This window comes from Vibrio sp. A2-1 (genome assembly GCF_021728355.1).
GTDB lineage: Bacteria > Pseudomonadota > Gammaproteobacteria > Enterobacterales > Vibrionaceae > Vibrio > Vibrio splendidus_K.
The window spans coordinates 1-56,348 of record NZ_JAKKCO010000008.1; the positions used below are offsets into that span (position 1 = coordinate 1).

Here is a 56,348-nt window from a genome sequence, read left to right on the forward strand (position 1 = left end):
TTGCTTGGCGACCATAGCATTGTGGACCCACCTGATTCCATGCCGAACTCAGAAGTGAAACACAATAGCGCCGATGGTAGTGTGGGGTTTCCCCATGTGAGAGTAGGACATCGCCAGGCTTTAAATTTATTTTCACTTTTTAAAAGTGAAGACAAAAGTTTTCAGAATCGTTTTTAAACGACTCCTGAATTGCTGATATAGCTCAGCCCGGTAGAGCGCACCCTTGGTAAGGGTGAGGTCCCCAGTTCGAGTCTGGGTATCAGCACCACTATTTAGTTGATTTGATTAATCAAGTTGACAACAGAATTTGTTTGACGACCATAGCATTGTGGACCCACCTGATTCCATGCCGAACTCAGAAGTGAAACACAATAGCGCCGATGGTAGTGTGGGGTTTCCCCATGTGAGAGTAGGACATCGTCAGGCTTAAATTGCATTATGCTGAATAGACACTGCGGAGTGGTAGTTCAGTTGGTTAGAATACCGGCCTGTCACGCCGGGGGTCGCGGGTTCGAGTCCCGTCCACTCCGCCACTTATTTAGAAGCCTCGCTAGAAATAGCGGGGCTTTTTTACATCTAAATTATAGTGTTTCGCCCTTCCATCTAATGACTTCCACATAAGGTTTCCCGTAAACCATAACTCCTAGCCAACGCGTCCCCATAATTCCGTCACTTATCAGAAATCCCAATCCTACGACTAGAATCACATCATTTCTGATTCCAATTGTGGTTTGATACAAGAATGACTTCAAACGCACGCAGATCTTTAAGCTTACTAATCAAATACTCGAGCCATACGACGTTGTAAGTTAGTCTAATGAGACTGTTCTGACTCAGCGCCCCAATTCAATACCTGAAACTATACAAGCATTACAACTCATCCTGCTTGCTCATTGCTTGGAGCCCTCCTCAAGTATTAGTTAATAGATCTTTGTCTAGGAAACCTGACTTCTGTTCTATCTGTGAATCTAGAGGATAGTTCTGGTGTGTAATTAGGACTCCATCATGGGGACTTCTGCTAAGAACGCTAGAGCCCTTAATGATTCGATTTCATGCTCTTGCTATGCATTAAACTTAAACCAATCTTAATTGTATTGAGCACCCTGTTTGAAGCATCTCAAAGGGGGAAAGCGGACTAGATTCAGTTTGAAGGTGAGAGTCGCTAGGTTGAGCTCCCCAAGTGATGCTGGAAGGATATATAAGCTAAGAAATAGACTATCCCCCGATCCGTGCAGTGATGTTTATCACCCAACTGATTGAGGTTCTCTGGTTCTAGGTACTGGTATCTTAGGATGTTTGCCGGTATTTCTTCGATTCTGATGTGCTTGTTGACTCGATATGAATTAGTTGTTTCACCGCTTTTACTCTGAACATATTGATTTCTTGCTGGTTAGTTCAAGCTATGTTTAAGTTATTACGACTAATATTAAGCTAAGAATTGTCATTTCTGTTGCTTGGTAAGAATAGAAAATTCCCCAAATCATCGGCAGATAATTTTGTGATTATTTTAAAAATAGATAAAGCCTTAAAACCTAATGGGTCGAATTATGAAATTAAGCTTTAACTTTGAAGATGCGAGCCAGATCTTTGTAGGATCTTTTGCTTTGGCCGTGCCGATTTCTTTTTCTGAAGAAGCGTGGAAGTTAGGAGAGACTTTGCCCACAGCTAACTTGCTGTTGTTGTTTCTATTGTCTGCTGTATTCCTGGGCTTTTACACGTATGAGAGTGTATTTCAGAAAGATATTGTCGCTCGGTTGCCAGTGTTTATTTTCAGAATTGTTATTGCTTATGTGATGACTGCATTGGTTGTTGCTTTGGTGCTGACTTGTTTGGACAAGCTTCCTTTATTAAGCGATCCAATTGTATCTATCAAAAGGGTAATTGTTATTTCTATGCCAGCGTCTATGGGAGCGATTGTAGTGGATAGTTTCGATAAAGAGTGAGTCGTATGCCATTTCAATTTAAGCAACCAACAGAGCCTTTCTAGAGCTTATTTGAATTCATTATTTAGCTTTTAATTCCCGCCCCCATTACGACTAGAATTTCTCAGCAGAGCACTTCTATAGATAACGAAAGTAGCCCTTCGTGATGACTGGCTTCTTGCAAGAGTGACAAGTTTGTTCTTGTGATAGCTTGAGCGGAATTAAAGAGAAAAGTCTGATTGCTTTAGAAGAGCATTAAAAGTGTTGGTTTTCGAATTAAATGAGGTAGTAAAAGGTGAGTAGACTGGTATGGATGAGTTCGGATCTTTAAATGCAAAAAGGCCGCATCAATGATGCGGCCTTTTCTAATTGGCTCCCCTTGCAAGACTTGAACTTGCGACATACGGATTAACAGTCCGCCGTTCTACCAACTGAACTAAAGGGGAATTGATTGTTTAGTCTCTAATCAAGAGAATGGTGCCGACTACCGGAATCGAACTGGTGACCTACTGATTACAAGTCAGTTGCTCTACCTACTGAGCTAAGTCGGCATCATGAATCAAAAAGCTTATGCTTGATGATTAACTTGGCTCCCCTTGCAAGACTTGAACTTGCGACATACGGATTAACAGTCCGCCGTTCTACCAACTGAACTAAAGGGGAATTATTCTTAAAGCTTTAAAGAAATGGTGCCGACTACCGGAGTCGAACTGGTGACCTACTGATTACAAGTCAGTTGCTCTACCTACTGAGCTAAGTCGGCACATAATATTTCTTTGTGCTTTACTGTTGTTGTCTAGGACACCAACAAATAAATTGTGGTGCCCGGAGGCGGAATCGAACCACCGACACGAGGATTTTCAATCCTCTGCTCTACCGACTGAGCTATCCGGGCGACGAGGTGTATTAAACGTGTTTTCGCGTTCTGGGTCAACATTAAATTGCAAAAAAAGTATCGTTTGATGTTTTTCTATACTTAGTGGATTGTTTTTGTTCGTTTGGGGCTAAAAACCTAGGTCTAGCATGCTCTAAAAGATACTGAAACTACGGTTAACTGGACTGAATAGGCACCGAAACAAAAAAAGCACGTATGAAAACGTGCTTTTATATTTAAGAATTTACTCGAGAGTTTAGTGTTTTACTTCAAACCTATTAACCCAAGCTTCTAATTCGTTAGAAAGGGAGGTGAGAGTTTGAGTGCTGTTATGACTTTCTGTCACCACATTACTCAGTTGGTTGCCACTTTCTTCGATCATATTGATACGCTTCGAAATATCGTCACTCACCTGAGTCTGCTCAGCGGCGGCTGTCGCGATTTGATGACTCATCGATGAAATAGACTCTAATGCGATAACAATCTGTTGTAGAGCTTCAGAGGCATTCTGGGACTCTGTTACGGTGCTTTCACTGGTCGTCGCACACACTTCCATAGTTTTTATTGCGTTACGAGAGCCTTCTTGAAGGTTATTGATCATTAGCTGGATTTCTTTCGTGCTTGATTGTGTTCGACCTGCAAGGTTACGAACCTCATCAGCCACAACCGCAAATCCGCGGCCTTGTTCACCAGCGCGCGCAGCTTCAATTGCCGCATTTAGCGCTAGAAGGTTAGTTTGTTCTGCAATATCACCGATGACGTCTAAGACCTTAACGATGTTATGTACATCGCTATCTAGGTTAGCGACGGCTTCACTGGCAGTTCCTAGTTGGCCTGCTAGACCTTGAATGTTATCTACCGTGTTGTGAATTAACTGCTGAGTATGTTGGCTCTGTTTATCAGCTTCGTCAGTATTACGCGCAGTATCACCCGCTGAATCAGCAACATTGTTGGCTGAAGAGGCCATCTCGGTCATTGCTGTTGCGATCATCTCTGTTGATTGCTGTTGTGTCTCTGTTAGCTGAGCAATTGCCCCAGCACGATCTTCTACGCGTTGCAGTTCGCCCCTTAATGCCAGCATTGAAGCGTCAAGGTTTGATACCAACTCAGCCAGTGACTTACTCATTTGTTGTACGGCGTGGTAGATACTGCCGTCTGTTGCCTGAGTTTCGAAATAGGTTTGAATGCGGCCTTCTGCGACTGCTTGTACTGCTTCTCTTACATCCTTAGGCTCGCCACCAAGAAGCGCTAGCATGCGCTTTATGGATGCAATCAAGCTCGATAGGATAAGACCCGCAATTACCACACAAAGGAATAGCTGCCATTGAGCGGTAGACCAGAAACGCGCGTTAACTTCATTGAAGCCGATACCTGTGCCGACAACCCAACCCCAATGTGGCGTTTTCTCTGCCATTGATAGTTTTTCTTCAATTGTTCCATCTGGAAGTTTTTGCGTCCAGGTGTACTCAATGATCTGGCCAGTACGACTGCCAAGTACTCGTTGAATGAGTTGGCCAACGCTATTCCCATCACCGTCTTTAAAATCATTAAAGCTGGTTCCGTGTAGTTGTGGATCCAGAGGTGTCGCAACAAAGGTCATGTTTTCATCCGCAACATAAACGTATTCATTATCTTTATAGATGTTGTTACGTAGTAGGCGAGTGGCAAGCTGTTTGGCCTGTTGTTCTTCTAGAGTGCCATCAATAGCCATTTTTTCGACTTCAGTAAGAATGCTGTATGCGCTCTTAAATAGCTCAGTCACACGAGCTTTGTTGTCCATGTTACTAGCGACTCTCAATGTCCATAAACCAGTAGCAGTTAGCGCTAGCAGAGCGATCAAGATGATGCCCGATAATAAGTAAGCTTGCGTTTTTAATTTCATATTTTCCTGCGTAGCGATTCAATAATTAGTATTAGATATAATTCATCGAATCTTAATCTAAGTCGTGTAGGGCAGATATCAGAAAGATATCAAAACATGATAGAGATTAAATTTACGAAGCAAAAAAAGTAACGAGTTATCATGCTGTTTATTTTTATGTGACGATACGCGGCTAAAGGTGCTTAATTTCAGAGGTGGTTTAGTTTGTATCGAGAGGGTTTGGACGAATTCAAGGATGGGTACTGTCGAGATAGGAAAGGGGATGCTTTAACTTTATGGGGGTGATCAGGGCTTGATGTTGAGCTGGCGGCAATACTGAATAGAGTTAGCGTTAGCTCAAACGAAAAAAAGCCAAGTCTTTCGACTTGGCTTTCTTGAATGTGGCTCCCCTTGCAAGACTTGAACTTGCGACATACGGATTAACAGTCCGCCGTTCTACCAACTGAACTAAAGGGGAATTACTTGTCTTAACATCAGGTCTATAAAGACCATTATTTGTTAAGTACCAAATAATGGTGCCTCGAGGCGGAATCGAACCACCGACACGCGGATTTTCAATCCGCTGCTCTACCGACTGAGCTATCGAGGCAAAAGAATGGTGCCGACTACCGGAGTCGAACTGGTGACCTACTGATTACAAGTCAGTTGCTCTACCTACTGAGCTAAGTCGGCACACTAAATTCTTTGCTTTAGAGAGTTTACTCTCTAATTAAAACCTCACATAAAATGAAGTTCTTTAAAATGGCTCCCCTTGCAAGACTTGAACTTGCGACATACGGATTAACAGTCCGCCGTTCTACCAACTGAACTAAAGGGGAATTACTTGTCTCAACATCAGGTCTATAAAGACCATTATTTGTTAAGTACCAAATAATGGTGCCTCGAGGCGGAATCGAACCACCGACACGCGGATTTTCAATCCGCTGCTCTACCGACTGAGCTATCGAGGCAAAAGAATGGTGCCGACTACCGGAGTCGAACTGGTGACCTACTGATTACAAGTCAGTTGCTCTACCTACTGAGCTAAGTCGGCACACTAAATTCTTTATGCTTTTGTTCGTGTTGCTACTCCCTGTTAAAGAGTAATGACACCAACAAATCAAATTGTGGTGCCCGGAGGCGGAATCGAACCACCGACACGAGGATTTTCAATCCTCTGCTCTACCGACTGAGCTATCCGGGCAACGGAGCGCTATTAAACGGATTTTCTGCATAACCGTCAACACCTTTTTTGAAAATAATTAAAAAAAACGTTCGTTAGTTGTTTTTTTATTCAAAAGTGAGGCTTACGTTTTACCTTGGTTAAAATCTTTCTTGAATTTTGTTACTTTTTCTAAGTATCGACGCGACTCTTTGTTTGGGTGTTTCTTTGTCAGTGCCCAGTAAGCTTGACTAGGTTGCAATGAATTTAAGTCACGCATTGCTCGCTTTCGGTCTTTGCTGAAGGTATTTAGTACCCCACCAGTGCCACCGTTGTATGCTGAGATCATGCTGTACTCAAGCGTTGTTGGGTGCTGCACGTCCTTCAAATAACGATTTTTAAGGATGTAAAAGTACGCAGTGCCAGCATCAATGTTGTTTTCTGGATTGAATAAGTACTCAGGACTTGGTTCTCCAGGTTTCTTTTTGACAAGCTTAAAGACATCTCGACCTGCGGTTTTTGGGACTACCTGCATAAGACCATAAGCGTTCGCCCAACTCACAGCGTATGGGTTAAAACTACTCTCTGTTTTGATGATCGCGTAAATCAAGTCTTCAGGGATGTCATAACGTTGGGATGCGCGACGAACGATATCGGCGTACTTATAGCTTCGTTTGCTAGCGTGATCAGCCACCATTGGAATTTCGACGTAATATGCTTTTTTAAAGTCGACTTCCTTGGTTTTTAAGTTATTAGCGATCAGGTAATCGGCAAACTTGTTCGCGCGCCATGTCCATTGAATAGGCTTCTTATCTTGATCAACGACTTGGTTATAGAGGAAAGGTTGGCCTTCTAACTTGATGCTTTTGGAAGAGAATAGGTCGACATTAGCAGGATCATCCGGCGTCAAAAGTGTCGTCATTATTGCATTTTTGAGGTGTTTTTTCGGATCCGTCGAGGATACGGTTTCTACCGTAATTAGGCCTTGAGTGAAGTTTACTTCCGATCGACTTAAGTAATTGTCTATGTATTTTACATAGTTACTCTTACCTGCCATTTTAACGTCATTGCTGCCCCAGCGTTTTTTAATGTTGCCTGAAAAGCTATTAATTAGTGAGTCTAACGCACCTGTGTCTTTCTCAAATTGACCGGGTAACTCAGCCAAATTACTTACAAATCGGTTGGTGGGCTCATAATTTACGTCATAAATTCCTTCGACAAATTCACGACTACACCCAGTTAACAACATGGTTATTAGGAAGTAACTTAGCTTTTTCATAGTTCCTCAAACAAAAATGACATCGCAGCGTGAGCCATGATGTCATTAAAATTTGCTTAAATAAATGTCTTATTTGCTTGGTGGAGTATAGCCATCAATAACGACATCTTTACCTTCGAAAAGGAAGTTAACCATCTCAGTTTCAAGAAGTTTACGATGGTCTGGGTCCATCATGTTTAGCTTCTTCTCATTGATGAGCATGGTTTGCTTGCTCTGCCATTGTCCCCAAGCTTCTTTAGAGACGTTGTCAAAGATACGCTTACCTAAGTCACCTGGGTAAAGTTGAAAATCTAGGCCTTCAGCATCTTTTTGAAGGCGAGCACAAAATACAGTGCGGCTCATAGTGGTTCCTCTTATCGCGTTCGCTGATTCAAACGTCGTCGTTTAGTTCAAAGGGTAGGCTCTCAATAAGCTGCTTTACAGGAGCGGCTAGGCCAATTTCTTCCGGTTTTGATAAGTTATACCAGAGACCTTTAGTCCCTTCCATTATCAAATCCGGTTGTTTATCTAATTTTACTAATACAGGCGTGATATCTAAGTGGTAGTGGCTGAAAGTATGTCTAAACGCAATCATGGTCTTAAGCGAGTGTATTTCACTATCTTTGATCGAGCGAAGATCTAATTGATGTTCAATCTCTGCGTTTTCATTTTGAGGGAAACAGAATAACCCTCCCCAGATACCAGATTGAGGGCGCTGTTCGAGCCATACTTGATTGTCGTGGTACAGAATTACAAACCATGTTTCCTTTACTGGCTTTTCTTTCTTAGGTTTTTTTCCAGGGAAATCGAGCTGTCTATCGAGCTTCTTAGCTTCACACATGTTTTCAATCGGGCACAACGTGCATTTAGGCTTGCTACGAGTACAAACCATGGCGCCCATATCCATCATTGCTTGATTGTATTTATCGACATCTTTATCGGGCGTCTGCGCCTCAGCGTGCTCCCAAAGCTTATTTTCGACTTTCTTTTGCCCAGGCCAACCTTCTACAACGAAGCTTCTCGCCAAGGTACGCTTAACGTTGCCATCAAGAATTGCATGGGGAAGTTTGTGAACAGAAGACAGAACTGCAGCTGCCGTAGAGCGTCCAATACCCGGTAGCGCGTTCATCTCTTCGATAGAAAGTGGAAATTCACCACCGTATTGCTCAGCAACAATCTTGGCTGCTTTATGTAGATTGCGAGCTCGTGCGTAATAACCAAGCCCTGTCCATAAGTGCAGCACCTCATCTTGTTCGGCGTTCGCTAGGTCAATCACCGTTGGAAAGCGTTCTAAGAAGCGCTGGTAGTATGGAATCACCGTGGCGACTTGAGTCTGCTGAAGCATTATTTCAGATAGCCAAACGGTGTAGGCGGTTTTGTTTTGTTGCCAAGGTAATTCTTTACGCCCAAAGGCGTCATACCACTTTAATATGGCGGTTGCGAAAGGAGTCACGACATGCTCTATGCTTTGCTATTATTAGGGGTGAAATTGCACCACACTTACGGTTGGATGTAAAACAGACAAATTGTGTGGGAATTTATCCACGGAAAGACTTGCACCAGAGGCAATTCTTTGGATAATCCCCGCTTTGATTAATCAATGTGCAGGCAAAAATCAATGAGTGAAGTGACCACTAACGAATATACTGAAGACGGCAAACTGGTTCGTAAGATCCGTAGTTTTGTTCGCCGCGAAGGCCGCTTAACAAAAGGCCAAGAAAACGCGATGAACGAATGTTGGCCAACAATGGGTATCGACTACAACCCAGAACTTCTTAATTGGAAAGAAGTATTTGGCAACGATAACCCAGTTGTACTAGAGATTGGCTTCGGTATGGGTGCATCACTGGTTGAAATGGCAAAGAATGCACCTGAGAAAAATTTCTTAGGTATTGAAGTTCATAGCCCAGGTGTAGGTGCGTGTTTAGGTACCGCTCGTGATGCGGGTGTAACTAACTTACGCGTAATGTGTCACGATGCAGTAGAAGTATTTGAACACATGATTCCAGACAGCAGCCTGCATACGCTGCAACTGTTCTTCCCTGACCCATGGCACAAAGCTCGTCACCATAAGCGTCGTATCGTTAAGGCTGAATTCGCCGAGATGGTTCGCGGCAAGCTTCAACTTGATACTGGTATTTTCCACATGGCTACTGACTGGGAAAACTACGCAGAACACATGATTGAAGTGATGAAGGTTGCTCCTGGCTTCGAGAATATCGCTGAAGATGGTGATTACATTCCTCGTCCGGATGAGCGTCCGCTAACTAAGTTTGAAGCGCGTGGCCACCGTTTAGGTCATGGCGTTTGGGATATTAAGTACAAACGTACTAAGTAATACTGAATCAAATTAAGTGAAGGTGAATCCGACTTAGGATTAAACCCTACACTTTATGGGATTGATTAAAGCCAACATTATTGTAATGTTGGCTTTTTTGTCCTTAGGCTTTTATTGCGATAAAGGTTTAAGAACAGAAAGTAATGCCACACCCCCTACAAAAATAACAATAAAGAAGTAAGCACACATGAAACCAACTCAAGCTATTTTGGCCGAGATTTTAGATGAAGTTCGTCCCTTAATTGGTCAGGGAAAGGTCGCTGATTATATTCCTGCATTAGCTCGCGTATCGAACCAGAAACTGGCGATTGCGGTATACACCAATGAAGGTGAAGTGATTCAAGCTGGTGATGCTGATGAAGCCTTTTCTGTGCAGTCAATTTCTAAAGCCTTAAGTCTGACATTGGCGATGGTGTTGTATAAGCCTGAAGAGATTTGGCAGCGCGTAGGTAAAGAGCCTTCTGGCCAAGCCTTTAATTCGATGATTCAGCTTGAGATGGAACACGGCATCCCTCGTAACCCGTTTATTAACGCAGGTGCGATTATTGTTGCTGACTTATTGCAAAGCCGCCTGTCAGCACCAAGACACCGTTTATTAGAATTTGTACGTCAGCTATCAGGTGATACTCATATTGTGTATGACAAGGTTGTGGCGGCTTCTGAAATGATGCACAGCGATCGTAATGCTGCCATCGCGTATTTGATGCGTTCATTTGGTAATTTTGAGAACGATGTGATCCCAGTGCTCAACAATTACTTTCACGCTTGTGCGCTTAAAATGACATGTATCGACTTGGCGAAAACCTTTAGCTACTTGGCGAATAAAGGGGTATCAGTTCAGACCAAGAAAGAGATTATCACGCCAGTTCAAACCAAGCAGTTGAATGCTTTGCTTGCGACATGTGGTTTGTACGATGGGGCAGGTGAGTTTGCTTACCGTGTTGGCATGCCCGGAAAGTCTGGTGTCGGTGGCGGGATTATTGCGATTGTTCCTGGTGAAATGACGATTGCAGTTTGGTCTCCAGAATTAGACCCTTCTGGTAACTCTCTTGCGGGTACTATGGCATTAGAGCTGCTTTCAGAGCGTATTGGTCGTTCTATTTTCTAAGTTCTAAGTTCTAAGTTCTAAGTTCTAAGTTCGACAAAAAAGCCTCTCGTGATGAGAGGCTTTTTGCATTCTAGCGTTCGGCTATTCGTCTTCTTCGGCCATAAAGGCTTCAAGCAGATCGTTTAGGAATAGTTTTCCTTTTTCAGTTATCTGCCAGTGGCTGTCGGTTTCATTGAGATAATTGAGTTCTTTGGCCCACTCTATCGTTGGTTTAATCGAGTCAAACTCTAAACCAGTCGTATCAATGAAGTCTTGTTTTGGACACGCTTCCATTAGCCTGAAGCGGTTCATGAAGAATTCGAAAGGGCGGTCCTCATTGGGTACTTCAAGTTCATCCGACAGATAGGGCTTCACCAGATTCTGATACGCTGCTAGGTAGCCTCTAGGGTGTTTAACCTTGGTAGTGCGAACAATACGTCCATCTGAAAAGCTCAGCTTGCCATGAGAGCCACAGCCAATACCTAGGTAGTCACCAAAGCGCCAGTAGTTGAGGTTATGTTGACACTGATATCCCGGCTTGCTGTAGCCTGAAATTTCGTATTGCACATAACCTGCGTCTGAGAGCTTCTTATGGCCTAAGTCGAAGATATCCCAAAGGTCATCATCGTCAGGTAGCTTTGGCGTTTTGTAATAGAACATGGTGTTAGGTTCTATTGTCAGCTGATACCAAGACAAATGTGGAGGATTAAGTTCGATCGCTTTGTCCAAATCAGCCAAGGCCTGATCAATGCTTTGATCGGGCAAGCCGTGCATTAAATCTAGGTTGAAGCTGTTCAATCCAATCTTATGCGCCAAATGAGCCGCATTCACGGCTTCATCTTGACCATGAATACGTCCAAGCCTTTCCAGCTTTTCTTGCTCAAAACTTTGCACACCCACCGAGATTCGAGTTATACCTGCTTTTTGGTAACCAGCAAAACGCTCAGCTTCGATAGTTCCCGGATTAGCTTCCATGGTGATTTCTATTTCAGGTTTGAACGGGATGCGCTGTTCAATGCCTTGCAGCAATCGACCTATTCCTTCTGGAGAAAATAGACTCGGTGTGCCGCCACCAATAAAGATCGAATGCAATGGGCGAGGTGCGCCATTGAGTTGGTATTTTTCGATATCGGTATCGAGATCCTCAAGCAGAGCATCTATATACTCTTTTTCAGGAATCTCGGCTTTTAGAGCATGAGAGTTAAAATCACAATACGGACACTTTTGTACACACCATGGAATGTGAACATATAGGCTGAGTGCGGGTGGTATTAGCGCTGCATTGTGCATTACAGAGCTTGCTCCTTGAGAGTCTTGAATAATGACGCGAGGGCTTTACCACGGTGTGACAGTTGCTTCTTACGTGACGATTCAAGCTCAGCTGATGCGCAGTTATCTTCTGGTACAAAGAACACAGGATCGTAGCCAAAGCCATTCTCACCGTGTTCTTCAGTAAGAATTCGGCCTTCCCATTTTCCGTGACATACCAATGGCGTCGGATCGTTTTCGTGACGCATTAGCACCAATACACAGTGGAAGCGAGCGGTGCGTTTTTCAACGTCGACACCTTGCATAGCATCTAACAGCTTTTCGATGTTCTGCTTATCAGTCGCCCCTTCACCTGAGTAACGCGCTGAGTAGATACCGGGTGCACCATTAAGGTAATCAACTTCTAAGCCAGAATCGTCAGCAATGGCTGGCAGCCCTGTTTCTTTCGCTGCATGGCGAGCTTTGATGATGGCATTTTCAATGAAAGTCGTTCCCGTTTCAGCGACTTCTGAAACGTTAAATTCACTTTGCGCGACAACGTCGAAACCAAACTCAGACAGAATATCTGCCATCTCGCGAACTTTACCTTGGTTGCCTGTTGCTAAAACAATCTTACTCATGGGGATGTGGCTCTAAAAAGTTAATGACTAGAAATGTGATCTTTGAAGCTACTCTTCTATATAGAATTTTTGTGTGAAACGCAGCGGTCCAGTGCCTTTCAAACCTGCGTTAACATCAATATCAAAAGTGATGTTCTCTTCGTGAGTGATAGGGAACTCAGCAAGGTAATAAATCGCATCACCTTCCTTTATTTCACGGAAGTTAAGCGTACGAGTATTGCCTACTAGGTTTCGTGCTGTTCCCGTAATTTTAGCCGTTGTAGCAGGCTTGCCTAGAGAAGCGTTGTCTAGCACGCTGATATTTAGAATCGCTGAGTATCCGTTTCGTTTCAGCTTATATTGCTTAGCGACCTGCGCAGTTAAAAATGTGGAATTGAAAGCCGAGTAATGAACCTCGACATCCTTGATACTTTTAAACTGTCCTGCCGAGCTTGGTAGGGCAATCAGAGCGGTGAGTAGTACTGTTATCCATAGACGCATAATGACTCCAATAAATAGCAAAAAGCCATCATAGGATGGCTTTGACTTCAGTTGGGATCTGGCTTGGTGAGCATATTCGAACTTGCTTATGCCGACCGAGCTCTCCCTTTTCTATCTTAATTTGCCCTTTCGCTACCTTAAATTGTTTCGCAAGGTATTTCGCTAAGTGAGCATTGGCTTTGCCATCAACCGGTGGTGCAGTAATGGCAATTTTCAGTTCCTCTCCGTGTAAGCCAACGATTTTATCGCGGCTTGCCTTGGGTTGGATATAGAGCCGAAGAAGAATATCGTCTTCTTCGGCCCATACTGCTTTTGGCATCGTCAAAGTACCTGAGGTTCGTACTTGAATTATAGCTGATACCAAATAGGACCGATCATGTCGCCCATTAGGAAGTTCGCAAATTGCAGAACAATGAACAGAACCAGCACACTTAGGTCGAAGCCACCCATATCAGGAAGGATGCGGCGAATTGGAACTAGCATTGGTTCTGTTAATTGGTGGAATACGTATTCGATTGGGCTACGGCCTTGGCTAACCCAGCTCAGAATTGCACGGATTAGCAGAACCCAGAAAATTAAGCCACCAGCTGCTTTGAGCAGAGATAGTGCACCAAAGATCAGGAAGCTGATATCAAATACAGCCGCACCGCCAGAGATAATCAAGTTTAGAGCGACGAACTTAAGTACACACAGCACATAAGCGAATACAACAGTCGCAAGATCCAGGCTGCCTATTGATGGAATAACTCGGCGTAGTGGGGCAACAACCGGTTGTGTCGCTTTTACGATAAATTGTGAGAACGGGTTGTAGAAATCTGCACGTGATGCTTGTAGCCAGATACGCAAGATCACAACCATGATGTAAAGATCAAAAACGGTCGAGATCAGAAAGCTCATCGAATTCATATTGTTTCCTTTTTCGGATTTACTTGCCGCTTAGGTATAACCCGAACGACACAATGCTTTTGTACTGTAACTAGTATTAAAACAGTTTTTCCATCTCTTCAGCTCGAGCAACCGCCGCTTGCATGGCTTTCGCTACGATGTCTGATAGTTGATGTTCGTTAAACGTGCGCAGTGCTTCTGCGGTCGTGCCGCCTTTTGAAGTCACCTGTTCACGTAGAGTTGATAATTCAGTATTTGGATTTGCTACTACCATCTCTGCCGCGCCTAATGCAGATTGCTGCACTAATTTACGAGCGGTTTCTTGGTCAAAACCTTGGTTAATTGCTTCAGCTTGCATCGCTTCCATAAACAGGAAGAAATATGCAGGAGCACTACCTGCTGCCGCAATGATGTTGTTGATGCCAGACTCTTGTTTAACCCAGCTTACTTCACCTACGGCTTGCATTAACTGAGAAGCGAACTCTTTATCACCTTGACTAACCATTGAGTCAGCATAAAGGCCACTCATCCCTTTACCAAGCAGTGATGGCGTGTTTGGCATAACACGTACAAGGTTTAGCTGGCAGTTTAACATCTCATTGAGTCGATTCGCATTAATACCCGCGGCAATTGAGATAACCAGTTTGTTGCTAAAGTCGATGCTTTGTAAGGGTTTGCATACATCAGCCATCATTTGTGGCTTCACTGATAGTACAACAACGTCTGCTTGCTCTGCTGCGGCAATATTATCGCTGGTGGTATTGATGCCGTACTCTTGCTCTAACGGCAGTCTTCTGGTGTCTGAAGGCGCTGTTGCAGTAATCTTTTGCGCTGGGTAACCACTCGCCACTAAGCCCGCTACAATCGAGCGAACCATATTTCCCGCCCCAATAAAGGCGATGTTCTTATGTTCCATATATAAAATCCTGAGCGTGTCGCTGCGCGGTTGAAGCGAAGCGGTATCAATACTGTATTTTTCGTTGCTTGCTGTAGCTATTTCTTGCTGCTTGCCGTCGCTATTTCGCGTAATCACGAGCTCCGAAGATAGCCGTTCCAATACGAACCATGGTACTACCAGCCTCAACTGCTGCATCCATATCACCACTCATACCCATCGAAAGGGTATCTATGTTTGGATACTTCACGGCTAGCTTGCCTTTAAGATCCGCCAGCTGAGAAAATGCATTAAGCTGAGATTGATAGTCAGATACGTTTGCAGGAATCGACATCAACCCTCTTAACGTGAGGTTGGGGAGCGATGAAATCAACTCTGCGAGTGCAAAAACTGTCTCTTCTGACGTTCCTGATTTCGAATCTTCACCACTGGTGTTCACTTGAATGAGTACTTGTAGAGGTGGAAGCTCGTTTGGTCGTTGATCATTAAGCCTTTGCGCGATTTTATCGCGATCGACAGAATGCACCCACTGGAAACTTTCTGCGATAGGGCGGGTTTTATTGGATTGAATTGGGCCAATAAAATGCCATTCTAAATTTAGGTTAGAATGTTGTTCTGAAAAGTGTTTTACTTTATCGACACCTTCTTGAACATAGTTTTCACCAAAGGCAACTTGGCCTCCGAGTGCGGCTTCTAGAATCGCATCAATAGGTTTAGTTTTGCTGACGGCTAAAAGTTGCACGGACTCTGGAGCTCGTCCGCACTTTTGCTCAGCACTACGAATCTGTGAGGTGATTTGTTCGATATTTTGTTGAATACTACTCATAGCTGACTTTACTTAAGGGAAAATAAATGGATATCACTGAGTTACTAGATTTTAGTGTAAAGCATAACGCGTCAGATCTACATCTTTCTGCGGGTGTATCTCCAATGGTACGTATAGATGGTGAAGTAAGGAAGCTTGGAATACCAGCTTTGAGTCATGCTGATGTGCATCGTTTGGTTTTTGAGATCATGAGTGATTCACAACGCGGTGAGTTTGAAGAAAAACTGGAAGTCGACTTCTCTTTTGAATTACCCAACGTTGGTCGTTTCCGTGTTAATGCTTTTAACCAATCTCGTGGCTGCTCTGCTGTATTTCGTACCATTCCAGTAGAGATTCCTACCCTTGAACAGCTCGGGGCTCCTGAAATCTTTGAAAGAATATCTAATTACGAAAAAGGTTTAGTCTTGGTGACAGGGCCGACGGGTTCAGGTAAGTCGACAACTTTGGCTGCGATGGTGGATTACGTTAACCGTAACCATAATAAGCATATATTGACGATTGAAGACCCGATCGAATTTGTTCATACCAACAACAAATGCTTAATCAACCAACGAGAAGTGCACCGCGACACTCACAGCTTCAAAGCGGCGTTGCGTAGTGCGCTACGTGAAGATCCAGACGTAATCCTTGTTGGTGAGCTTCGTGACCAAGAGACGATCAGCTTAGCGTTAACCGCTGCAGAAACAGGCCACTTAGTTTTTGGTACCTTGCACACGAGCTCTGCTGCAAAAACCATAGACCGTATTATCGATGTATTCCCGGGTAGCGACAAAGACATGGTGCGTTCAATGTTGTCTGAATCGTTGCGTTCGGTGATTGCCCAGAAGCTGTTGAAGCGTGTTGGTGGCGGTCGTGTGGCTTGTCATGAAATCATGATGGCGACACCTGCGATCAGAAACTTGATTCGTGAAGATAAGGTCGCGCAGATGTATTCGATTATTCAAACGGGCGCGGCACACGGTATGCAGACCATGGAGCAAAATGCGAAGCAGTTGATGGCTCAAGGCCTAGTTGATTCAGAAGAGGTCGAGAAAAAGATCGAAATTGAAACCTCAATGTTTTAATCAAGGTGAACAAAATGGAATTGAATCAAATCCTTGAGGGGATGCTTTCTCAAAAGGCTTCGGATCTTTATATCACTGTCGATGCTCCAATCCTGTTTCGTGTGGATGGTGAACTTCGCCCTCAAGGAGATAAGCTGAATTCGGCTCAGGTCGCACAGTTGCTTGACGCGATGATGGATCAAGACCGACGTGATGAATATCAGCAAACGCGTGAGGCTAATTTTGCCATCGTGCGTGATTTTGGTCGTTTTCGTGTTAGCGCATTCTTTCAACGAGAGCTACCAGGAGCGGTAATTCGTCGTATCGAGACTAACATCCCAACCTTTGAGCAATTAAAGCTTCCTGATGTACTGCAAGACCTGTCAATTGCAAAGCGTGGACTTGTGCTGGTGGTTGGGGCGACGGGCTCCGGTAAGTCAACCTCGATGGCTGCGATGACAGGTTATCGCAATACTAATCGTTCCGGGCATATTTTGACGATTGAAGACCCGATTGAATTCGTTCACGAACATAAAAAGTGTATCGTAACTCAACGTGAGGTTGGGCTAGACACTGAGAGCTATGAAGTTGCGCTTAAGAACTCTTTGCGCCAAGCACCTGATATGATTTTGATTGGCGAAATCCGTAGCCGTGAAACCATGGAATATGCGATGACCTTTGCTGAAACGGGTCACTTGTGTATGGCAACCTTGCACGCCAATAACGCTAACCAAGCGTTAGAACGTATTCTCCACTTGGTGCCTAAAGAGCAGAAAGAACAGTTCTTGTTTGATTTGTCGATGAACCTGCGTGGTGTGGTCGCTCAGCAATTAATCCGAGATAAGAATGGCAGTGGTCGTCATGGTGTATTTGAGATTCTACTCAACAGCCCGCGAGTGTCTGACTTGATTCGTCGTGGTGAGTTGCATGAACTAAAAGCGACTATGGCTAAATCGAAAGAGATTGGTATGCAGACCTTTGACCAAGCGTTGTATGACTTGGTGCTTGCAGGCAAGATCAGTGAAGAAGACGCATTCCACAGTGCTGATTCCGCCAATGACTTACGCTTAATGCTAAAAACCAGACGTGGTGATGATGACTACGGGACTGGTGCTTTGGTTGGCGTGAAGATTGATATGGGTTAGATTGATGCTGAATGCTGAATGCTGAATGCTGAATGCTGAACGCTAAAAAACCGCTGTGAAGGCGGTTTTTTGAGGCTAGATAATTTAGTGGTTACCGTAACTATTGTTGTTACCAGAATATCCTCGTTCCTTCTCTAATTTGGTTTTTGTCGGATATTGTTCAACGGTATAGCCTGCTGAGCCTCCGTTCATAGAGCTGCATGCTGTGATTGCTAGAGAAGCGAAGATGACTAGAAAAATTTTCATATAAACTCCCACGTCCTTATTATGAACTGCACTGACACTACGGCGTGACATTCGTGTAGGATCATAAGTTAGCTCAAACTTTGCTCACTTAATTTATCTAAGAATATTGTGCTTCAAACCAACTTTCTAGAATAACAACTGCGGATTGGTTATCGACGTTACCTTTACTTAGTGCTTTATAGCCGCCCATTTCAAAAAGGTCGGCCCTTGCTTCTGTCGTAGAAAGTCTCTCATCATGCAATTCAACATCCACACCAAAGCGTCCCTTAAGACGGTTAGCGAATTTCTTCGCTCTGGGTGTAATGGTTGCTAGATCTTTACCGTGAAGATCGGTAGGCAAACCAACCACGATTAGATTCGGCTGCCACTCTTTGATTTGTTTTTCTATGTCATCCCAGTTGGGGATGCCATCTTTGGCTTTAAAGGCTTTTAAAGGGCTTGCTGTACCTGTGATCTCTTGTCCTATCGCACTGCCGATACTTTTCGTACCGTAGTCAAATGCCATAATTGTTCGTGACATGGGGCTTCCAAATTAATCTGTGTTTGAGAGTTTATATACTGATTTGAGCTAGGCGTGGCCTGCGTCCGCTGAAAGCTGAGCTGCATTGATACCTAACATTTGCACGGCAACTTTCCAACGATCCGAAATTGGCGTATCGAAGATAACCTTTGGATCGGCTTCAACGGTTAGCCATGAGTTTTCAGTCAGCTCGGTTTCCAGTTGTCCTGGTTCCCATCCTGCATAACCAAGCGCGACCAGATAATGCATAGGTTCATCTTCTGTCCCTAACACCATTAGAATATCTTTCGAGGTTGTTACCGAGATTTGATCCGTCATGTTGATGCTGGATTGATAACTGCCTTTGGGTTTGTGCAAAATAAACCCACGATCTTCTGCGACTGGACCACCATTAAGTACTGGCTTATCAAGGCTTGCTTGGTTGGGTTTCGGCTGTTCAGAATCAACCTCAACTTGCTTAAGCATACTGCCGACAGTGACATCGATAGGAGCGTTGATCATCAAACCCATCGCACCTTCGTCATTGTGCTCACAAAGATAGATCACTGAATTCTGAAAGTATGGATCTTTCATTCCGGGCATAGCGACCAGAAAGTGGTTCGTTAAATTCATAGAGCCTCCTGCCAGTGTGTTCCCAGTAAAGGAAAAAGAGCGGCGTAAAGCCGCTCATTGTTCTTTGCCTAGATATTTTTGTGTTTCGAATAGCTAAGGCTTTCTTTAGTTTAGGCTATTTAGCGTTAACGCGACGCTCGATTGCATCCATTAATTTGCCCGTTACCGAAATATCAAAAGCAGCTTCAATTTCACGGATACAAGTAGGGCTTGTCACGTTGATTTCAGTCAGCTTGTCGCCGATAACATCAAGCCCAACAAAGATTAAGCCTTTCTCTTTCAGTGCAGGAGCAACTGCTCTTGCGATAGCCCAGTCTGTTTCACTTAGAGGACGAGCTTCACCTGTACCACCAGCGGCAAGGTTACCTCGAGTTTCCCCTTTAGCAGGAATACGCGCTAGGCAGTAAGGCATTGGTTCACCATCAACTACAAGAATACGTTTATCACCATTGCTGATGTCTGGAACAAAGGTTTGTGCCATTGCGTAGTTCTGACCATGGTTAGTTAAGGTCTCAATGATTACTGATACGTTTGGATCGCCTTCTTTTACTCGGAAGATAGACGCGCCGCCCATACCATCAAGTGGTTTTAGAATCACGTCACCGTGTTCTTCTCGGAATGCTTTAATTTTTTCAGCTTTACGAGTCACGATGGTGGTTGGTGTCAGTTCAGGGAACCAAGCCGTGAACAATTTCTCGTTACAGTCACGTAGGCTTTGTGGCTTGTTGACGATCAGTGCACCGTTCTCTTCAGCACGCTCAAGAATGTAAGTTGCGTAGATGTATTCTGTATCAAACGGAGGATCTTTACGCATCAGTACCGCATCTAAATCGGATAGCGCGATAGTCTGTTCTGATTTGAACTCGTACCAACCGTTTGGATCTTCTTTTAGTTCAACAATCTTAGTATCAGCAATGGCTACGCCTTGATCTAAATGTAGATCATCCATTTCCATGTAATGGATTTCGTAACCACGACGCTGAGCTTCAAGCATCATGGCAAAGCTAGAGTCTTTTTTGATGTTAATGGATGAAATTGGATCCATTACGATGCCAAGTTTGATCATTTTTTTCTCCTAGCCTAGATCGCCAAAACGGACTTGTAAGGCAGTAATTGCGGTTAGAGCTGCTGTCTCGGTACGAAGTACACGTGGGCCGAGTAGCGTCTCTTCAAATTTGTATTGTTCTGTCATACCGATTTCTTCAGCTGACAGTCCGCCCTCAGGACCGATCAATAGGCGTACCTTACTGATGGGTTCTGGAAGGGTATTGATTGAGTATTTTGCACGAGGATGCAGGTTTAGTTTTAACGCTTCGCTCGGTTCGCTGCACCACTCTTCAAGTTGCATGATTGGGCGAATAACTGGAACCGTATTACGGCCAGATTGTTCACATGCCGCGATAGCAATCTTTTGCCACTGCGCGAGCTTTTTCTCGAAGCGTTTAGTATCAAGCTTAACTCCACAGCGCTCTGAAATAAGGGGGGTAATGGTGTTCACACCAAGCTCAACCGATTTCTGAATCGTGAATTCCATTTTGTCGCCACGTGAAATCACTTGGCCTAAATGTAAGTCTAACGGAGATTCGCTGCTGCGCTCGATACGTTCAGTAACATTAACTGTGACGTTCTTTTTTGATACTTCAGCAATTGTCGCAGGGAATTCAGCGCCACTGCCATCAAATAGAAGAACATCTTGACCTTCTTTCATACGAAGGACTCGACCAACATGACCCGTGGCATCTTCGCCTAAAGCGAGTGAACCTAACTGATGAATGCGTTCTGGGTGATGGATACGAGGGATTCTCATGCTGGTAAACCTATAAATAGTGTCATTTGGGTATTTTGTCTCTGCCTAACATGGATGCTAAGTAAGGAAAAAACAAGTAGCGAACAAAAATAGGCGAGAGATCTTATCCTTATGATTTAGAGTTTGAAATTTATAAAGCCAATAAATACAATTCAACCGATTGAATATAAATATAATTAATAAAGGCTTTATCTATGTTTTGTATGAAAAGACGTTCTATTTTAACGTGTGCAGTCAGTAGCTTACTCTTGGCGGGTTGTGGTGGTGGATCGGATTCATCTTCCGATGTTCCTGCTAGTATCGTGTCACCTAATGTGAACGGAACGCCAAGTTTAGCGTCTGTTTCGACTTACCAAACTTCGAGTATGTCGAAGGATATTGAAGAATGTTCAAAAGCATTTTTAGTGAATAGCTCTTGTGATTTATCGGTAATAAAGCCTCTTGGGGTTAACCAAGTAAATGTGACAATTGAGCAGATTCAAGAAAGGTTAGTAGTGTCCCATCAGTGGATGGCCGACAGTTTTATCGAAGCATTAAAAGAAATTAATGACCAAGATTTACTGAATCTTTTTAAGCCATTGAACAGCATTGTGATCAGTTATGATATTCGCCCATCATTTTACACAACGTCTACAGCATCTATGTATATAGACCCTAAGTATGTATGGCGCAATAAAAGCGAGTGGGATTCTATTCATAAGCAAGAAGATTATCGAAATGGTTTTCAAACAGAGTTTAAATTCGATAAAGCTCAGCGCTATATTCATGAAGCAACAAATGACTATATCTCTTATTCAAATACCTATACCCCGTTAAGGAATGAATCGAGAGAAGCGAATCATATTGCTCCTGGTTTATTTAGGCTCCTTTCTCATGAACTTGCACACGCGAATGATTTCTTGCAAGAGCACGACCTGACTCAAATCCCTTCTTATGGGGATATCACTAACTATATTCATCCGTTAAAAAAATTAAATCACGAGCTTATTGAAAGGGATCCTTTAACTTCAAACCTGCTGAATAAAGCGGCTCAAATTGCCTTTCAAGGTGAATCAATGACAAACGAAATTAGACGACTTACAGGAGAGGTTGCCGGGGATGCATTTGAAGCCGATAAAGCAGCGGCATTCTACTCTTACTCAAGTCCTGCTGAAGATGTGGCTATGCTCTTTGAAGCTTACATGATGTACAAAAAGTACCGCGCTTTGTCTGATGTCGCTTTTCTTAGTATTCCACAAATAGAAGATTATTCATGTAACGACTGGAAAGTGCAGTGGGGCCAACGTTCTCGTTTATCTGATAATGATGTTCAAGATCGAGCCGTGTTTGTTGCTAGTGGTATATTGGGTAAATCAGAGTTGACGATTAGAGCTGAATTGGCTTCTCTTCCTGCCGCTCCTGAAATGTTAAGTGTTGGGCAAGGTTGGTGTGCAAGTCAGAAATTGATGGACGTAAACCCTGAGGCGCGCTCCGTTATTTCGGCGGCTTCAATGACAGGTTTTAGTGAGAATACTCGTTATCTAGAAGACTTAGAAAACTAAACTTAATAATAGAGCATTAAAAGTGATTATGGCCCTGTGTGACAAGGGCCTTTTTATCTTGCTGGCTATTATTTACAGCTTTCAAATACAAATTGGTTGTGATTCCCCTGGATGGCATGGATTCGCTCATCACGGGTACATTCCCACTTATCGACAGGGAATTGCTTGTTCCACGCCATCATCAGGTTAGTCTGCTGCTTAGATAGCTTGAAACCATACTCTTGGCTCATATAAAGATAAGTCCGTGCGATAGAACCTTTTGCTCTGTCTGGCGGCATAACTTTACGCTGCTTGAAGTTGACCTGCATTTCACACTGACCATAGCTCACGCCATTCATTCCATTCCACTGACTGAAATTGTAATTGGATCGATCACCATTAACCTCGCCAATTGCCGGAGTCAGGTTGTGAAGATCGGCTTCCATCGATTTAAATATTTTGTCATTGCGAGTGCAGTTCTTACGTCCGCCATCTTGCCAGCACTGACGCTGGTGGCCAAATTGCCAAGCTGGAACTACGTGTTCCCACTCAATGCGGGAAGCGCGCTTTTGTTGTTTTCTCACTTGATAACCACAGCCGTCGAGGTCGGGGATACCTTTCTTTTTGTCTTTCCAAGTAATGTCACAACCACAATAAAATGAAGTCGGATGATCGAGATAAATCTTCACTGCTTCTTTTTTAGCTTTAGAGAATGAGCTTGGTGGAGCGGCGAAAACGCTTTGGGTTACCAGTAGGCCAAATACTATTGATAGGCAAAATGGCACCGATAGGCCAAATACTTTTGGAGAGGTTTTTTGCATAGAAAAAGACTGATGAAAGTATGGTAAACAACAGTCTAGCACTCAAATGTTAGTTCACTCTATTACATTTATTCGCGTTACCTTGTGAGCTTAAGACTTAGCTCAATTGAAGGCCGGTAAAAGCTAAGGTTTGCTGGCATTGTTGGCAACGATACGTTGATTGGTTACGGATGACTTTGTTGTGTCTTCTAATCGACAGGGGATAAGTAGTGCAATCACAGCGGTACTCAAAGGTTTTTCCCTGAACTGAGGTGATCTCCAAGCTGTGGGTGGTTCTGGCCGGTACATTGAATACCTTTTCCATCACGTATTTCCACTCATTCCCGTGGGGCCTAACTCGTCCGAAGACCTGATGTGTGATCAGATGTGCGAGTTCATGAGTCACGACTTCACTAATAAAGGCGTCTTCATTTTCGCTGAATAGTACTTGGTTGAGTTTTATCTCGTTTAACTGGAGGTAGGCTTTTCCCGCTGCCTTTCCTCTTAACTTGTAAGTGACGGTTGGGCATGGAAATTCACGAGAAAAATGTTGATTAGCAATAGTTAGGCATTCGCCCAGTTTTTTATTTACTCGATGTTGTTGCGGGGTGTAAGACAAGCGTTGTTAACTCCAAAAAAAGCCTCAGCGTTTAAGCTAAGGCCTCATCATAACATTGCTCATCGATCGTGAAACGATTTAAACGTGATGTTTCTTTTTGATGACTTCGTGGTAAGCATGCCATGTTCCGTAACCAAGTAATGGCATCGTTACAATCATACCCACACCGTAGGTCGCGAAGCCGACTAAGATACCAGTACCAATGATACCAGCCCAAACGACCATCGCAGGGATGTTTGATTTAACAGCGTTGAAGCTAGTAAAAATCGCACTCATTACATCTACACGTCTCTCCATCATTAGTGGAATTGAAAATGCTGAGATACTAAATATCAGGCTCGCGATAACAAAACCAATCACAGACCCTGTAATTAAGAAGGGAGCAAATTCGGTCAATGGTGCACCTTGTACTGAAGGGTAAAGTGCGTGCAATAATGCAGCGATACGCATCCAGAATATCATCGCGACCATTAATACAATCGCAAACGCCCATTGGTGGGTTGAGTTCCGTGTGATGGCTTTCATTGAGTGGAACAAACTTGGGGAATGTCCTTTCTCTCTTTCCCAGCTTGCGTCATATAGGCCTAGAGCAAGAAAGGGTCCTATCAACATATAGACTATCAAGCTTGGCATGACGACTAGGTGTGTTCCTTGCCATTGGACTAGTTGCACGATGGCGATGGCCGCAGCCATGAAACACAATCCGTAAAATGCGCTGATTATTGGCATTTTCACTAAGTCATGCAGTGCAAGCGATAACCAGTGGAATGGGGCGGATATGCTTACTTGGTTACAAGGAATGGTGCGAGCGTAATCCTGATCGCTGACCTTGTGTTTCTTATCGTTTAGTTCGGATGGGTGCACGGTACGAGGCATAGATCCCCCTAGTTAAATAACGTCCTAGTTATAATTCCACAAGGCTCTGAAGTATCGCTTACGAGAGCGTTATGGTGTTGAGCTAAACTGCTCTTTGTCATCCCAGTTATTGTTCTTGCGTACATTTAACGAGCGTTATCAGACTGAATTAATTTAAGTTAAATGTGAGCTTGATCGCCTAGGAGTTACCTTAACTATTGTCAGTAGTGCTAGAAAACACAAATTATCAGCGGATTTTTATACTAAGTGGTTAACGGTAAAGAAGACTTGGACAGGGTGTTCTAGCAGGGGAAGGTTTGGTAAGTACATAAAAATAAAGCCCTTACTAAGAAGTAAGGGCTTTAAATAAACAAATCGCAGTGGCTAAATTATTTTAGGCCAGCGAAGTCCGCAAGGATTGCTGCTTTGTCCGTCGCTTCCCAAGGGAACTCTTCACGACCGAAGTGGCCGTATGCAGCAGTCTGCTTGTAGATAGGCTGAAGAAGGTTCAGCATCTCTTGAAGACCGTATGGACGTAGGTCGAAGTTTTGACGAACTGCTTCAATGATGATTTCGTGAGCTACTTTCTCAGTACCAAACGTTTCAACCATGATAGATGTTGGATCTGCAACACCGATAGCGTAAGACAGTTGAATCTCACAACGGTCAGCCATGCCAGCAGCAACGATGTTTTTCGCAACGTAACGCGCTGCGTAAGCTGCAGAACGGTCAACTTTTGATGGATCTTTACCAGAAAATGCACCGCCACCGTGACGAGCTGCGCCGCCGTAGGTATCAACGATGATCTTACGACCTGTTAGACCACAGTCACCCATTGGGCCACCGATTACGAAACGGCCGGTTGGGTTGATGAAGAAGTTAGTGTCTTTATTGATCCACTCAGCAGGAAGTACTGGCTTGATGATCTCTTCCATTACCGCTTCACGTAGGTCAGGTGTTGTTACTGAATCACAGTGTTGAGTTGAAAGAACAACTGCGTCGATACCAACAATCTTACCTTGGTCGTATTGGAACGTAACTTGAGATTTCGCATCTGGACGAAGGAAGTCAAGCTTGCCGCTCTTACGTACTTCAGCTTGCTTCTTAACAAGAAGGTGAGAGTAAGTAATTGGAGCTGGCATTAGGATTGGTGTTTCGTTAGTCGCGTAACCAAACATGATACCTTGGTCGCCTGCGCCTTGATCTTTAGGATCGGCTTTATCAACACCTTGGTTGATGTCTGGAGACTGCTTACCAATTGTGTTTAGTACAGCACAAGAGTCTGCGTCAAAGCCCATATCAGAATGAACGTAACCAATTTCACGAACTGTTTCACGAGTGATTTCTTCGATATCAACCCATGCAGACGTTGTTACTTCACCGCCAACCATAACCATGCCGGTTTTTACGTAAGTCTCACAAGCAACACGTGCTTTTGGATCTTGTTCCAAGATGGCATCAAGAACAGCATCAGAGATTTGGTCTGCAATTTTATCTGGATGGCCTTCTGAAACAGATTCAGAAGTGAATAGGTGCTTAGCCATGAGAGCTCCACTTTTAGTTTAGTTTTTAGTTGCAAATAGTTAAATGCAAATAATTTTAGGCGTCGCAAGCTAGGAAGCGCCGCCATTAAATACAGTATATTTTGTAGGTGTTTCTACATCTAGACGGCTATTCTAAATTCCAGCGGTCGAATTACAAGCTCTTTTTTATGATATGTCATAACTAATCGTTTGCGTATCGGTCGAGATAACACATTGCTAAGTGATGTAAATGTTCGAAAATTGCGAAAAGTGACCGTTAAAATGCCAGTAAAACGTTTGCAGTCGCTAAAGTCGTTTGAGAGAATACCCGCGCTAATAAAAATGAAAACTTTAGCATCAATCTATTTTTTAAATCGCTTATGTACTCAGGAGCAGACATGCCTTCTCGTAAAGATCTAGCCAATGCAATTCGCGCACTTAGCATGGATGGCGTTCAACAAGCAAATTCAGGCCACCCTGGCGCACCTATGGGTATGGCTGACATCGCTGAAGTTCTTTGGCGTGGTCACTTGAACCACAACCCAGCAAACCCAGAGTGGGCTGACCGCGACCGTTTTATTCTGTCTAACGGGCATGGTTCAATGTTGATTTACTCTCTGCTTCATCTTGCAGGTTACGAGCTTTCAATTGAAGACCTTAAGAACTTCCGTCAACTGCACTCCAAGACTCCTGGTCACCCAGAGTACGGTTACGCTCCTGGTATCGAAACAACGACTGGTCCTCTAGGTCAAGGCATCACTAACGCTGTTGGTATGGCGATGGCTGAGAAAGCATTGGCTGCACAGTTCAACAAAGAAGGCCACGACATCGTCGATCACTTCACTTATGCATTCATGGGTGATGGTTGTCTGATGGAAGGTATCTCTCACGAAGCATGTTCTTTAGCAGGTACGCTAGGTCTTGGTAAGCTGGTTGCTTTCTGGGATGACAACGGCATCTCTATCGATGGCGAAGTTGAAGGTTGGTTCTCTGACGATACACCTAAGCGTTTTGAAGCTTACGGCTGGCACGTAATCCCGGCCGTTGATGGTCACGACTCTGATGCTATCAACGCGGCTATCGAAGCAGCTAAAACGGATCCTCGTCCAACGCTTATCTGTACTAAAACTATTATCGGTTTTGGTTCTCCAAACAAAGCGGGTACGCACGACTGTCACGGTGCTCCACTAGGCGCTGATGAAATCACAGCAACTAAAGCGGCACTTGGTTGGGAACACGGTCCTTTCGAAATTCCAGCTGATATCGCAGCTGAGTGGAATGCGAAAGAAGCGGGCGCAGCGAAAGAAGCGGCTTGGAATGCTAAGTTTGACGCATACGCAGCGGCTCACCCAGAGCTAGCAGCAGAATTTAAACGTCGTACTAACGGCGAGCTTCCAGCTGAATGGGAAGAGAAAGCAAACGCAATCATTGCTGACCTTCAAGCTAACCCAGCAAACATCGCATCACGTAAAGCATCTCAAAATGCGCTAGAAGCGTTCGGCGCTATGCTACCTGAATTCATGGGCGGCTCTGCTGACCTTGCGCCTTCTAACCTGACTATGTGGTCTGGTTCTAAGTCTCTTGAAGCGAACGATTTCTCAGGTAACTACATCCACTACGGTGTACGTGAATTCGGTATGACGGCTATCATGAACGGTATCGCTCTGCACGGTGGTTTCGTACCATACGGTGCAACGTTCTTAATGTTCATGGAATACGCGCGTAACGCAATGCGTATGGCGGCTCTGATGAAAATTCAGAACATTCAAGTTTACACGCACGATTCTATCGGCCTAGGCGAAGATGGTCCTACTCACCAACCGGTTGAGCAGATCGCATCTCTACGTCTGACTCCAAACATGAGCACATGGCGCCCATGTGACCAAGTTGAGTCTGCTGTTGCTTGGAAACTGGCAATCGAGCGTAAAGATGGTCCTTCTGCACTTATCTTCTCTCGTCAAAACCTTGCACAACAAGATCGTGACGCTGAGCAAGTAGCTAACATCGCTAAGGGTGGTTACATCCTGAAAGATTGTGCTGGCAAGCCAGAGCTAATCATCATTGCAACGGGTTCTGAAGTTGAGCTAGCGGTTAGCGCAGCTGCTGAACTAACAGCTGAAGGTAAAGCGGTACGCGTAGTCTCTATGCCTGCAACTGACGCATTCGACAAGCAAGACGCTGAATACCGTGAGTCTGTACTTCCAGCTGACGTAACAGTACGTATTGCTGTAGAAGCTGGCATCGCTGACTTCTGGTACAAGTACGTTGGCTTCGGTGGCAAGATCATCGGCATGACAACGTTCGGCGAATCTGCACCAGCAGGCGAGCTATTCAAGATGTTCGGTTTCACTACTGAAAACGTAGTAAATACAGCGAAAGAACTTCTTGCTTAATCATTGATTACTAGCCTTGTGCGAACAATGAAATGAATGAAAAAACCGAGCTTTAAGCTCGGTTTTTTTGTATCTGGGGTTTGTTATCACTTAGACTAAGGCTTACAAGCAACAGATCAATCTGTCATAAGTCAGCTGAGTTATTCAAGTAATGCCTTTTAGGTAGGATTCAGTTATCATCTGTTGCACGAAATTTTGGTTAGATGTACGGAACTATGCTAAAAGTCGCGATAAATGGATTTGGACGAATAGGGCGCAATGTATTGCGCGCTGTCTATGAAAGTGGCAAAAGCCAACAAATCAAAGTAGTAGCGGTCAATGAGCTTGCTCAGCCTGACGCTATGGCTCACCTATTGCAGTACGACACCAGTCACGGCCGCTTCGGCAAGAAAATCTCAAACGATCAAGAGCACATCTATGTTCATCATGGCATTGGTGCTGAAGATAAAGGAGAGTTTGATACCATTCGTATCTTACACTTGGCTGATATTGAACTGCTGCCTTGGCGTGACCTTGAAGTCGATATTGTTCTCGATTGTACCGGTGTTTACGGTTGCCGAGATGACGGCTTAGCACACATCGCTGCTGGAGCGAAAAAGGTGCTGTTTTCACATCCTGGTGCTAATGACCTTGATAACACCATTATCTATGGTGTGAATCACGAGACTATCGAAGCCGATCATCGAATCGTTTCCAATGGTTCATGTACCACCAATTGTATTGTCCCTATCATCAAGGTGCTTGATGATGCCTTTGGTATTGAGTCCGGCACGATTACGACCATTCACTCTTCTATGAATGACCAGCAAGTGATCGATGCGTACCACAGCGACCTACGTCGAACTCGAGCAGCAAGCCAATCCATCATTCCTGTCGATACCAAATTGCATAAAGGTATTGAAAGAATCTTCCCGAAATTTTCTAACAAATTTGAAGCTATATCTGTGCGTGTGCCGACGGTAAACGTCACTGCGATGGATTTAAGTGTCACAATTAATGCAAATGTGAAAGTTAATGACGTAAATCAAACCATTGTTAATGCATCCCAGTGTACATTACACAATATAGTTGACTATACTGAAGCGCCGCTCGTTTCCATCGACTTTAATCACGATCCCCATAGCGCAATTGTTGATGGTTCACAAACTCGAGTGAGCAACGGCCACTTAGTAAAAATGCTTGTGTGGTGTGACAATGAATGGGGCTTTGCGAACCGGATGCTGGATACGGTTCTTGCAATGCAAGCTTCTGAAGGCAAGAAGTAAGACCTAGAAGCAAATGTGTGGATTATTTATTTTTTAGCTTGAAATAAATGCTAAGTGTCCACATATTATGAGTAGTTAAAGAATTACCAGTTGAATAATTTATAGGCTTAGCAGGGTTGCTGAGTTTCCAAAACTTTATTTTTATTTAAATTTGAGAGGACAAATCATGTCTGTGATCAAGATGACTGACCTGGAACTTGCAGGTAAACGCGTATTCATCCGTGCTGACCTAAACGTACCAGTAAAAGACGGTAAAGTAACTTCAGATGCACGTATCCTTGCATCTCTACCAACTATCAAACTTTGCCTAGAAGCTGGCGCAAAAGTTATGGTTACTTCTCACCTTGGTCGTCCTACTGAAGGCGAATACAACGAAGAGTTCTCTCTAGCTCCTGTAGTTAACTACCTAAACGACGCACTAGACTGCGACGTTAAACTAGCGAAAGATTACGTAAATGGTCTTGAGCTAAACGCTGGTGAACTGACTGTTCTTGAAAACGTTCGCTTTAACAAAGGCGAGAAGAAGAACGAAGAAGCACTTTCTAAGCAATACGCTGCACTATGTGACATCTTCGTGATGGACGCATTCGGTACAGCTCACCGTGCTCAAGCTTCTACACACGGCGTTGGTACTTACGCTCCTGTAGCATGTGCTGGTCCTCTTCTAGCTGCTGAGCTTGAAGCTCTTGGTAAAGCAATGGACAACCCAGCTCGCCCACTAGTGGCTATCGTTGGTGGTTCTAAAGTTTCTACTAAACTAACTGTTCTAGAATCTCTTTCTAAAATCGCTGACCAACTTGTTGTTGGTGGTGGTATCGCGAACACGTTCATCGCTGCTGAAGGCCACAACGTAGGTAAGTCTCTATACGAAGCTGACCTAGTTGAAACTGCTAAGAAGCTAATGAAAGAGTGTGCTATCCCAGTAGCGACTGACGTTGCATGTGCTAAAGCATTCGACGAAAACGCAGAAGCTGAAATCAAGCACGTTTCTGAAGTTCAAGACGACGACATGATCTTCGACCTTGGCCCAGATTCAACTGCAGCTCTAGCTGAAATCATCGGCAACGCAAAAACAATTCTTTGGAACGGCCCTGTAGGCGTATTCGAATTCAAAAATTTCGAAGCGGGTACTGCTGGCATTTCTAAGGCAATCGCTGACTCTGAAGGTTTCTCAGTAGCAGGCGGTGGTGACACGCTAGCAGCTATCGACAAGTTCGGTATCAAAGCAGATGTTTCTTACATCTCTACTGGCGGCGGCGCTTTCCTTGAGTTTGTTGAAGGTAAAGTACTTCCTGCAGTAGCAATGCTTGAAGAGCGTGCTAAAGCATAATTGATTTAGAAAGGCGAGATGTGAATCTCGCCTTTTAACGTTTGCTGCATATCACACTTTTTTGCTAGAATGGCATAAGTTGTGAGCAAACGATTGCAAATTTTTAAACTTAAGTTTTTTAATCTTAAAACGATAGAATAAATAGGACTATTTCCATGTCTAAGATCTTCGATTTTGTAAAACCTGGTGTGATTTCTGGCGATGACGTACAGAAAGTATTTGAAGTAGCAAAAGCAAACAAATTTGCTCTTCCTGCAGTAAACGTAATCAACACTGATACTATCAACGCTGTTCTTGAAGCTGCTGCTAAAGCAAAAGCTCCAGTTGTTGTTCAGTTCTCTAACGGCGGTGCTGGTTTCTTCGCTGGTAAAGGCGTTAAACTTGAAGGTCAAGGCGCACAAATTCTTGGCGCTGTAGCTGGTGCAAAATACGTTCACGCAGTAGCAGAATCTTACGGTGTTCCAGTTATTCTTCATACTGACCACGCTGCTAAGAAACTTCTTCCATGGATCGACGGTCTACTAGACGCTGGTGAAGAGTTCTTCGCACAAACTGGTAAGCCACTATTCTCTTCTCACATGCTAGACCTTTCTGAAGAGTCTCTAGAAGAGAACATTGAAACATGTGCAGCTTACTTAGCTCGCATGGCTAAACTAAACATGACAATCGAGATCGAACTTGGTTGTACTGGTGGTGAAGAAGACGGCGTTGATAACTCTGATATGGACGCATCTGAGCTTTACACTTCTCCTGAAGATGTTGCATACGCATACGAGAAACTAAACGCAGTTAGCCCACGTTTCACTATCGCAGCTTCTTTCGGTAACGTACACGGTGTTTACCAAGCTGGTAACGTTGTACTTACTCCAACTATCCTGCGTGATTCTCAAGCATACTGTGCTGAGAAGTTTGGCATTGCAGCTGACGCTCTTAACTTCGTATTCCACGGTGGTTCTGGTTCTTCTGAAGCAGAAATCCAAGAGTCTATCGGCTACGGTGTTATCAAAATGAACATCGATACTGATACTCAGTGGGCTTCATGGGATGGCGTTCGTACTTACGAAGCTGAGAACCGTGATTTCCTACAAGGTCAAATCGGTAACCCAACTGGCGAAGCTGCTCCAAACAAGAAGTTCTACGATCCACGCGTATGGCTACGTGCTGGTCAGTCTTCAATGGTTACTCGTCTTGAGAAAGCATTCGCTGACCTTAACGCTGTAGACGTACTGTAATTCTTTGAATTAAGTACTCTTTAAGTTTTAAAAACCCGCTCATTGAGCGGGTTTTTTTATGTCTGATAAAAACTTGTACTAAATATGTAAAAAACCTAGCGTGCGGTGAATAAATTTCGTAGTCTTTTAGTTATCGGTATTTGTGTTTATTGGTAAGTTTTATTAATTCAAAAGCTTACATAAATATGACTTTGCAATCTGTCAAAGATAGGATATCGTGCCGAAAAATTGAACTTGGTTCAGTTTATAAAAAAGGACTTGGCTTTAATTTACTTTTAACACAACGACTTAACATGAGTTGTACGGTTTATTTTGTTGTTGGGTAAGTTTGGCTTAAGGCAGTTTAGCTCATAGCATATTATATAGAGGATGCACATTATGGCTGATAGTTCGACAGCGCTTGAGACTCCAATTGTGGATGGTTTGTCTCACGCAGAGCAGTGGTTAACAAATAACTCAGATCTGTTTATTCAATACGGTGTAAACATTATCTCAGCACTGATAATTCTATTTATTGGTAATCTTATTGTTAAAGCAGTAGCGAATAGCGTGTCTAAGGTTCTTCAGAAGAAGAAAATGGACCGAGCAGTTGTGGAATTCGTCCATGGTTTAGTTCGTTACTTGTTGTTTGTTATTGTTTTAATTGCTGCACTTGGTCGTTTAGGCGTTCAAACTGCATCTGTAGTCGCTGTTATTGGTGCGGCTGGTTTGGCTGTTGGTCTTGCACTACAAGGCTCACTATCTAACTTTGCTGCGGGTGTACTTATCGTTGCATTCCGTCCATTCAAGTCTGGTGACTACGTGGAAATTGGTGGTGTAGCGGGTTCAGTAGATTCAATTCAGATCTTCCAAACCGTTCTAACAACACCAGACAACAAAATGGTTGTAGTACCTAACGGCAGCGTTATTGGTAGCCCAATTACTAACTACTCTCGTCATGATACGCGCCGTATTGATCTAATGATTGGTGTTTCTTACAACGCCGATCTTCAAAAGACAAAAGCGCTACTGACTAAGATCTGTGAATCTGATGAGCGTGTACTTAAAGAGCCTGGCGTTCAAGTTGGTGTTCACACACTAGCGGATTCTTCAGTTAACTTTGTTGTTCGTCCTTGGGTCAGCACTGCTGACTACTGGAATGTTTACTTCGACCTGATGCAAGCAATCAAAGAAGGCTTGGATAACGAAGGTATCGAAATCCCATTCCCGCAAGTGGATGTGCACATGAATAAAGTAGAAGCTTAATTTCTAGTTAGTTTTTCTAGCTATAAGCTTTTATAAGGAAAGGCGGATAACTTAGGTTATCCGCCTTTTTTTGATGAGTTAAGTTTGTGGATGACTCAATATGAACGGATTTAGCCGTACTGCTCAATGAGTCCATTGGCGAGTACAAGTGCAATAGCGAACATCATGGTTGCTACCGCGATATCGATGCCTTTCTTAACTTTGGGTTTCGATAGTGTTGGGCCTAGCTTTGCAGCACCTAATGACAAAGAGTAAAACCACACGAATGAAGCTAAGATAGTCCCCATAGCAAAAGCTATTCTATCGTTGCCTTCAAACTGCCCGCCTATGGATCCAAGAATCACTACAGTATCTAAATAAAGATGCGGGTTTAATACGGTTACTGCCAATGCACCTAAAACAACGGTGCGCTTACCGCGAGCCAGTATCTCACCCTTTGATTCATCACTAATACGTGTTCTGAACGCACTGCGCAGTGACAAGAAACCATAAACGGTTAGGAATGCGATACCACCCAGTGTCACTGAGGTGAGCAGTAATTCATTTTGCGACAGGATCGCTCCGCCACCAAAGATACCCAATGAAATGAACAAGGTATCGAGTAGGCTACAAATCGTCGCTGTGGTTAGGTGGTGATTGCGTTTAATTCCTTGATTTAAGACGTACGCGTTCTGAGCGCCAATAGGGATGATCATGCTCGCCCCTAGACCAAAACCTTGTAATAAAACCCAAAAATTCATTTCAACCTCCACTTAATTAACGATATTTACGTGCTATATGGCGAAGATACTCTGACACTTTAAATAAGTATAATTAATGATTTTAATCTATTATTAGAGTTGCTAATATTGGCGGTAGTTAGGTCAAAAAGGAAGCAAGTTGATGCGTGGATTGGATTATAAATGGATAGAAGCACTGGACGCGGTGGTGAAACAACGCAGTTTTGAAAGGGCAGCCGAGCAGTTATATATCTCCCAGTCTGCGGTGTCTCAACGCATCAAACAGCTGGAAAAATGGTTAGCACAGCCTGCTCTGGTAAGAGAGAGCCCACCAAGGCCAACACCAGCAGGAAAAAAACTGTTGGGTTTGTATCGTCGTGTTCGCTTGTTAGAGCACGAGCTTGTCCCAGAGTTAATGAACGAAGAGGGAGCTCAACCTCTTTCTCTGTCTATTGCGACCAATGCTGATAGCTTGGCGACATGGTTACTTCCTGCGTTATCTGATGTGATGAATTCACGTCAAGTTGAGTTGAACCTCGCGATTCATGGTGAATCAAGAACCATTGAGAAGATTAAAAGTGGTGAGGTTGCTGGGGCTATCAGCCTCGAACCTCAACCTATTCCGGGTTGCAGTGCGGACTATCTTGGAAGAATGGATTATGTGTGTGTGGCGAACCCTAGCTTCCATCAACGTTACTTCTCTGATGGAGTGAACTATTCGACACTAACCAAAGCCCCAGCGGTTTCGTATGACCAATACGATGATCTGCATAAGAAATTTTTGCATGATCATTTTAACGTCCCGAGAGATAGCGTGATCAATCATACTGTCGGTAGTTCAGAAGCATTTGTACGCTTGGCATTGTCGGGCGTTGCCTACTGTTTGATTCCTCGATTGCAGATTATCGAGGAGCTAGAGTCTGGTGCTTTGATTGATATTACGCCCGGCTTTTTATTGTCTTACCGAATCTATTGGCACCATTGGCAATTAGAGAGCGGGGTATTAAAAGAGATATCTCAAGCGATATTAAATTATGCCCACAACCACTTACCTCAGTAAGCTGTTGGTTTTTGCAGCGTCAAAGTTGTGTTAGAAGTCCTGTCGCGGGATTGGTTATGTGACAAATTGCTCTATGATAAAAGAACATTTGTTCAGCATAGGTCTACCTAATGAAGTTTGTACCAAAGATGTTAGCAACGTCTCTTACTCTTACTGCAGCATTGAGTGCTGTGAGTTTTCCATCATTGGCTGACTCGCCATCTTTTCCGCATATTTCAACGACAGGCTATGGTGAAGTGATCGCGACACCAGACATGGCGACATTTTCAGTTAGAGTCGTGGAATCGACGATGACTGCTGAGCAGGCTAAAAATACCGTTGATAAAGTGGTGACTGGCTTTCTAAATAAGCTACATCAAGCGGGTGTTGATGAGGCGAGTGTACACAGCTCTAACCTGTATTTATCTCCTCAATATCATTACCCGAAAAATGGTAAACCTGAACTGGTTGGTTACCGTGCGTCACGTAATGTGACCGTTCAAGTGAATGAGCTAGCCAACTTAAATGACTACATGGATATTGCCATCGGGCAGGGTATTAACCAGATCGATAATATCCAACTTCAGGTTCGTGACCAAGCTAAGTATCAGGAGCAAGCGCGCTTGGAGGCCATTAAAGATGCGACATCAAAAGCTAAATCATTAGCGAGCGGTTTTGAGCGCGAGTTAGGTGATGTCTGGCGCATAGATTACAACGCACAATCTTCTCAGCCTGTATTGATGCGTTCAATGGCAATGGATGCGAGAACCGAGTCGAATTCTTATGAAGATTCGACGATCACCATTCGTGATCGAGTGAATGTGATCTACCAACTAGAAGAGTAGTGAACATACCTCAGGAAGGGATTAGATCATCATGATCTATTTACCTACAGTAGACCAAATACTAAAAAGGCTCTCATTACGAGAGCCTTTTCTATTTTTACTTATGATCTAATTCGATGATTAGTGAAGTAAACGAGCACGAATGGTGCCTTCGATCTCTTTCAGTTTAAGCAGAGCTTCTTCTGAACGATTCGCTTCCACGTCGATAACCACATAACCCATATCTGCTGCAGTTTGTAAGTACTGACCTGCGATGTTAATCCCTTCCTCTGCGAAGATGGTGTTAATTTGAGTTAGGATACCCGGACGGTTTTCGTGAATGTGTAGCAGGCGAGAAGCACCTGTATGCAATGGTAATGATACTTCAGGGAAGTTAACACTGGATAGCGTTGAGCCATTATCAGAGTACTTAGCAAGCTTACCTGCAACTTCTACACCGATGTTCTCTTGTGCTTCCTGTGTTGAACCACCCACGTGAGGCGTTAGGATCACGTTATCGAACTGCATCAATGGTGACTCAAATGGGTCAGCATTGGTTTTTGGTTCCGTTGGGAATACATCGATTGCTGCACCTGAAAGGTGACCAGAATCTAGAGCGCCGCACAGAGCTGGGATATCTACTACCGTGCCACGTGCTGCATTGATAAAGATAGAACCAGGCTTCATGCGCTCGAACTCTTCTTTACCCATCATGTTCTTCGTTTCATTGGTTTCAGGTACGTGCAAAGAGATCACGTCACACTTGTTCAGCAAGTCAGTCATAGTGTGAACTTGAGTTGCGTTACCCAAAGACAGTTTGTTTTCGATATCGTAAAAGTAAACTCGCATACCCAGGTTTTCAGCAATAATACCTAGCTGAGTACCAATGTGACCGTAGCCAATAATACCTAAACGCTTACCACGAGCTTCGTAAGAGTTGTCAGCACTCTTTTTCCAGATACCACGGTGAGCAAGAGCATTCTTCTCTGGGATACCGCGTAGTAGCAATAGAACTTGACCAAGAACTAGCTCAGCAACGCTTCGAGTATTTGAGAACGGTGCATTGAAAACAGGGATACCGCGTTTTGCTGCCGCTTGAAGGTTAACCTGGTTAGTACCAATACAGAAACAACCGACTGCAACTAGCTTTTCAGCTGCATCAATAACTTCTTGGGAGATGTTGGTGCGAGAACGGATACCAATGAAATGAGCATCTTTCACTGCTTCAAGAAGTTCATCTTCAGGTAGTGAGCCTTTATGGTACTCAATGTTTGTGTAACCAGCGGCTTGCAGTACTTCTACAGAAGAAGGGTGAAGACCCTCTAGAAGTAGAATTTTAATTTTTTCTTTTTCCAGTGAAACTTTGGCCATTGTTCTCGTCCTTAAAATGGAAAGGTTGGGCAAATGCGGCGCACGTGCTACAAAACGGCTAAAAGAGGAACTTATTCACCATTTTGTCAGGAGACAAACGTTTTCCCTGTGCGTCTTCTGAACAATAAAGTAACAAAAAAAAAATGTTTTGGGTAAGAAAATTACGGAATAAGACATAATTTTACGGGCGAAAAGCAAAAAAAACGGCGCCCTTGGGCACCGTATGTAATGAAGTAACAGAAAAACTCAATCTTCTATTATTTATTCTTCAATTTTTGCACCTTCAGGTGTGCCTGTGATAACCACATCAGCACCACGGTGAGCAAATAGACCAACCGTAACCACACCAGCGATACCGTTGATGATATCTTCTAATTGTTTTGGGTTTTCGATCGCCATGCCGTATACATCTAGGATCACGTTGCCATTATCAGTGGTGCAACCTTCGCGGTAAACTGGGTCACCACCAAGCTTTACTAGTTCACGTGCAACATATGAACGTGCCATCGGGATAACTTCAACAGGCAATGGGAATTTACCCAACACATCAACGGCTTTAGTACCGTCAACAATACAAATAAACTTATCAGAGATAGCCGCTACGATTTTTTCACGAGTCAAAGCAGCACCGCCGCCTTTGATCATGTCGCGTGAACCGTTGATCTCATCTGCGCCATCAACATAGATGTCTAACTTGAATACGTCATTACACTCAAATACTTTGATTTCTAGTGCTTCTAGTTTTTCAGTAGAGGCTACAGAGCTTGAAACCGCACCTTTGATTTTTTCTTTCATTGTGCCTAGTGCGTCGATGAAGTGATTTACTGTAGAGCCAGTACCTACACCTACAATGCTGCCTTCTTCAACATATTGAAGTGCTGCCCAGCCAGCTGCTTTTTTCATTTCATCTTGAGTCATGCCATTCTCCTGAATAAGGTCTTGCGCTTTGAATTAATCGTTCGCGTATTGAAGTTAACGTTTGGATATTGGGTTAACGTTTGGATATCGAGGTTAACGTTTGCGGCGCGATTATAGCGCTTTAATGGCTGTTTTCCCATTGCCAAGTCTTACTCGGAGTCACGATTTTAGGTAACGGAATGTCCCATTCTTCAATTGGCAGTGTATCGACATGCTGGCAATCATGAGCCAAACCAATGGGAGTTGCGCCTTCACCCGTCTCGAACCATCGAGCCAAGGTACGATCGTAATATCCGCCGCCCATGCCTAAGCGATGCCCTTGAGAGTCAAAGCCTACAAGGGGAGTCAGAATGAGATCGAGTTGCTGACAAGGTTTAACCAGCATCTGATTGAGTTGAGGTTCGACAATGCCGTACTTATTCAAAACAGTGGGTGTGGTTGGAGAGTAATGTAGAAACAGCAGATGTCCGGCAGAGAAGGGGTGCAATACCGGTAAATAAGTTTGCTTGCCTTGCGCCCATAACCATTCAATTAACGGCTGGGTATCGAGTTCGCCATCAATGGAAATATAGAGGGCGATATGTTGAGCAGACTGAATCTCATCAAGCTGCATGCACTGCTTAACTAAGTCTATACCGGATTGAGTTTGTTGGTCGCCAGATAAGGCATTGCGTTTGATACGGATCTGTTTGCGAAATTCGCTGCGTGTGAGCGTCTTCATAAGAAGGGATACCCCAAAGTGCCGTTGAGAATAGATGGCCCTTGAACCAGCGAGTTCAAGGCGGATCAGCAATGATTACCGTAGGCTTCTCGGCGGACCGAGCATGCTCAATAGCACTCAAGTACTAACCCTTAGGGATTGCTTATCGGCTCGGGGACGTGAATCCTCTGACAAACACTCCAGGGTAAATTTTGTGTACGCTATTGCTGTCCGTGCTTAACTTTACTGAGGACATCTGAAAGTGATGTCGTGAGCTGTTCCATTCGCTCGGTCAGTGCGTTTTGCTCGTCGTTTGCTTCAAACTTCTTCGTTTGTAATTCATAGCAAATGTTCAGAGCTGCGATCGTTAGCAGCTTCACTTCATTGGTTACCTTAGTACGTTCAGCCATCTCTTTCAATCGATTATCAAGATCGGCCGCCGCTGCAATCAATGACTCTTCTTGCCCTGGGGGACAATTCACTCGAGTCAGTTTTCCTAATATTTCAACGTCTACCGCTTGATTACTCATGATGGATGAACTCTTTAACGCACTATTTAAGGCTGTTGCCCTTTATCATATTTTTACAAAGAAAAAGTGCAAGTACCGATGAGGAAGCAATCTCCTCTGAGGGAGAAACTATAGGTAAACCGCTATTAAGATTCAAGCTTTTCAGAGTGACTGTTTGTAAATGAGAGCTTGAGCACACAGTAATTCAGCAAATTGAACAATTGGTAGTCAGTCATCCTTCAATTGCTCAGGATCGATGCTTATCAGAATTGGGGTGAAGTGGTACGATTATACTATCGATATAAAGAATAACTGAGCGAGCTATCTGATGAGCGAAACTACTTTACCTGACTACCTAACGGTTGCGACTGAACTTCAATCGGCAAGCCTAGCCGTAAACCCTGCTGAGATGCATGGTTTATTAACGGGTATGTTGAGCGGAGGCTTAAACCTGGCAGATAAAAGCTGGCAACCATTGATCTTTGATTACACCAATGAAGGTATGGGCTGGCCAGATCGCGCATTAACGCTAGCGGAAGCGACATTAAAAGTAACGACCAGCGAAATCACAGGTTCAGGCATGGAGCTGTCTATGTTGTTGCCGGACGAAGACGCAAGCGCAAGCCTGTTTGATCTTGCGGACGGTGTGTCTGATTGGATTAACCACTTTATTTCTGGCTTAGGCTTGGTTGGCGCTCAATTGAATAAAGCGTCTGACGGTACCAAAGAAGCTTTGGCTGATCTTGAAGAGATGGCAAAGCTGGGTATCGATGAAGAAGATGATATGGAAGAGCAAGCGCAGCTTCTAGAGCACGTTATTGAACACGTAAAAGCGTGTGCACTAACGATTCATGCTGAATTCGGTGCTCGCCCATCTGAAGATGCGGCTCCAACCATTCATTAATCCGCTTGTCGGTTTGAGGTTATAATGGCTCAGTATGATGTTGTAATTGCTGGTGGCGCAATGGCAGGGGCGACCTTAGCCCTTGCTCTGAATCACCTCAGTCAAGGTTCACTATCGATCGCGGTAGTAGAGCCTTATCAGGTTGATCATCAAGCTCACCCTGGTTTTGATTCTCGTTCGATCGCTTTGTCTTATGGCACGGTGCAGATCCTTGATTCTTTGCATTTGTGGCAATCTATCGCACCGGTAGCAACCCCGATTAAAGATATCCATGTATCGGATAGAGGGCATGCCGGAATGACGGACATCTACAGTGAAGAGCTTGCTGTTGATGCGCTTGGCTATGTGGTGGAGTTGGCGGATGTGGGTCGAATCTATCAGCAGAAGCTTGAATCCGAAGCTGCAATTACGATGTTTTGCCCTGAGTCTGTCAGTAAAGTCGAACGTGAAGAGTTGCAAACGACGATTGAACTGACAAGTGGGCAAACAGTAACAACTAAGTTATTGGTCGCTGCCGATGGCGCGATCTCAACCTGTTGCAAGCAACTCAATATCTCATTGAGTGAGCATGACTTTGAACAAGTTGCTGTGATTGCCAATATCGTGGCGAGCGAACCTCATCAAGGTCGCGCATTTGAGCGTTTTACTCATCATGGGCCAGTCGCTCTATTACCGATGAGTGATAACCGTTTGTCGTTGGTTTGGTGTTTGTCACCGGAGCAAGCACAAAAAGTGATGACGCTAAACGACAACGAATTTCTTGAGCAGTTGCAGAGTGACTTTGGTTGGCGACTTGGCAGACTCGAGAAGGTAGGCAAGCGTGCCAGTTACCCACTGATTCTTCGTCATCGTCAGCAAAATATCTCTCATCGATTTGCGATTATTGGTAATGCCGCTCAAACGCTTCACCCAATTGCAGGACAAGGTTTTAATCTTGGCATCCGTGATGTGGCTTCCTTGGCGGAAGAGTTGTGTACCCAACTCGATGATGTTGGGCGTTACAATGGTCTTGTTAACTTTAGAAAGCGTAGAGAACAAGATAGAGACACGACGATTACGCTGACATCAAGCCTAGTTCATTTATTCTCAAACGATTTTTTGACCGCTCGCATTGGGCGTAATCTTGGGTTAGCCGTAATTGATAACCTTCCACCACTTAAAGGTCCACTTTTGCGTCATACGCTTGGCCTAGTAGAAAGATAAGGTAGAAAAATAATGATGCAAAGTGTTGATATCGCGATTGTTGGTGGAGGCATGGTTGGCCTAGCGCTTGCTGCTGCGTTGAAAGACAGTGACCTAAGAATTGCCGTCATTGAAGGCAGGGCACCCAGTGAAGGGCTTAGCGAATTGCCTGATGTGCGTGTGTCGGCATTGAGCCGCTCTAGTGAAGTGATTCTTCGTAACTTAGGCACATGGCAAGGCATTGAAGAAAGACGTACTGCACCTTACCAAGCGATGGAGGTGTGGGAACAAGATAGCTTTGCTCGTATTGAGTTTGACTCGACACGTTTGGCTCAGCCGAATCTCGGTCATATTGTTGAGAACCGTGTGATTCAACTCGCACTGCTTGATCAGGTGAAGAAGCAAGATAATGTCAGCCTGTACATGCCCGCGACGTGCAAAACGATGGCGATTGGTGAAAGCGAAGCATGGCTAACGCTAGATAATGGCCAAGCACTGACCGCTAAGTTGGTTGTTGGAGCGGACGGCGCAAACTCTTGGGTTCGCAAACAACAAGATATTCCATTAACACATTGGGATTACGGACACAGCGCGATTGTCGCGAATATCAAGACCACAGAGCAACACCACAGCGTTGCTCGTCAGATATTCACACCACAAGGGCCATTGGCATTCCTACCAATGCAGCCAAGCCACATGAGTTCGATAGTTTGGTCTACGGAGCCTAATCGTGCCGAGAAGCTTGTCTCCATGTCGGATGCTGATTTTAATAAGCAGCTAACGGCAGAGTTCGACTCAAAGCTTGGATTATGCGAAGTGGTTGGTGACCGTTTTGCCTTCCCACTGCGCATGCGCTATGCACGTGACTTTGCGGTGGAGCGTGTGGCTTTGGTTGGTGATGCTGCTCATACGATTCATCCGTTAGCAGGGCAAGGCGTGAACCTTGGCCTATTAGACGCAGCAAGCTTAGCGCAAGAGCTGTTAACGCTATGGGCTGCTGGCGAGGACATTGGTACTAAACGTAACCTTCGTGGCTATGAACGCTGGAGAAAAGCTGAGGCGGCGAAGATGATTGCTTCAATGCAGGGCTTTAAAGATCTGTTTGAAGGCGATAACCCAGCCAAGAAGCTGATTCGTGGCATCGGTATGAAGCTCGCGGGCCAATTACCGGGGGCGAAAGATGAGATCATGAAGCGAGCACTGGGTTTGTCAGGCAATCTTCCTGATCTAGCCAAGCGTCCAGTTACGCACCAATAATCGTGAATCAACAATCGCAAATCAATAGTCGCGCACGGGTGAGCCGTTGTTGATGGTCAGCAGCTGGAGCTGATTGCCATTGACTCAATCTGAACACGAAAAAAGGGTTGGCATTATGCCAACCCTTTTTGTTTTTAATTCTGTAGAGAATCAGGTCATGCGTATGCGCAGCGCAGTTTCATGATTTCACTATTTATTTCTTTTACCGTTTGAAAGTGACGCCTTTCTGCTCGGTCTGGCAGCACGAGTTTACCGTTATCAAACTCAAATTTTCCTACGCCGTAAATGTAGATTCGTCCTTTGAAAAGTCGACTTACATGTTTAGCAATCATACTCGGTGTATAGCGCTTAAACAGTCTCATTTTAATTATCCTTATATTTACCTAGCCTGCATATTATAGAAAAACTCCGAGATAATAATTGTGATAAGCATGGAGTAATATGCAGTAGAGTTGACGTGAATTAGATATTTGTGCTGTTCTAAGCACTTTCTTCAGTAAATATCTATTTTTACGTGAGCTCCTCCCCAAAATAATACTGACTAGTGAACTGCTGTGAACTTTCCTGTCCGGTATTAAGCAGTGATAATGTTACAAGTATAAGAATAGGCGGGATTTTTTTGTTTGTGTAATCAAATTGTAAATTTTTGACAAAAAAAAGCCCGTCTAAAACGGGCGAATAGTCACAGATGCATTACACAAAAGTGGATACTGATGTTACTCAGTGGATTCACTTGTACTGATTTGCTTAAAAGCGAGTCAGTAAATTCACAATAACGTAAATTTGCCTTTGTGACTACTTATGCTTTTATTTTGAGTAACTATTTATTATTGGCGTGTTCTTCTTATGACGAACTTCACACTAAAAATGTATTCAATGAAAAGTTGTACTTAAGTTTGCGAACGATGACTCGATCGAAAAGGTCATCGACTGATGTCAGCAACGATTGGTGCGCAAAGGGCCATAAGATCATTGGGATCCAGCGCAACACCAGCCATTCGATCACCCGAGCTAATAGTAACCGTCGAGTTTTTTTGAATTGAAGGATCAAAAATGATCGGCATGTATCTCTTTAGAGCAAGAGGGCCAACACACCCAGCCTTAAAGCCTGTGATCGTTTCAACATCAGCGAGTGATACACAGGTCATTCGGCGGCAATTCAGTACCGAGCGTACTTTCTTGGGGTCGACAGAGCGATCACCAGAAGTACAGGCCAACGCATATTGGTTGCCCATATCCTTGAGCAGGATACACTTCACCATTTGAGAGGCGTCGATGCCTCGCTCTTGAGCTGTCTCTTCGATGCTGGTGGTTGGTTTACTTTGCATCAGCAGGCGATAGTTCACCTGCTGTTGATCCAGCCATTGTGTAATCAGTGTTTCCACGTGGTTACTCGTCGTCAAGGATGTAAGGCAGTGGCAGGATATTCCATGTTTGATCAGGCTGCGCGGTCAGTCGAAGCTGAACATCGTCATCAAGGTTGTTTGGCAGTACCATCAAACCAATCGCTTGGTTATTAGCAAATTGATAGACGTTTAATAGTCGGCCTGCACCACGCCAGTTCTCACCCACGCTACGTTCAAGTTCAATCGTATTCTCTAGAGACAGTACATCTGAAGTTGTTCCAGAAACAATGCGCATCTCACGCTTGTTCATGCCACGGTACTTGGCACGAGCAACCGTTTCTTGACCTGTGTAGCAGCCCTTTGAAAAGCTGATGCCGCCAATCGCTTGCAGATTAAGAGCTTGAGGGATGTGCTCGTTTTGCTCTGCTTTTGATAGGTTAGGCTGAGCATCAAGAATTTCATGATACTGCCAAAGCGCTTCTGATACTTTTTCAGCTGAGCTGCTTGATACCAAGGCTTCTGCTGCTTCTTGAGTAACAAGTAGAGCCCAACGGTTGTCTGAGACTTGAACGGCTGTACCACCAGAGATAGTACGCACTTTACCTTGACCCTCTGCAATCGAATCAACGTATTGGTTCGCTGAAGCACCCATGATTCCGATAACAACGTCAGACGTCTGCTCGATATCAATTTTAGAGAACACGGCGTATTTTTTTATTTCAACTAACTCGACTTCAATTGCCGATTTAGGCTGCATAAGTGCATAGCCACCATTGTGGTGGAACAAACGAAAGATACTCCAAACCTTTCCTTTCGCATCACAATGCGCGCCTAATGTAGAATCATCATTAGGAAGAGTGACGACATCGCACGTTACTTGACCTTGTAGGTACGACTTTTTGTCATCGCCTATCATGGTGATTGCGCTCCAGTCTGACACGTGTGTGATCATCAGTTCTGGAAGCGATTCATTTTGAGTATGAGCGAGCGGCTGAAATGTGTTTTTCCAATCCATTTTATCTTTCCTAAGAATTTTATTTGGCTCTATGTTAATCCGGTTCTGTTTCTTTGTCAGCCTAGGTTTTTTTGTGAGCTTAGATAGGGACTGTGACTCACATAGTAGTTGCAGAGCGTATGACTTGTTACACTCCGAGAAAGAAAAATTATAGGTGAGGATAGCCAATGTACACTGCAGAGCAGAAAGCACGAATTAAATGGGGTTGCCGTCGTGGCATGTTAGAACTTGATGTAGTCATCATGCCATTTTTTGAAGAGTGTTTTGATTCATTGCAAGAGCAGGAACAGCGTGAGTTTGTTTCTCTACTTGAGTGTGATGACCCAGATTTGTTTACTTGGGTTATGGGACATGGGCGCAGTGAAAATCTAGGCCATGCTTCAATGGTTGATAAAATTGTCGCGCACAACCTCAGCAAGGTTCGTTAAGCTTCAGCTTAAACCTTCAGTTTCCGCATTATTTGCAAAAGGCACTGTTTCTGGGTGCCTTTTGTTTTTCATTGTCTTTTCTTCTATCCCGCTCGTTGTTGCCCTCTATTGTTTAGCTCTAATGCTCAGTTTGTTTAAAGCCAATCATGTAATCTTGAATACAGCACATGGATGTTTTGATTATAAAGAAGATGGCGAGATTCGACTCAATGACCAATCCTACACACTTAAGTCCGTTGATAAGATCTGGGCACAGTTTTTCGTCAAACTAAAATTCGAATGTGGGCATTCGGTAATGCTTTGGCGTGATAGTTGTCGTGAGCGTGAATATCGCCACTTTCTGGCGAACTTACAACGATCGCACGAGGCAAATGAGAACGCGAGATAAAAGAAAAAGGAGCGCTAGGCTCCTTTTCGTTTGATTGCGTTTAGTGATTAGCTAATAGCTTTCAAATAATGATTACGACTGGTTTCTCTCTGGCGTAAGAATCGTTGGGCCACTGTCTTTTGCAAGTTCTGGGTAATCCAACGTGTAGTGTAAGCCGCGGCTCTCTTTACGTTGCATCGCACAACGCACCATTAGCTCTGCCACTTGTAGCAAGTTACGCAGTTCTAATAGGTTGTTCGAAACCTTAAAGTAGCTGTAGTACTCATGAGTTTCTTGCTGCAGCATCTGAATACGGCGCATTGCACGTTCTAGACGTTTGTCCGTTCGAACAATACCCATGTAATCCCACATGAACAGTCTTAGCTCGTGCCAGTTGTGCTGAATGATCACTTCTTCATCACTGTTGGTGACTTGGCTTTCGTCCCATGCAGGCAGTTCAGCGCACAGTTGAGATTGGTCGATGTTTTCAACGATATCTTTTGCTGCTGCCCAAGCATACACAACACATTCAAGCAGTGAATTTGACGCCATGCGGTTCGCACCGTGTAAGCCGGTGTAACTCACTTCACCAATCGCATATAAGTTAGTTAAGTCGGTTTGACCTTGTTTATTCACCATCACACCACCGCAGGTATAGTGCGCAGCCGGTACGATAGGGATCGGCTCTTTAGTCATATCAATCCCCAAATCCATCAAACGAGTATGGATCATTGGGAAATGCGTTGTGATGAATTCTTCAGGCTTGTGGCTGATATCAACATACATGCAGTCGGCACCTAGGCGCTTCATTTCGAAGTCAATCGCACGAGCAACCACATCTCGCGGAGCCAGTTCACCACGCTCGTCGAAGTCCTTCATGAAGCGAGAACCGTCTGGACGACGCAGGTAGGCACCTTCACCACGCAGTGCTTCCGTTAGCAAGAAGTTACGCGCTTCTGGGTGGAACAAGCAAGTTGGGTGGAACTGGTTGAACTCAAGGTTTGCTACTCGACAACCCGCACGCCAAGCGATAGCAATACCATCACCTGAAGATACATCTGGGTTAGAGGTGTATTGGTAAACCTTTGAAGCGCCGCCTGTAGCTAATACAACAAATTTAGCGCGCACGGTTTCAACGTGTTCTTGGTTACGGTTCCAAATGTAGGCACCGATAACTTTGTCTTTCGAACCACCAACCTTATCTTCTGTGATCAAATCTAGCGCATTGTGGCGCTCGAAGATCTCGATGTTGGGGTGATTGTTGACGTTATCTTGCAGTGAGGTTTGCATTGCCATGCCAGTTGCATCGGCAGCGTGCAGAATTCGGCGGTGGCTGTGGCCACCCTCACGAGTGAGGTGATATTTTGGTTGGCCTTCCGTGCTGTTCTCATCTTTATCAAATGGAACACCACCATCAATCAGCCATTGCACACACTCTTTAGCATTTTCAGCAATGAATTGAACTGTATCTTCTTCGCATAACCCAGCCCCAGCAATTTGAGTATCTTCTACATGAGACTCAATACTGTCCGACTCATCGAACACCGCGGCGATACCACCTTGTGCGTAATACGTCGATCCTTCGCTGCGTGGTCCTTTGCTTAATACAATTACTTTTGCATGTTCTGCTACACGTAAGGCTAATGACAAGCCTGCCGCACCACTTCCTACCACTAATACATCACACTGATGTTCACGGTTTGCGTTCATAAAACTTATTAAATCCCGGGCTATAGTCGAGTTGTCCACTCTCAATTGACGTTGTCTTGTTTTAGGAGTTTGGCTAAGACTGTTATAATCTCTCCAAAGTCATCCTAAAACGCTACACAAAATCAATGTACAGACAGCTATCTAGAAATATTTAATTGCTCAATACCATTGCTTTTGCTCAAGTTTCCCCAAATTGATAGGGATAGCTATTTTTATTACATCACATTGTGAAACAATAATGGCAAATAATTTTAAGAAAGTTGGAACTTTCGGTATTTGGCTTAGTCACAATAGTGCTCTTGTAGACGGTGGTGTCAATACTACATTTCGCATAATTAGTACCCATATCTGTGAAGGTAAGGGTTATAACAATAGGAGTACCCGCTCGAATGAACGAGCAGCTAACCGATCAAGTGTTGATTGAGCGAGTTCAGAGTGGAGATAAGCAGGCTTTTAACTTACTAGTGGTTAAGTACCAAAATAAAGTTTGTAATCTTATCTCTCGATACGTGAATAATTCCGGTGATGTACCTGATGTAGCACAAGAAGCTTTTATTAAAGCTTACCGCGCGATACCTAACTTTCGTGGCGAGAGTGCCTTCTATACATGGTTGTACCGAATTGCCGTGAACACCGCTAAAAATCATATCGTTGCCCAGAGCCGTAGGCCGCCAGCAACAGATGTAGATGCAGAAGATGCAGAATATTACGAAACAGGCAGCGCGTTAAAAGAAATATCGAACCCTGAGAACTTAACGCTGTCAAACGAATTGAAACAAGTTGTTTTTGGAGCGATTGAAGCGCTACCAGAAGACTTAAAAACTGCAATGACGTTGCGTGAGCTCGAAGGTTTGAGCTACGAAGAGATTGCAGAAGTAATGGATTGCCCTGTAGGAACCGTACGTTCGCGTATTTTCCGAGCTCGTGAAGCGGTGGAAAAGAAAATTAAGCCTCTTTTGCAACGCTAGAACTTGTAATAATTATGGTGAAAATAATGGCTGATAAAGAAAAGCTTTCGGCACTCATGGATGGTGAAACGATCGATAAAGCTCTCATTGTAGATCTCGAATCTGATCAAGAAAGCATGGATACCTGGCAGAGTTACCATCTAATTGGTGATGTTATGCGTGGGGATGCGCCAGAAACTCCAGAGTGGAACATTGCTAACAGTGTTGCGGCAGCGCTTGATAATGAGCCTGCACATAGTGTAATGCCGAACCTGCACCAAGTGCGTGTTGAACCAACTGTTGCTCCAATTGAAGAGCAGCCTAAACCTCAGCAAGCGAAGCGTCAGCTTCCGGCGTGGTTACAACAGTTTGGACAAGTTGCCGTGGCAGCGTGTGTCTCACTCGTCGTTGTACTAGGTGTTCAACAATATGGTGGCAGCGATCCTGCTGCGCCAGAGCAGTTGCCTGTACTCCAGACGATTCCATTTGCGGGTTCTGCGGAACCAGTAAGTTTAACGCGTGACTCTGTTGAAAAGCCAGCATCTGAAGCTAACTTGCAAGAGCAGCGCAAACGCGTTCATGCAATGCTAGAAGATTATGAGCTGCAGCTAAGATTAAACAGTGATGCATCGCCAATGCAAGATGCACATCTAGAATCGGACATTGAATGAAGAAAATCCTGGTCAGTGCACTGACACTGTTCAGCTTGATGTCTCCAACAGCCTTTGCAGAGGAACCCACTGCAAAGGCGTTGTTACATCAGATGAACGAGGCCAGTCAGCATCTAAATTACGAACTCTCCTACATTTTGATCAAGAAGAGCAGTATTGAACCTCTTGTTTATCGCCATGCGGTTAACGACGACCAACAACTCGCGCACCTTGTTTACTTGAGCGGGCCTATCCGTGAAGTTATTCGACGTGGTGATGAAGTCAGTTATATTGAACCGGGCACAGAACCGTTTACCATTCAATCTGGCAGTATGGTTGCCCCTGTTATTCCGATGATTAATCGAGATATTGACGCGCTCAACGACTATTACGATTTCGTTAAAGTTGGTCGTGCTCGTGAAGCTGGAAGTACTACGCAAGTATTGCGCGTGGTGCCGAAAGATGGCCTTCGTTACTCTTACGTCGTTTGGGTAGACGAAAAAACGAGTCTTCCTTTGCGTGCCGATCTGTTGGATCGTGATGGCGAAGTGCTTGAACAGTATCGTACTATCTCTTTCGTGGTGAACGATAAGATTGCTGAGGCAATGGGGGGCTTGAATAGCGCTCAACTGCCGAAAGTCTTATCACTGCCGGAAGGCTTAGTGAGTGAAACTAACTGGCAAGCCTCTTGGATTCCTGAAGGATTTAAGTCAAAAGAGCTTAGTCGTTATCCAATGGCTGCGACCGATAAAATGGTTGAAAGCCAACTTTTCAGTGATGGGTTGTTTAGCTTTTCAGTTTATATCGCGGATAAAGACGAACATTCATTGAAAGGGCAGTTGGTACGCCAAGGACGCAGAACCTTACACAGCTTAGTGATTGGTGACAAAGAGATCTCTGTGGTGGGTGATATTCCACCAGCAACGGCCAAACGTATTGCGCAATCAGTTACGTTCAATAAACCGGTACCAGCGCAATGATGACGGCGCTGGCAACCGTTAGCTCGGTTGAACAAAGCGGTCAACAATACTTTGTTCAACTGAGCTGCGAACAACAAACCAGTTGCAGCAGCTGCTCATCTCAAAAAAGCTGCGGAACGGGTATTGTTACCAAGGCTGTTGGTAATAAATCCTTGTTTTGGCAGCTTAAAACCAAAAGTTTAGTTAAAGCCGGACAGATCGTGGAAATTGGCTTTCCAGAAAAAAGCCTACTGCAGTCTGCGGCTATTGTTTACCTCATTCCACTTTTCATGTTGATGATTGGTGCTGGTTTTGGACAACTCTTGTTGCAACCCTTACTCCAAGGGGGCGAGGGCATTGTTATCTTAAGCGCTGCTCTGTTTACTGCTGGTGGCATTGCCTTAGCTAAGCGGTTAGCCAAACCTATGGAAGACAAATCCAAGCAAGAAGTCGTCTTGATTCGAATCCTAGGCGAGCCTCTCGTCTAATTTATGATGCTTCTTGCCCTTAAATTGGGTAGAATCTGCCAACTTGATTGAAATGCCGCCACCAATGCTGACTGTAGATTGGACGCGTCGCGGCTTTCTTATTATCCCTATTCAAAGAGTTTAGTCACACCAAGCCTATGAAGCACATTCGTAATTTTTCGATTATCGCCCACATCGACCACGGTAAGTCGACCCTTTCTGACCGCTTAATCCAAGTTTGTGGAGGGTTAAGTGAACGTGAGATGGCAGCTCAAGTCCTCGATTCTATGGATATAGAACGCGAGCGTGGTATTACAATTAAAGCGCAGAGTGTGACTTTAGATTACAAAGCGAAAGATGGTGAAACTTACCAACTTAACTTTATCGACACTCCAGGACACGTAGATTTCTCTTACGAAGTATCTCGTTCTCTAGCCGCTTGTGAAGGCGCGCTATTGGTTGTGGATGCTGGTCAAGGTGTTGAAGCACAAACTCTAGCAAACTGTTACACCGCGATCGAAATGGAACTGGAAGTAGTGCCAATCTTGAACAAGATTGACTTACCTGCTGCTGAACCTGAGCGTGTTGCTGAAGAAATCGAAGAGATCGTTGGTATCGATGCGATGGAAGCGACGCGTTGTTCTGCAAAAACCGGTATCGGTGTTGACGACGTTCTTGAAAACATCGTAACAGCTATCCCACCACCGGAAGGTGATCCAGACGCGCCACTACAAGCGTTGATCATCGACTCTTGGTTCGATAACTACTTAGGCGTTGTTTCTTTGGTTCGTATCAAGAACGGTAAGCTGAAGAAGAACGACAAGATTAAAGTAATGTCGACAGACCAAGTTTGGGGTGTTGACCGTCTAGGTATCTTCACACCTAAGCAAATCGACACAACAGAGCTAAATACTGGCGAAGTTGGTTGGGTTGTTTGTGGTATTAAAGACATCCTTGGCGCACCTGTTGGTGATACGTTGACGCTTGCAAAAGGCGGTAGCACAGAACGTCTGCCTGGTTTCCAAAAAGTGAAGCCTCAGGTATACGCAGGTCTATTCCCAGTATCGTCTGATGACTACGAAAACTTCCGTGACGCACTAGGCAAACTAAGCCTGAACGATGCATCACTGTTTTACGAACCAGAAAGTTCAGCAGCACTTGGCTTTGGTTTCCGTTGTGGCTTCTTAGGAATGCTTCACATGGAGATCATCCAAGAGCGTTTAGAGCGTGAATACGACCTAGACCTAATCACAACGGCACCAACCGTAGTGTACGAAGTTGTAAAAACAGATGGCACAATTCTTTACGTCGATAGCCCGGCTAAACTGCCTGCGACTAATGATGTAGAAGAGATTCGTGAGCCTATCGCTCGTTGTAATATCCTTGTTCCGTCGGAATACCTAGGTAACGTAATTACCTTATGTGTAGAAAAACGTGGCGTGCAAGTTGATATGGTTTATCACGGTAAGCAAGTTGCTGTGACGTACGACCTGCCAATGGCAGAAGTGGTTCTAGACTTCTTCGACCGTTTGAAATCAACATCTCGTGGCTATGCGTCACTGGATTACAACTTCCAACGTTTTGAAATGTCGAACATGGTTCGTGTTGACGTATTGCTTAATGGCGAAACGGTTGATGCACTGGCTATCATTACGCACAAAGACATTGCTCAGTCTCGTGGTCGTCTACTGGTTGAGAAGATGAAAGAATTCATCCCTCGTCAGATGTTCGATATCGCGATTCAAGCAGCGATTGGTAACCACATCATTGCTCGTTCTACAGTGAAACAACTGCGTAAGAACGTAATCGCAAAATGTTACGGTGGTGATATCAGTCGTAAGAAGAAACTTCTTAAGAAACAAAAAGAAGGTAAGAAGCGTATGAAGCAGATCGGTAACGTTGAACTGCCTCAAGAAGCATTCTTAGCGATTCTTCATGTTGGTAAAGACTAACTTTATCCAGCATTAAACGAATAATTGAAAGTGGAAGAGTAGCTCGCTATTCTTTCACTTTCGTTATTTTTAAAGAAATGAAATTTAAGGGATATCAATGGCTAATACATTTTCGCTTATTTTAGTGATCGTAACTCTAGTGACCGGCATTGTATGGGCGTTGGAAAAGTTTGTGTGGGCGAAGAAACGCCAGCAAAAGCTTGCTGACGTTGAAGCACAATCGAATGGCCTAGACGCTGCAACCAGCGCAAAAGTTACGGCTCAGCCTTGGTGGGTTGAGAACAGTGTGTCCATTTTCCCTGTAATTGCATTTGTTTTGGTTTTGCGTTCATTTATTTATGAACCGTTTCAAATCCCATCTGGTTCGATGATGCCAACACTATTGGTTGGTGATTTCATCTTAGTAGAGAAGTACGCATACGGTCTAAAAGACCCGGTATGGCGCACTCAACTAGTCGAAACGGGCAAACCAGAACGTGGTGATTCAATCGTATTCAAATACCCACCTCAGCCGAATATCGACTACATCAAGCGTGTTGTTGGTATGCCGGGTGATACCATTCGCTACAGCAGCAATAAAGAAGTCTGCATTCAAGCGAAGGGTGGCAGTAGCTGTAAACCAGTGAAGTTAAGTAACGTTGAAGAAAGCCAATTTATTCAAGATGGTGTGCCTCTGATTCAGTTGAATGAACAACTGGGTGACGTGGAGCACCAAATCTTAGTTAACCCATTACGTCGTGATCGTGTGCAAGCATATCAACCTCGCAATGGTGTTAACGAGTGGATCGTTCCAGAAGGCCAATACTTTGTTATGGGTGATAACCGTGACAACAGTGCTGACAGCCGTTACTGGGGCTTTGTCCCTGAAGCAAACCTTGTTGGTAAGGCCGTTGCTATTTGGATCAGCTTCGAATTCGAACGCGGTTCAGACAGTGTACTTCCAACATGGATTCCTACTGGTGTGCGTTTTAATCGCATCGGTGGGATTCACTAATCGATCACATAACACATCGAGAGAGCATGAATTCTCCAATTGATAAACTAGAGAGAAAGATTGGCTATCAGTTTAATGATGCCGATCTTATCCATTTGGCGCTGACTCACCGTAGCGCCGCAGGTAAACACAACGAACGTCTTGAGTTTCTGGGCGATTCAATTTTAAGTTTTGTTATCGCTGATGATCTTTACCACCGTTTCCCTAAGGTAAACGAAGGTGATATGAGCCGCATGCGCGCAACATTAGTACGTGGTCATACATTGGCAGAACTAGGTCGTGAATTCGAACTAGGAGATTACTTAAAATTAGGTCCAGGTGAGTTGAAGAGTGGCGGTTTCCGTCGTGATTCTATTCTAGCGGATGCAGTAGAAGCGATCATCGGTGCTGTCTATTTAGATAGTGATACCGAGGTTGTTCGCCGCATTATTTTAAGCTGGTACCAATCTCGCCTAGAGTCTATTCAGCCTGGTGTATCTCAAAAAGATCCGAAAACTCGCTTACAAGAGTTTTTACAAGGTCGAAGAAATCCCCTACCTGTCTACACAGTGACTAATATTAAAGGTGAAGCACACAACCAAGAGTTTACGGTTGAGTGTGAAGTGGCAGGTGTGGATAAACCTGTTATCGGTAAAGGCACTAGCCGCCGCAAGGCAGAACAAGCGGCTGCTGAAACAGCATTAGAGCAACTAAGCAATGTCTGATAACAATCAAGATTTCGATATCGATGCATTCTTTTCATCTGATAGCAAAAAAACGGGCCTACCGGAAAACCAACACTGTGGCTTCATCGCTATCGTGGGTCGACCAAACGTAGGTAAATCGACGCTTCTGAACCATATTTTGGGTCAGAAAATCTCGATCACATCACGTAAACCTCAGACGACACGTCACCGTATTATGGGCGTAGAAACTGAAGGTGATTACCAAGCGATCTACGTTGATACTCCTGGACTTCATATCGAAGAAAAGCGTGCAATCAACCGTTTGATGAACCGTGCGGCGAACAGCTCACTGAGCGATGTGAACCTAGTATTCTTCCTTGTTGACGGTACTCACTGGACTGACGACGATGAAATGGTACTGAATAAGCTGAGAAAAACAGATTTCCCAGTCGTCCTTTGTATTAACAAAGTAGACAACGTTCAAGACCGTACAGACGTGATGCAACATATGATGGAAGTGTCTAAGAAGATGGACTTCCTTGATGTTGTACCAATCTCGGCGAAGCAAGGTAAGAATATCGATGTACTGCGTAAGCACGTTCGTAACTCTTTACCTAAAGCGACGCATCACTTCCCTGAAGAGTACGTAACGGATCGTTCACAGCGCTTTATGGCCTCTGAAATCATCCGTGAAAAACTGATGCGATTCACAGGCGAAGAGCTACCTTACTCAGTAACGGTTGAAATCGAGCGTTTCGATTACAACCCTGATAACGATGGCTTCCATATCAATGCTTTGATTCTTGTTGAACGTACTGGTCAGAAGAAGATGGTGATTGGTAAAGCGGGCGAGAAGATCAAAACTATTGGTCGTGAAGCTCGTATCGACATGGAAGAACTGTTCGGTCGTAAGGTTTACCTAGAGACTTGGGTTAAAGTTAAGTCTGGTTGGGCTGATGATGAGCGTGCACTTCGCTCGTTAGGCTACATCGACGATCTATAATATATTGAACGTCACTTTCTGAGATTAAGAAAGTTGAACTGAATATAATTTCAAGAGAGAGTGCGAACTCTCTCTTTTTGTATCTGTAAGAAGGGTAAGTGATTGAGCGAAGGGTTACAGCGATGCTTTGTGTTGCACCGTCGACCATACAGTGAGTCGAGCCTGATTCTAGACGTCTTCAGTGAAGAGTACGGTCGGGTGACGTTGATGTCTAAAGGTGCGCGGAGTAAGCGTTCTAATTTGAAAGGTGCATTGCAACCTTTTACGCCTCTGCTGCTTAAGTGGTCTGGCAATGGTTCAATGAAAACGTTACGCCAAGCTGAACCCATCAGCTTGGGGCTTCCTCTTGCCGGTATTAATCTGTATTCCGCTATGTATGTCAATGAGCTAGTTGGCCGTGTGTTGATGGCCGAAGTAGCCATGCCCGCATTTTTTCACGACTATCTTCATGCTTTAACAGAACTCGCTCATAATGAGAACCCTGAGCCAGCGCTACGTCGTTTTGAATTGGCTCTACTTTCCGCTATGGGGTATGGCGTCGACTTTTTGCATTGTGCTGGTACTGGTGAAGCGATCGATCCAAGTATGACTTATCGCTATCGAGAGCAGAAAGGTTTCATCGCTTCTGTACGTCGAGATAACCTGACATTTATGGGCGATGAACTTATCGCAATCAGTGAACGTAGGTTTATCACTAAAGAGCAGTTAAAAGCAGCAAAACGCTTTACACGCATAGCCTTAAAGCCGTATCTTGGCGGCAAACCATTAAAAAGTAGAGAGCTATTTATGC

General features: G+C 44.2%; 56 protein-coding genes, 14 tRNA genes, 2 rRNA genes and 1 other RNA gene (1 of these 73 running past the window's edge). 31 read left to right on the top strand and 42 right to left on the bottom strand.

Annotated features, from left to right (window positions below; all coding sequences use genetic code 11):
• The first annotated feature begins 3 nt into the window (after window positions 1-3).
• The 5 genes from rrf (L3V33_RS19225) (at window position 4) to L3V33_RS19245 (ending at window position 1,943) form a co-directional block, all read left to right on the top strand.
• Window positions 4-119, top strand: a 5S ribosomal RNA gene (rrf, locus tag L3V33_RS19225).
• Window positions 120-191: 72 nt separating this feature from the next.
• Window positions 192-268, top strand: a tRNA-Thr gene (locus L3V33_RS19230).
• Window positions 269-310: 42 nt separating this feature from the next.
• Window positions 311-426: ribosomal RNA gene (gene rrf / locus L3V33_RS19235) — 5S ribosomal RNA — on the top strand.
• Window positions 427-456: 30 nt separating this feature from the next.
• Window positions 457-533, top strand: a tRNA-Asp gene (locus L3V33_RS19240).
• A 1,014-nt stretch (window positions 534-1,547) separates the two neighbouring features.
• The gene (locus L3V33_RS19245) at window positions 1,548-1,943 is read left to right on the top strand and encodes a DUF2391 family protein (protein WP_017079303.1); all 396 of its coding nucleotides are present in this window, start codon (window positions 1,548-1,550) and stop codon (window positions 1,941-1,943) included.
• Window positions 1,944-2,292: 349 nt separating this feature from the next.
• Here L3V33_RS19245 and L3V33_RS19250 read toward each other — a convergent pair.
• The 16 genes from L3V33_RS19250 to mutY form a co-directional block, all read right to left on the bottom strand.
• Window positions 2,293-2,368, bottom strand: a tRNA-Asn gene (locus L3V33_RS19250).
• Between the two features lie 29 nt (window positions 2,369-2,397).
• A tRNA-Thr gene (locus L3V33_RS19255) sits at window positions 2,398-2,473 on the bottom strand.
• 36 nt (window positions 2,474-2,509) lie between these two features.
• A tRNA-Asn gene (locus tag L3V33_RS19260) sits at window positions 2,510-2,585 on the bottom strand.
• A gap of 24 nt (window positions 2,586-2,609) precedes the next feature.
• Window positions 2,610-2,685, bottom strand: a tRNA-Thr gene (locus L3V33_RS19265).
• 56 nt (window positions 2,686-2,741) lie between these two features.
• A tRNA-Phe gene (locus L3V33_RS19270) sits at window positions 2,742-2,817 on the bottom strand.
• A 235-nt stretch (window positions 2,818-3,052) separates the two neighbouring features.
• A complete protein-coding gene (locus L3V33_RS19275) occupies window positions 3,053-4,678 on the bottom strand; it encodes a methyl-accepting chemotaxis protein (RefSeq protein WP_146458292.1) in 1,626 nt (541 codons plus the stop codon).
• Between the two features lie 381 nt (window positions 4,679-5,059).
• A tRNA-Asn gene (locus L3V33_RS19280) sits at window positions 5,060-5,135 on the bottom strand.
• A gap of 56 nt (window positions 5,136-5,191) precedes the next feature.
• Window positions 5,192-5,267, bottom strand: a tRNA-Phe gene (locus tag L3V33_RS19285).
• A gap of 7 nt (window positions 5,268-5,274) precedes the next feature.
• Window positions 5,275-5,350: transfer RNA gene (locus L3V33_RS19290), tRNA-Thr, on the bottom strand.
• Between the two features lie 70 nt (window positions 5,351-5,420).
• Window positions 5,421-5,496: transfer RNA gene (locus tag L3V33_RS19295), tRNA-Asn, on the bottom strand.
• 56 nt (window positions 5,497-5,552) lie between these two features.
• Window positions 5,553-5,628: transfer RNA gene (locus L3V33_RS19300), tRNA-Phe, on the bottom strand.
• A 7-nt stretch (window positions 5,629-5,635) separates the two neighbouring features.
• A tRNA-Thr gene (locus L3V33_RS19305) sits at window positions 5,636-5,711 on the bottom strand.
• A 74-nt stretch (window positions 5,712-5,785) separates the two neighbouring features.
• Window positions 5,786-5,861: transfer RNA gene (locus tag L3V33_RS19310), tRNA-Phe, on the bottom strand.
• A 103-nt stretch (window positions 5,862-5,964) separates the two neighbouring features.
• Complete coding sequence (mltC, locus tag L3V33_RS19315) at window positions 5,965-7,098, bottom strand: membrane-bound lytic murein transglycosylase MltC (RefSeq protein ID WP_237291045.1); 1,134 nt, start codon at window positions 7,096-7,098, stop codon at window positions 5,965-5,967.
• 69 nt (window positions 7,099-7,167) lie between these two features.
• On the bottom strand, window positions 7,168-7,440 hold the full coding sequence (locus L3V33_RS19320) for an oxidative damage protection protein (RefSeq protein ID WP_017075434.1): 273 nt from the start codon (window positions 7,438-7,440) through the stop codon (window positions 7,168-7,170).
• A gap of 28 nt (window positions 7,441-7,468) precedes the next feature.
• Window positions 7,469-8,530, bottom strand: coding sequence for an A/G-specific adenine glycosylase (gene mutY / locus L3V33_RS19325; RefSeq protein ID WP_237291046.1), 1,062 nt, complete (start codon window positions 8,528-8,530; stop codon window positions 7,469-7,471).
• 165 nt (window positions 8,531-8,695) lie between these two features.
• On the opposite strand from mutY, the gene trmB reads away from it, so the two are divergent.
• Window positions 8,696-9,415 carry a tRNA (guanosine(46)-N7)-methyltransferase TrmB gene (gene trmB / locus L3V33_RS19330; protein ID WP_048659426.1) on the top strand — a complete coding sequence of 240 codons (720 nt, stop codon included), beginning with the start codon at window positions 8,696-8,698 and terminating at the stop codon, window positions 9,413-9,415.
• A 187-nt stretch (window positions 9,416-9,602) separates the two neighbouring features.
• Window positions 9,603-10,523 carry a glutaminase B gene (gene glsB / locus L3V33_RS19335; RefSeq protein WP_102553304.1) on the top strand — a complete coding sequence of 307 codons (921 nt, stop codon included), beginning with the start codon at window positions 9,603-9,605 and terminating at the stop codon, window positions 10,521-10,523.
• Between the two features lie 81 nt (window positions 10,524-10,604).
• Here glsB and hemW read toward each other — a convergent pair whose 3' ends face one another.
• The 7 genes from hemW to L3V33_RS19370 all read right to left on the bottom strand — a co-directional run bounded on the left by hemW (window position 10,605) and on the right by L3V33_RS19370 (window position 15,477).
• Window positions 10,605-11,792 (bottom strand): radical SAM family heme chaperone HemW, encoded by a 1,188-nt coding sequence (gene hemW / locus L3V33_RS19340; protein WP_237291047.1) that lies wholly within the window; start codon window positions 11,790-11,792, stop codon window positions 10,605-10,607.
• On the bottom strand, window positions 11,792-12,391 hold the full coding sequence (locus tag L3V33_RS19345) for an XTP/dITP diphosphatase (protein WP_017080776.1): 600 nt from the start codon (window positions 12,389-12,391) through the stop codon (window positions 11,792-11,794). The genes hemW and L3V33_RS19345 overlap by 1 nt, the downstream gene beginning before the upstream one ends.
• Window positions 12,392-12,439: 48 nt before the next feature.
• Window positions 12,440-12,871 carry a DUF4426 domain-containing protein gene (locus L3V33_RS19350; protein ID WP_237291048.1) on the bottom strand — a complete coding sequence of 144 codons (432 nt, stop codon included), beginning with the start codon at window positions 12,869-12,871 and terminating at the stop codon, window positions 12,440-12,442.
• A 28-nt stretch (window positions 12,872-12,899) separates the two neighbouring features.
• Window positions 12,900-13,190 (bottom strand): DUF167 family protein YggU, encoded by a 291-nt coding sequence (yggU, locus tag L3V33_RS19355; RefSeq protein WP_009847703.1) that lies wholly within the window; start codon window positions 13,188-13,190, stop codon window positions 12,900-12,902.
• A gap of 29 nt (window positions 13,191-13,219) precedes the next feature.
• Window positions 13,220-13,777, bottom strand: coding sequence for a YggT family protein (locus tag L3V33_RS19360; RefSeq protein WP_017067798.1), 558 nt, complete (start codon window positions 13,775-13,777; stop codon window positions 13,220-13,222).
• A gap of 76 nt (window positions 13,778-13,853) precedes the next feature.
• Window positions 13,854-14,672, bottom strand: a complete 819-nt coding sequence (proC, locus tag L3V33_RS19365) for a pyrroline-5-carboxylate reductase (RefSeq protein ID WP_237291049.1) — start codon at window positions 14,670-14,672, stop codon at window positions 13,854-13,856.
• A 100-nt stretch (window positions 14,673-14,772) separates the two neighbouring features.
• Window positions 14,773-15,477, bottom strand: coding sequence for a YggS family pyridoxal phosphate-dependent enzyme (locus L3V33_RS19370; RefSeq protein WP_065110764.1), 705 nt, complete (start codon window positions 15,475-15,477; stop codon window positions 14,773-14,775).
• A gap of 26 nt (window positions 15,478-15,503) precedes the next feature.
• On the opposite strand from L3V33_RS19370, the gene L3V33_RS19375 reads away from it, so the two are divergent.
• Entirely contained in the window at window positions 15,504-16,541 is a 1,038-nt protein-coding gene (locus L3V33_RS19375) for a type IV pilus twitching motility protein PilT (RefSeq protein WP_004735478.1), read from the top strand.
• 14 nt (window positions 16,542-16,555) lie between these two features.
• Window positions 16,556-17,665 (top strand): PilT/PilU family type 4a pilus ATPase, encoded by a 1,110-nt coding sequence (locus L3V33_RS19380; RefSeq protein ID WP_237291050.1) that lies wholly within the window; start codon window positions 16,556-16,558, stop codon window positions 17,663-17,665.
• An 84-nt stretch (window positions 17,666-17,749) separates the two neighbouring features.
• Here the strand turns inward: L3V33_RS19380 and L3V33_RS19385 are convergent, their stop codons facing one another.
• From L3V33_RS19385 to rsmE, 5 genes are all read right to left on the bottom strand, one after another.
• On the bottom strand, window positions 17,750-17,911 hold the full coding sequence (locus tag L3V33_RS19385) for a hypothetical protein (RefSeq protein ID WP_237291051.1): 162 nt from the start codon (window positions 17,909-17,911) through the stop codon (window positions 17,750-17,752).
• 97 nt (window positions 17,912-18,008) lie between these two features.
• On the bottom strand, window positions 18,009-18,431 hold the full coding sequence (gene ruvX / locus L3V33_RS19390) for a Holliday junction resolvase RuvX (protein WP_017062240.1): 423 nt from the start codon (window positions 18,429-18,431) through the stop codon (window positions 18,009-18,011).
• Between the two features lie 48 nt (window positions 18,432-18,479).
• On the bottom strand, window positions 18,480-19,043 hold the full coding sequence (locus tag L3V33_RS19395) for a YqgE/AlgH family protein (protein WP_054547449.1): 564 nt from the start codon (window positions 19,041-19,043) through the stop codon (window positions 18,480-18,482).
• A 115-nt stretch (window positions 19,044-19,158) separates the two neighbouring features.
• Window positions 19,159-20,109 (bottom strand): glutathione synthase, encoded by a 951-nt coding sequence (gene gshB, locus L3V33_RS19400; protein WP_237291052.1) that lies wholly within the window; start codon window positions 20,107-20,109, stop codon window positions 19,159-19,161.
• 9 nt (window positions 20,110-20,118) lie between these two features.
• Entirely contained in the window at window positions 20,119-20,850 is a 732-nt protein-coding gene (rsmE, locus tag L3V33_RS19405) for a 16S rRNA (uracil(1498)-N(3))-methyltransferase (RefSeq protein WP_146454206.1), read from the bottom strand.
• 194 nt (window positions 20,851-21,044) lie between these two features.
• Here rsmE and L3V33_RS19410 point away from each other — a divergent pair, with 194 nt between their 5' ends.
• Window positions 21,045-22,391 (top strand): hypothetical protein, encoded by a 1,347-nt coding sequence (locus L3V33_RS19410; RefSeq protein ID WP_171313540.1) that lies wholly within the window; start codon window positions 21,045-21,047, stop codon window positions 22,389-22,391.
• Between the two features lie 68 nt (window positions 22,392-22,459).
• On the opposite strand, the gene L3V33_RS19415 is transcribed toward L3V33_RS19410, so the two are convergent.
• The 4 genes from L3V33_RS19415 to metK form a co-directional block, all read right to left on the bottom strand.
• Window positions 22,460-23,191 (bottom strand): endonuclease, encoded by a 732-nt coding sequence (locus tag L3V33_RS19415; protein WP_146454203.1) that lies wholly within the window; start codon window positions 23,189-23,191, stop codon window positions 22,460-22,462.
• A gap of 97 nt (window positions 23,192-23,288) precedes the next feature.
• Window positions 23,289-23,789, bottom strand: a complete 501-nt coding sequence (locus tag L3V33_RS19420; RefSeq protein WP_237291053.1) for a SprT family zinc-dependent metalloprotease — start codon at window positions 23,787-23,789, stop codon at window positions 23,289-23,291.
• A gap of 78 nt (window positions 23,790-23,867) precedes the next feature.
• Window positions 23,868-24,665 carry a DUF2189 domain-containing protein gene (locus L3V33_RS19425; protein ID WP_237291054.1) on the bottom strand — a complete coding sequence of 266 codons (798 nt, stop codon included), beginning with the start codon at window positions 24,663-24,665 and terminating at the stop codon, window positions 23,868-23,870.
• 368 nt (window positions 24,666-25,033) lie between these two features.
• Window positions 25,034-26,188 (bottom strand): methionine adenosyltransferase, encoded by a 1,155-nt coding sequence (gene metK / locus L3V33_RS19430; protein WP_065102940.1) that lies wholly within the window; start codon window positions 26,186-26,188, stop codon window positions 25,034-25,036.
• A gap of 377 nt (window positions 26,189-26,565) precedes the next feature.
• Between metK and tkt the strand changes: the two genes are divergently transcribed.
• The 5 genes from tkt to mscS all read left to right on the top strand — a co-directional run bounded on the left by tkt (window position 26,566) and on the right by mscS (window position 33,632).
• Entirely contained in the window at window positions 26,566-28,560 is a 1,995-nt protein-coding gene (tkt, locus tag L3V33_RS19435; protein ID WP_237291055.1) for a transketolase, read from the top strand.
• 215 nt (window positions 28,561-28,775) lie between these two features.
• Window positions 28,776-29,825 (top strand): erythrose-4-phosphate dehydrogenase, encoded by a 1,050-nt coding sequence (gene epd, locus L3V33_RS19440; RefSeq protein ID WP_032545991.1) that lies wholly within the window; start codon window positions 28,776-28,778, stop codon window positions 29,823-29,825.
• Window positions 29,826-29,991: 166 nt separating this feature from the next.
• Window positions 29,992-31,155, top strand: coding sequence for a phosphoglycerate kinase (locus L3V33_RS19445; protein ID WP_004735491.1), 1,164 nt, complete (start codon window positions 29,992-29,994; stop codon window positions 31,153-31,155).
• 155 nt (window positions 31,156-31,310) lie between these two features.
• Window positions 31,311-32,387: a class II fructose-bisphosphate aldolase gene (gene fbaA / locus L3V33_RS19450; protein ID WP_004735492.1), complete on the top strand. Its 1,077-nt coding sequence runs from the start codon at window positions 31,311-31,313 to the stop codon at window positions 32,385-32,387.
• Between the two features lie 378 nt (window positions 32,388-32,765).
• Window positions 32,766-33,632 carry a small-conductance mechanosensitive channel MscS gene (gene mscS / locus L3V33_RS19455; protein WP_102569438.1) on the top strand — a complete coding sequence of 289 codons (867 nt, stop codon included), beginning with the start codon at window positions 32,766-32,768 and terminating at the stop codon, window positions 33,630-33,632.
• 110 nt (window positions 33,633-33,742) lie between these two features.
• Here mscS and L3V33_RS19460 read toward each other — a convergent pair whose 3' ends face one another.
• Window positions 33,743-34,372, bottom strand: coding sequence for a LysE/ArgO family amino acid transporter (locus tag L3V33_RS19460; RefSeq protein WP_237291056.1), 630 nt, complete (start codon window positions 34,370-34,372; stop codon window positions 33,743-33,745).
• 142 nt (window positions 34,373-34,514) lie between these two features.
• On the opposite strand from L3V33_RS19460, the gene L3V33_RS19465 reads away from it, so the two are divergent.
• Window positions 34,515-35,411, top strand: coding sequence for a LysR family transcriptional regulator ArgP (locus L3V33_RS19465; protein ID WP_054547457.1), 897 nt, complete (start codon window positions 34,515-34,517; stop codon window positions 35,409-35,411).
• A 110-nt stretch (window positions 35,412-35,521) separates the two neighbouring features.
• Window positions 35,522-36,235, top strand: coding sequence for an oxidative stress defense protein (locus tag L3V33_RS19470; RefSeq protein ID WP_054547458.1), 714 nt, complete (start codon window positions 35,522-35,524; stop codon window positions 36,233-36,235).
• A gap of 120 nt (window positions 36,236-36,355) precedes the next feature.
• Here L3V33_RS19470 and serA read toward each other — a convergent pair whose 3' ends face one another.
• The 5 genes from serA to zapA all read right to left on the bottom strand — a co-directional run bounded on the left by serA (window position 36,356) and on the right by zapA (window position 39,733).
• Window positions 36,356-37,585 carry a phosphoglycerate dehydrogenase gene (serA, locus tag L3V33_RS19475; protein ID WP_017077788.1) on the bottom strand — a complete coding sequence of 410 codons (1,230 nt, stop codon included), beginning with the start codon at window positions 37,583-37,585 and terminating at the stop codon, window positions 36,356-36,358.
• Window positions 37,586-37,846: 261 nt separating this feature from the next.
• Window positions 37,847-38,503 (bottom strand): ribose-5-phosphate isomerase RpiA, encoded by a 657-nt coding sequence (rpiA, locus tag L3V33_RS19480; RefSeq protein WP_054547459.1) that lies wholly within the window; start codon window positions 38,501-38,503, stop codon window positions 37,847-37,849.
• A 121-nt stretch (window positions 38,504-38,624) separates the two neighbouring features.
• Window positions 38,625-39,224: a 5-formyltetrahydrofolate cyclo-ligase gene (locus L3V33_RS19485; protein WP_017084327.1), complete on the bottom strand. Its 600-nt coding sequence runs from the start codon at window positions 39,222-39,224 to the stop codon at window positions 38,625-38,627.
• Window positions 39,225-39,230: 6 nt separating this feature from the next.
• Window positions 39,231-39,413: non-coding RNA, 6S RNA (gene ssrS / locus L3V33_RS19490), on the bottom strand.
• Between the two features lie 11 nt (window positions 39,414-39,424).
• Window positions 39,425-39,733, bottom strand: a complete 309-nt coding sequence (zapA, locus tag L3V33_RS19495; protein WP_004735366.1) for a cell division protein ZapA — start codon at window positions 39,731-39,733, stop codon at window positions 39,425-39,427.
• Window positions 39,734-40,040: 307 nt separating this feature from the next.
• Here zapA and L3V33_RS19500 point away from each other — a divergent pair, with 307 nt between their 5' ends.
• Genes L3V33_RS19500 through L3V33_RS19510 form a run of 3 tightly spaced genes read left to right on the top strand, consistent with a single transcriptional unit; the run spans window position 40,041 to window position 43,055 of the window.
• Window positions 40,041-40,616, top strand: a complete 576-nt coding sequence (locus tag L3V33_RS19500) for a YecA family protein (protein ID WP_017075399.1) — start codon at window positions 40,041-40,043, stop codon at window positions 40,614-40,616.
• Between the two features lie 24 nt (window positions 40,617-40,640).
• Window positions 40,641-41,819: a 2-octaprenyl-6-methoxyphenyl hydroxylase gene (ubiH, locus tag L3V33_RS19505; protein WP_237291057.1), complete on the top strand. Its 1,179-nt coding sequence runs from the start codon at window positions 40,641-40,643 to the stop codon at window positions 41,817-41,819.
• Between the two features lie 12 nt (window positions 41,820-41,831).
• Window positions 41,832-43,055, top strand: a complete 1,224-nt coding sequence (locus tag L3V33_RS19510; RefSeq protein WP_237291058.1) for an FAD-dependent 2-octaprenylphenol hydroxylase — start codon at window positions 41,832-41,834, stop codon at window positions 43,053-43,055.
• A gap of 155 nt (window positions 43,056-43,210) precedes the next feature.
• Here the strand turns inward: L3V33_RS19510 and L3V33_RS19515 are convergent, their stop codons facing one another.
• From L3V33_RS19515 to ygfZ, 3 genes are all read right to left on the bottom strand, one after another.
• Window positions 43,211-43,417, bottom strand: a complete 207-nt coding sequence (locus tag L3V33_RS19515; RefSeq protein WP_004735370.1) for a DUF1107 domain-containing protein — start codon at window positions 43,415-43,417, stop codon at window positions 43,211-43,213.
• Between the two features lie 561 nt (window positions 43,418-43,978).
• A complete protein-coding gene (locus L3V33_RS19520; RefSeq protein ID WP_237291059.1) occupies window positions 43,979-44,440 on the bottom strand; it encodes a YbaK/EbsC family protein in 462 nt (153 codons plus the stop codon).
• A 4-nt stretch (window positions 44,441-44,444) separates the two neighbouring features.
• The gene (gene ygfZ / locus L3V33_RS19525; protein WP_237291060.1) at window positions 44,445-45,416 is read right to left on the bottom strand and encodes a tRNA-modifying protein YgfZ; all 972 of its coding nucleotides are present in this window, start codon (window positions 45,414-45,416) and stop codon (window positions 44,445-44,447) included.
• A gap of 167 nt (window positions 45,417-45,583) precedes the next feature.
• Here ygfZ and L3V33_RS19530 point away from each other — a divergent pair, with 167 nt between their 5' ends.
• Entirely contained in the window at window positions 45,584-45,844 is a 261-nt protein-coding gene (locus tag L3V33_RS19530) for a succinate dehydrogenase assembly factor 2 (protein ID WP_004735374.1), read from the top strand.
• Window positions 45,792-46,232: a protein YgfX gene (locus L3V33_RS23270; RefSeq protein ID WP_346730231.1), complete on the top strand. Its 441-nt coding sequence runs from the start codon at window positions 45,792-45,794 to the stop codon at window positions 46,230-46,232. The genes L3V33_RS19530 and L3V33_RS23270 overlap by 53 nt, the downstream gene beginning before the upstream one ends.
• 72 nt (window positions 46,233-46,304) lie before the next feature.
• Here the strand turns inward: L3V33_RS23270 and nadB are convergent, their stop codons facing one another.
• Complete coding sequence (nadB, locus tag L3V33_RS19535) at window positions 46,305-47,921, bottom strand: L-aspartate oxidase (protein ID WP_017084322.1); 1,617 nt, start codon at window positions 47,919-47,921, stop codon at window positions 46,305-46,307.
• 389 nt (window positions 47,922-48,310) lie between these two features.
• On the opposite strand from nadB, the gene rpoE reads away from it, so the two are divergent.
• From rpoE to recO, 9 genes are all read left to right on the top strand, one after another.
• On the top strand, window positions 48,311-48,889 hold the full coding sequence (rpoE, locus tag L3V33_RS19540) for an RNA polymerase sigma factor RpoE (RefSeq protein ID WP_004735377.1): 579 nt from the start codon (window positions 48,311-48,313) through the stop codon (window positions 48,887-48,889).
• 26 nt (window positions 48,890-48,915) lie between these two features.
• Entirely contained in the window at window positions 48,916-49,539 is a 624-nt protein-coding gene (locus tag L3V33_RS19545; protein WP_114634015.1) for a sigma-E factor negative regulatory protein, read from the top strand.
• Window positions 49,536-50,498, top strand: a complete 963-nt coding sequence (gene rseB / locus L3V33_RS19550; RefSeq protein ID WP_114634014.1) for a sigma-E factor regulatory protein RseB — start codon at window positions 49,536-49,538, stop codon at window positions 50,496-50,498. Before L3V33_RS19545 ends, rseB begins: the two co-directional genes overlap by 4 nt.
• Window positions 50,495-50,965 carry a SoxR reducing system RseC family protein gene (locus tag L3V33_RS19555; protein WP_017084321.1) on the top strand — a complete coding sequence of 157 codons (471 nt, stop codon included), beginning with the start codon at window positions 50,495-50,497 and terminating at the stop codon, window positions 50,963-50,965. The genes rseB and L3V33_RS19555 overlap by 4 nt, the downstream gene beginning before the upstream one ends.
• Window positions 50,966-51,102: 137 nt before the next feature.
• A complete protein-coding gene (gene lepA / locus L3V33_RS19560) occupies window positions 51,103-52,896 on the top strand; it encodes a translation elongation factor 4 (RefSeq protein ID WP_171313216.1) in 1,794 nt (597 codons plus the stop codon).
• A gap of 97 nt (window positions 52,897-52,993) precedes the next feature.
• Window positions 52,994-53,890: a signal peptidase I gene (gene lepB, locus L3V33_RS19565; protein WP_017077797.1), complete on the top strand. Its 897-nt coding sequence runs from the start codon at window positions 52,994-52,996 to the stop codon at window positions 53,888-53,890.
• Between the two features lie 26 nt (window positions 53,891-53,916).
• Window positions 53,917-54,594 carry a ribonuclease III gene (rnc, locus tag L3V33_RS19570; protein WP_004735383.1) on the top strand — a complete coding sequence of 226 codons (678 nt, stop codon included), beginning with the start codon at window positions 53,917-53,919 and terminating at the stop codon, window positions 54,592-54,594.
• On the top strand, window positions 54,587-55,558 hold the full coding sequence (gene era / locus L3V33_RS19575; RefSeq protein WP_004735384.1) for a GTPase Era: 972 nt from the start codon (window positions 54,587-54,589) through the stop codon (window positions 55,556-55,558). Before rnc ends, era begins: the two co-directional genes overlap by 8 nt.
• A gap of 102 nt (window positions 55,559-55,660) precedes the next feature.
• Window positions 55,661-56,348: the 5' portion of a DNA repair protein RecO gene (gene recO, locus L3V33_RS19580; protein WP_012604785.1), read on the top strand. It continues 41 nt past the right edge of the window; 688 of the gene's 729 nt are visible here — the first part of the coding sequence; its start codon is at window positions 55,661-55,663; its stop codon lies off the right edge, out of view.

Bases quoted from the DNA above. Each gene is read 5' to 3' on its own strand.
- L3V33_RS19395 (WP_054547449.1), bottom strand. From the start codon at position 19,043: ATGAATTTAACGAACCACTTTCTGGTCGCTATGCCCGGAATGAAAGAT.
- L3V33_RS19360 (WP_017067798.1), bottom strand. From the start codon at position 13,777: ATGAATTCGATGAGCTTTCTGATCTCGACCGTTTTTGATCTTTACATC.
- L3V33_RS19275 (WP_146458292.1), bottom strand. From the start codon at position 4,678: ATGAAATTAAAAACGCAAGCTTACTTATTATCGGGCATCATCTTGATC.
- tkt (WP_237291055.1), top strand. From the start codon at position 26,566: ATGCCTTCTCGTAAAGATCTAGCCAATGCAATTCGCGCACTTAGCATG.
- L3V33_RS19425 (WP_237291054.1), bottom strand. From the start codon at position 24,665: ATGCCTCGTACCGTGCACCCATCCGAACTAAACGATAAGAAACACAAG.
- L3V33_RS19320 (WP_017075434.1), bottom strand. From the start codon at position 7,440: ATGAGCCGCACTGTATTTTGTGCTCGCCTTCAAAAAGATGCTGAAGGC.
- L3V33_RS19515 (WP_004735370.1), bottom strand. From the start codon at position 43,417: ATGAGACTGTTTAAGCGCTATACACCGAGTATGATTGCTAAACATGTA.
- L3V33_RS19370 (WP_065110764.1), bottom strand. From the start codon at position 15,477: ATGAGTAGTATTCAACAAAATATCGAACAAATCACCTCACAGATTCGT.
- rsmE (WP_146454206.1), bottom strand. From the start codon at position 20,850: ATGAGAATCCCTCGTATCCATCACCCAGAACGCATTCATCAGTTAGGT.
- ruvX (WP_017062240.1), bottom strand. From the start codon at position 18,431: ATGTCACGAACAATTATGGCATTTGACTACGGTACGAAAAGTATCGGC.
- L3V33_RS19410 (WP_171313540.1), top strand. From the start codon at position 21,045: ATGTTTTGTATGAAAAGACGTTCTATTTTAACGTGTGCAGTCAGTAGC.
- yggU (WP_009847703.1), bottom strand. From the start codon at position 13,190: ATGCCAAAAGCAGTATGGGCCGAAGAAGACGATATTCTTCTTCGGCTC.
- ubiH (WP_237291057.1), top strand. From the start codon at position 40,641: ATGGCTCAGTATGATGTTGTAATTGCTGGTGGCGCAATGGCAGGGGCG.
- serA (WP_017077788.1), bottom strand. From the start codon at position 37,585: ATGGCCAAAGTTTCACTGGAAAAAGAAAAAATTAAAATTCTACTTCTA.
- L3V33_RS19485 (WP_017084327.1), bottom strand. From the start codon at position 39,224: ATGAAGACGCTCACACGCAGCGAATTTCGCAAACAGATCCGTATCAAA.
- proC (WP_237291049.1), bottom strand. From the start codon at position 14,672: ATGGAACATAAGAACATCGCCTTTATTGGGGCGGGAAATATGGTTCGC.
- trmB (WP_048659426.1), top strand. From the start codon at position 8,696: ATGAGTGAAGTGACCACTAACGAATATACTGAAGACGGCAAACTGGTT.
- L3V33_RS19380 (WP_237291050.1), top strand. From the start codon at position 16,556: ATGGAATTGAATCAAATCCTTGAGGGGATGCTTTCTCAAAAGGCTTCG.
- L3V33_RS19470 (WP_054547458.1), top strand. From the start codon at position 35,522: ATGAAGTTTGTACCAAAGATGTTAGCAACGTCTCTTACTCTTACTGCA.
- L3V33_RS19500 (WP_017075399.1), top strand. From the start codon at position 40,041: ATGAGCGAAACTACTTTACCTGACTACCTAACGGTTGCGACTGAACTT.
- L3V33_RS19385 (WP_237291051.1), bottom strand. From the start codon at position 17,911: ATGAAAATTTTTCTAGTCATCTTCGCTTCTCTAGCAATCACAGCATGC.
- rnc (WP_004735383.1), top strand. From the start codon at position 53,917: ATGAATTCTCCAATTGATAAACTAGAGAGAAAGATTGGCTATCAGTTT.
- hemW (WP_237291047.1), bottom strand. From the start codon at position 11,792: ATGCACAATGCAGCGCTAATACCACCCGCACTCAGCCTATATGTTCAC.
- L3V33_RS19510 (WP_237291058.1), top strand. From the start codon at position 41,832: ATGATGCAAAGTGTTGATATCGCGATTGTTGGTGGAGGCATGGTTGGC.
- L3V33_RS19415 (WP_146454203.1), bottom strand. From the start codon at position 23,191: ATGCAAAAAACCTCTCCAAAAGTATTTGGCCTATCGGTGCCATTTTGC.
- epd (WP_032545991.1), top strand. From the start codon at position 28,776: ATGCTAAAAGTCGCGATAAATGGATTTGGACGAATAGGGCGCAATGTA.
- lepB (WP_017077797.1), top strand. From the start codon at position 52,994: ATGGCTAATACATTTTCGCTTATTTTAGTGATCGTAACTCTAGTGACC.
- nadB (WP_017084322.1), bottom strand. From the start codon at position 47,921: ATGAACGCAAACCGTGAACATCAGTGTGATGTATTAGTGGTAGGAAGT.
- L3V33_RS19545 (WP_114634015.1), top strand. From the start codon at position 48,916: ATGGCTGATAAAGAAAAGCTTTCGGCACTCATGGATGGTGAAACGATC.
- rpoE (WP_004735377.1), top strand. From the start codon at position 48,311: ATGAACGAGCAGCTAACCGATCAAGTGTTGATTGAGCGAGTTCAGAGT.
- L3V33_RS19445 (WP_004735491.1), top strand. From the start codon at position 29,992: ATGTCTGTGATCAAGATGACTGACCTGGAACTTGCAGGTAAACGCGTA.
- rpiA (WP_054547459.1), bottom strand. From the start codon at position 38,503: ATGACTCAAGATGAAATGAAAAAAGCAGCTGGCTGGGCAGCACTTCAA.
- L3V33_RS19245 (WP_017079303.1), top strand. From the start codon at position 1,548: ATGAAATTAAGCTTTAACTTTGAAGATGCGAGCCAGATCTTTGTAGGA.
- metK (WP_065102940.1), bottom strand. From the start codon at position 26,188: ATGGCTAAGCACCTATTCACTTCTGAATCTGTTTCAGAAGGCCATCCA.
- L3V33_RS19345 (WP_017080776.1), bottom strand. From the start codon at position 12,391: ATGAGTAAGATTGTTTTAGCAACAGGCAACCAAGGTAAAGTTCGCGAG.
- glsB (WP_102553304.1), top strand. From the start codon at position 9,603: ATGAAACCAACTCAAGCTATTTTGGCCGAGATTTTAGATGAAGTTCGT.
- mscS (WP_102569438.1), top strand. From the start codon at position 32,766: ATGGCTGATAGTTCGACAGCGCTTGAGACTCCAATTGTGGATGGTTTG.
- L3V33_RS23270 (WP_346730231.1), top strand. From the start codon at position 45,792: ATGCTTCAATGGTTGATAAAATTGTCGCGCACAACCTCAGCAAGGTTC.
- zapA (WP_004735366.1), bottom strand. From the start codon at position 39,733: ATGAGTAATCAAGCGGTAGACGTTGAAATATTAGGAAAACTGACTCGA.
- L3V33_RS19460 (WP_237291056.1), bottom strand. From the start codon at position 34,372: ATGAATTTTTGGGTTTTATTACAAGGTTTTGGTCTAGGGGCGAGCATG.
- lepA (WP_171313216.1), top strand. From the start codon at position 51,103: ATGAAGCACATTCGTAATTTTTCGATTATCGCCCACATCGACCACGGT.
- ygfZ (WP_237291060.1), bottom strand. From the start codon at position 45,416: ATGGATTGGAAAAACACATTTCAGCCGCTCGCTCATACTCAAAATGAA.
- fbaA (WP_004735492.1), top strand. From the start codon at position 31,311: ATGTCTAAGATCTTCGATTTTGTAAAACCTGGTGTGATTTCTGGCGAT.
- L3V33_RS19465 (WP_054547457.1), top strand. From the start codon at position 34,515: ATGCGTGGATTGGATTATAAATGGATAGAAGCACTGGACGCGGTGGTG.
- rseB (WP_114634014.1), top strand. From the start codon at position 49,536: ATGAAGAAAATCCTGGTCAGTGCACTGACACTGTTCAGCTTGATGTCT.
- L3V33_RS19350 (WP_237291048.1), bottom strand. From the start codon at position 12,871: ATGCGTCTATGGATAACAGTACTACTCACCGCTCTGATTGCCCTACCA.
- L3V33_RS19555 (WP_017084321.1), top strand. From the start codon at position 50,495: ATGATGACGGCGCTGGCAACCGTTAGCTCGGTTGAACAAAGCGGTCAA.
- L3V33_RS19530 (WP_004735374.1), top strand. From the start codon at position 45,584: ATGTACACTGCAGAGCAGAAAGCACGAATTAAATGGGGTTGCCGTCGT.
- mltC (WP_237291045.1), bottom strand. From the start codon at position 7,098: ATGAAAAAGCTAAGTTACTTCCTAATAACCATGTTGTTAACTGGGTGT.
- L3V33_RS19375 (WP_004735478.1), top strand. From the start codon at position 15,504: ATGGATATCACTGAGTTACTAGATTTTAGTGTAAAGCATAACGCGTCA.
- era (WP_004735384.1), top strand. From the start codon at position 54,587: ATGTCTGATAACAATCAAGATTTCGATATCGATGCATTCTTTTCATCT.
- gshB (WP_237291052.1), bottom strand. From the start codon at position 20,109: ATGATCAAACTTGGCATCGTAATGGATCCAATTTCATCCATTAACATC.